The sequence below is a fragment of the Pseudonocardia kujensis genome, assembly GCF_021283305.1.
Lineage (GTDB): Bacteria > Actinomycetota > Actinomycetes > Mycobacteriales > Pseudonocardiaceae > Pseudonocardia > Pseudonocardia kujensis.
The window spans coordinates 1-56,568 of record NZ_JAJSOK010000022.1; the positions used below are offsets into that span (position 1 = coordinate 1).

The window sequence follows — 56,568 nt, forward strand, 5'->3', positions numbered from 1 at the left end:
GAACACCACCACCCCAACCCGCCTCGCCATCACACACGCCCGACCCCGAAGGCATAAACGGCGTTTACAGCCACCACCACGAGCAGCACCGCCACCCTCGCAACGTCCTATTTCAGCGGACTCCTAGTCGGGGACCAGGACCGCTCGGCCGGTCAGCCTGCCGCCGCGCACCTCGTCGAAGGCCCGGTCGGCGTCGGCGAGCGGGAACACGGTGGTGTGCGGGGCGAGGCCCCCCTGGCGCGCCAGGTCCACCACAGCCGCGAGCTCGGCCCGCGAGCCCCAGAACGGCAACTGCAGGCGGAACCCCGTGCGCAGCACCCCGGGCTTGGCGACCCGCAGCACTCCCCCGCCGCTCCCGACGAGGACGAGCACCCCCGCCGTCCGCAGCAGCGCCGCGGCCAGGTCGATGCTCGTCTGCGCGCCCGCGAAGTCGAGGACGACGTCGGCGCCCCGCCCGGCCACCGTGCCCACCGCGGCGGCGGCCTCGTCCGGCGCCACCGCGACATCCGCGCCACAGTCCCGCGCCAGCTGCCGGGCCGCCTCCCGGGTGTCGACCGCGACGACCCGGGCCGGACACAGCGCGTGCAGCAGCCCGATGGCGAGGTGCCCCAGCCCGCCGACCCCGATCACGACGGCGACCGAACCCGGATCCGCCAGCTCCGCAGCGCAGCCCCCGATCGCGTGGAACGACGTGAGCCCGGCGTCGGTGAAGGTCGCCGCCGCCACCGGATCGAGATCGTCGGCGGGCACCAGCCGCTCCTGGGGGACGACGACGGCGTCGGCCATGCCGCCGTCGACCCCGAGGCCGACGCCGGCGACGGACAGCCAATCCCGCTCGTCGCAGTAGTTCGTCCGCCCCTGGACGCAGCGGTCGCAGCGTCCGCAGCCGAGCGGGGCGTGCACGAGGACCTGGGAGCCGATCTCGAGCCCCTCCACCCCGGCGCCCAGCGCCGCCACCCGCCCGCAGATCTCGTGCCCGAGCGTCATCGGCAGCGGCCAGCCCGCGCCGACGCCGTGGTCGAGCACGTTCAGGTCCGAGTGGCATATCCCGGCCGCCAGGACGTCGAGCCGCACCTCGCCGGGCCCCGGCTCCGGGTCGGGCGCCGACACCAGAGCGGCCCGGCCGGACCCGATCATCCTGTACGCGCGCACCCGTGCCTCCCGTCGTCGACACCGGACACTATATAACCGAGATGAGTTCAGTTAGGTTTCGCAGATCCCCGTCCGACTCGCCGAGGAGCCCACGATGTCGTTCGTCCTCGTCCACGGCGCCGGCTGCGGCGCATCCTGCTGGGACGAGCTCGTCCCGCTGCTGGAGCACGACACCCTCGCGGTCGACCTTCCCGGGCGCGGATCGCGCGCCGGCGCCGACCTCACCAGGGTCACGTTGCAGGACTGCGCCGACGCCGTGGTCGCCGACGTCGAGTCCCGCGACCTGACCGACGTCGTGCTGGTCGGCCACTCGTTCGCCGGGGTGACCGTGCCGCGCGTCATGGCCGCGCTCGGCGGGCGGATCCGCCGCGTCGTCCTGCTCTCCGCGGTCGTCCCGCCCGACGGCACCCGGGTGCTGGACCAGATCGACCCGGGCGTCCGCGGACTCGTGGAGCAGTCGCTCGTCGGCGGGATCTACCACCAGGAAAGGGCCGCCGCACACACCATGCTGTGCAACGACATGGACGAGGCCACCGCCACCGCTGCCCTCGACCGCCTCGTCGACGACTCCGCCGCCCTACTGTCCGAGCCCGTCGACCTGGCCGGGTACGCGAGCCCCGTCCCCCGCACCTACATCCGGCTGACCGCCGACCAGTGCTACACCCCGGACCTGCAGGAACGCTCGGTCGCCCTGACCTCCGCCGACGTCGAGTGGCTGCGCGCGGGCCATCTCGCGATGATCAGCGCCCCGACCGAACTCGCCACGCTGGTCAACCGCCTGCACGGATAGCCCGCGCAGCCCGATGCGCCGTTCATGTCGAGTCAGAATCGCTCCGCCGCGGACGTCGACGAGGTGGTGTCCGGGCTGCGGTCGGCCACCGACCATGTCAGCGCCGACGCCGTCGCAGCCCGTTGCTCCTGACATCCAGCCGGCACGGCCCGGCCGTCGGCCGGTCACCGTTCTGGTCATGCGCACAGACCGGTCCGGGTTCTCGGCCAGATACACCGCGAGCTTGCGCACGCTCCAGTGTGTGAACGGTCGCCCGAGCGTGCCCGGGCGAGTCTTGGCCGTCGCGACGATGAACGCGATGTCCTCATCGCTGATCAAGCTGGACGACCTCCCCCCGCTGAGGGTCCAGCGCGGCCAACCCCCGCTCATTGAACGCGTGAATCACGTCCCGCACGGTGTCCTCGTCCGCGGCGACAAGCCGGGCGATCGTGGGAACCGGGTTCAGGATGTCCACGGAGAGCTCGAGCGTCTCGAGCGGTCCGACGTCGAGGAGGTCCACCTGCCAGGCCCGGCTGCCGATCGCCGTCGCGACCTCCTCGGCACGGTTCATCCCGGCTACGTCCGCACCCCGCTGGTCGAGGGGCAGACCGCCGACCAGGCCGCCGTCCACGAGATCTCTCGTGCCGTTGTGGAGCCCGCCCTCGGCAGCGACCACCTTGGACACGCCTTCCAGCGCGTGCTTCGCGGTCACGTCGCCGGGAGGAGCTCGCCGTCAGCAGCGACACCTGGCCAGGGATCCACCGTGCCCGGGTCCGCTGCTGGTCCTGGGGCAGGTCACGTCGAGGCCCCGGTCGGTCGTGCCGGCGGCGGGTTGCGGAAGACCGCGGAGGCGGTGAGCACGGTCTCGCCCGCGCTGTGCAGCCGTGCGGTCACGAAGGTCACCGTGCGCGTGGACCGGTCGACCGTTGCCTCGCCGAACAACAGCTCGCCGCCCTTGGCGGCCGCCATCATCGACGCCGACAGCTGGAGCGTGACGGGATGGCGGTCGGCGTCCACCCCCAGGTACGACTCGACCGTCGCCCCGAGGGTGATGTCGAGGACGGTGAGCAGGAACCCGCCGTGGGCGGTCCCGTTCGGATTCAGGTGGTGCGGTTCGAGGAGCACGCAGACGTCCGTGCGGTCCGCCCGGCGGCGCCAGGTCAGTCCGCCGACGTGGCCGAGGAAGGTACCCTCCTGGCCGAGCGGGACGAATCCCTCCGGGATCACGGTCACGAGTCCTCCACCAGGACGATCCAGGTCGCGACGAGCGCGGGCCGACCCCCGCGCCGTCGTTCCAGCGTGCAGCCGAGGTCGAGCCTCGCGGTCCCGCCCGGACCGGGGCCCAGGGCGTCGAGCGTCAGCCGCAGGCGCAGCTCGTCGCCCGGGAAGACCGGCGCGGTGAACCGCAGCCGTTCCATGCCGTAGTTCGTCCACCGCCGTGCGGCGCGCACCGTGTAGCACTGGTTGCCGAGCTCGGTCACCAGGGCCAGGGCGAGGAACCCGTGGACCAGGACCCCGGGCAGCCCGGCCTCGGAGCGGGCCCGATCGGGGTCGGTGTGGACCCAGTGCCGATCGCGGCTCAGCTCGGCGAAGGCGAGGACGTCCGCCTCCTCCAGCGCGATCCAGCCGCTGGTCCCGAGCTCGGCGCCCACGTACGGAGCCAGGTCCGCGGCCCGGTCCACGACCAGCCCGGTGGCAGGTTCGGCGATCTTCACAGCGCGGCCCCCTGCCGCTCGTAGAGCTCCTCGACCAGCGCGGCGCGCCGCCGGAGCACCGCGTGGCGCACGAGGGCACCCTTGGCGCCGAGCTCATCGGGTTCGGGATCGAGCAGGGCACCGTCGAGCAGCCTGGTGCTCGGACGGGCCTGGTCGCGGTTGTGGTCGTCGATCAGCACGCGGAGGTCCTCCTCCTGGAACGGTTCGGGACTGCGGGTGTCCGGCCACGCGAGCACGCAGAGTGCGGGGCGATCGGCGCCGATCACGACGAGGTCCCGCAGCCGGCCGCCGCTGCGGGACAGCAGCGCTGCGCGGATCCCGGCGCAGTCGACCCAGGTGCCGTTGGCCAGCTTGAAGTCCTCGGCGATCCGGCCGGCGAACCGCAGCCCGCGGGACGGGTCGGCGGGGTCGACCAGCTCACCGGCGTCGCCGGACCGGTACCACCCGTCGGGGGTGAACGCGGCCCGGGTCTGCTCGGGCAGGTTCCAGTAGCCCGCGGCGACGCAGGGGCCACGCACGAGCAGCTCCTGCTTGCCGCCCGCCGGACGCAACGCGATCTCGACCCCCGGCAGCGGGGTGCCGATGCAGTCCGGGTCGACGCCGTGGCTGTGCACCATCGTCGCGCCGGGTCCGACCTCGGTCGATCCCCATCCGGTGACGATCGGGACGGCGGTCCCGCGCACGCTCGCCGACAGCTCGGTCAGCCTGCGGAACACGGTGGGGTGCATGGCCGCACCCGCGCTGAACAGCACGTCGAGCCGCCCGAAGAACGCGGCGCGCAGGTCGGGATCGGATTCCAGCGCCGGGAGGAGCGCGGCGAACCCCGCGGGCACGGCCCCGTGGAAGGTCGGGCGGAACCGCCGGAGGTTCGTCAGCGTCGTCCCGAGTCGCTCTGGTCGGCCCGCCGCCTCGTCGACGTGCAGCGTGCCGCCGAGCGCGAGGACGAGGTGGACGTTGGCGTTGCCGCCGAACGCGTGGTTCCAGGGCAGCCAGTCGACGAGAACCGGCGGGTGATCGCGGAGGAACGGCCACACGTCGATGGTCATCCGGACGTTGGTCGTCATCATCGTCTGGGTGTAGGCGACCGGCTTGGGCCTGCCGGTGGAGCCGGAGGTCAGCAGGATCTTCGACGGCGCCGCGGGATCGAGATCCTCGGGGCGCGGCGGGGTGTCCCCGGTGAGCGCGGCGAGCCCGCCCGTGCCGACGAGAACCTGCGGAGTCCCGGTCGAGGCGGCGGCCACCACGGCCTTCTGCGCCGCGGTGTCGACCCAGACCATCGCGGGGTCGAGGACCGAGAGCAGGCCCGAGAGCTTGTCGTGCTCGGCGGCCGGGCCCGCGTACTGCGGCGCGACCGGCACGGCCACTCCCCCGGCCAGCATCGTGGCGAGCGTCGCCGTGAGGTGCTCGACGGAGTTGGCGCCCAGCACCAGCACCCGCTCACCGGCCCGCAGCCCGCGCGCACGGAGGCCCGCGGCGACCGCTCCCGCGGCGACGCGACCCCGTTCCGCGCCGCGGCCGAGCGCCTCGGCATCCCGCTGACCGTGCTCGAGCTCGACGAGCCCGTCGTCACCGAGGAGCCGCTCGGCCTGGTCCTCGTCCGCCCCGACCTCTTCGTCGGGTGGAGCGGCGACGTCGCCCCCGGAGATGTCGACCGGCTGTTCCGCACCCTGGTCGGCGCCGAGAGCCGTCGCCCGCTCTCCAGCGCCGCGTCCTGATCCCGACACCACCACGGCTTCAGCGAGGAATGCCATGACGGACCATCTGACCACTCTGTACAGCGGCTTCGCCGCGCGCCTCGCCCGGACGCCGGACATGGGCGTGGACGCGATGCGGGACCTCTTCGAGGGTTGGCACCGGGGGACGACGGAGCCCGCCGGGGTGCAGTACGCCGAGGCGGAGGGTGCGCCGGTCCCCGCCACCTGGTGCCGCGCGGTCGGCGGTTCCGGTCAGCTCGGCGGCTCCGGGCGGGTCGTCGTCCACGCGCACGGCGGCGGCTTCGTCGTCGGCTCCCGGCACAGCCATCGCAAGCTCGCCGGGCACCTCGCGGCACGGGCCGGCGCCTCGGCGCTGGTCGTGGACTACCGCCGGGCTCCCGAGCACCCGTTCCCCGCGGCGCTCGACGACCTCGTGTCCACGGTGGGCTGGCTGGTCGACGCAGGCCACCGGCCCGCCGGCATCGTCCTGTCCGGCGATTCCGCGGGCGGCAACCTGGCGCTGAGCGCTGCACTCCGGCTGGCCGAGCGTGGAACGCCACCCGCCGGGGTCGTCGCCCTCTCCCCGTGGTTCGACCTGGCGAACACCGGGGAGTCGCTGGCCGAGAACGCCGACCTCGACGCCATGGTCGACCGGCCCACCCTGCAGCTGATGGCGCAGCTGTACCTGGCGGGCGAGTCGCCGGAGGCGGCGTCGGTGAACCCGCTGCACGCGGACCTCGCTCCCCTGCCGCCCCTGTACCTGGCCGCGAGCAGGCACGAGACCCTGCGGGACGACACGACGCGCCTCGCCGAGCGCGCCCGCGCAGCCGGGGTTGCCGTGACGGTGGAGCTCGAGGACGGGCAGCAGCACGTCTACCAGATGGGCGCCGGACGGCTCGCTGTCGCCGACGAGTCGCTGACCCGGATCGGCCGGTGGATCTCGGCTCTGCCCCGTGTCGCGGAACCCGCCGCACGACCGACGGCCGCGGGAGCTGTCCGATGAGGTTCGGGGTCGTCCTCGCTCCCCGGATCGACGACTGGGAGGTCTTCCGGTACGCGGAAGAGCTGGGCTCCGACTCGGCGTGGGCCTGCGACTCCCAGATGTTGTGGTCCGACTGCTACGCGACGCTCGCCCTCGCCGCGGCCCACACCGAACGCATCGCTCGCGGCCCGGGTGTCGCCGCGGCCGGCACCCGGCTCGCACCCGTCACGGCCCACTCCATCGCGTCGGTGGCGAAGCTGGCGCCGGGCCGGACCTTCCTCGGCATCGGCACGGGCCACACGTCGATGCGGGTCATGGGCCGCAAACCCATGCCCGTCGGTGAGTTCAGGACCTACGTCCGCGCGGTTCGCGGCCTGCTGGCGGGCGAGGAGGTGGACCTCGGCGGGGGCACGCACACCCGCTTCCTCAACCGCGACCACGGGTTCGTCGACCTCGACCACCCCATCCCGGTCGTCGTGGGCGCCAACGGCCCGCGCGCGCTGCGCCTCGCGGGCGCGGAGGGCGACGGTGTAGTCACGATCGCCGTGACCCGCCCGGACGAGGTCAAGGGCGTCACGGAGCTGGTGGCCGACGGCGCCGCTCGGTCGGGCCGCGCCCTTCCCCCGGGCTTCACGACGACGTCGATGACGAACGTCGTCGTGCTGGCACAGGGCGAGTCGGCGACCTCGCCACGCGTGCTCGCAATGACCGACTCCTGGGTGGGCGCCGCGATCCACTTCGCCTACGAGATGTGGTCGACCCGGGAGGACGAGGACGCCGTCCCCCCGCCCTTCCGACCCTTCTGGGAGCAGTACTGCACGCACGTCGCCGCGATGGCGACCCCCGCCGACCGCCGCTACCTCGAACTGCACGACGGCCACGCCACCTGGCTGTCCGCCGCCGAACGCAGGTTCCTGACCGAAGACGCCGTCCGCGCGGTCACGATCGTGGGCACCGTCGACGAGGTCGTGGAACAGATCCGGCAGGCCGAACGGGCCGGCGTGACCGAGCTGGCGCTGCAGAGCCCGCTGGCCACCGCCCGAGACGTGATGCGGGAGTTCGCCGAACGGGTCCGGCCAGCGCTCTGAGCGCCATTCGGGGAGCACCGAGGTCGGGCGACCGGGCACCGTGTCGGTCACCGTTCATCCCGGATCATCGCGTCGTTGACGACAACTCGTACGACGTCACCCACTTCCGCCCGAGGTCAGTCGGCGGAGGCCGGGGTACGTGTCGAGGCACGGGCATCGGTCAGGATTCGAGAAGCGTCGACCGCCGGGCCCTTCCTAGCATCGCCGACATGGGAATCATCGACTCCGTCACCGTCGAGGCCACCGACACCGCGGCCGCCGAGATGTTCTACGCCACCGCCTTCGACGTGGTGAGCAGCAGGGTTCGGGTGCGTGCGGCGCAGGAGCCGTCGACCGGGTTCCGCGGATTCACCCTCTCCCTGATCGTGTCCCAGCCGGCCGATGCCGACAGCCTCGTCGACGCCGCCCGCCAGGCCGGCGCGACGGTGGTCAAGCCGGCCACGAGGTCCCTGTGGGGATACGGAGGAGCCATCCAGGCCCCCGACGGCACCGTCTGGACGATCGCGTCGTCCAAGAAGAAGAACGTCGGCCCGGCAGCCCGAGCGGTCGACGCGATCGTGCTCCAGCTGGGTGTCACCGACGTCTCCGCGACCAGGCAGTTCTACGTCGACCACGGGCTGACCGTGACCAGGAGCTACGGGAGCCGGTACGTCGAGCTCGACACCGGTCCCGTCACGTTGGCGCTCAACAAGCGCGGCGCGGTCGCCAAGAACGCCGGCATCTCCCCGGACGGCACAGGTTCACACCGGCTCTCGATCGGCAGCGACGCCGGCACCTTCACCGACCCGGACGGATTCGTCTGGGAGGCACCGACGGCCTGACCGCCACCTGCGGACTCCGTAGAGCCCACCGTCGACCCGCGCTGTGCGCACCGGTCACGAACGACGCGTCGTCGCCGACGAGGAAGGCGATGATCTCGCCGACGTCCGGCGGAGCCACCTAGCCATCGAGAGCGTCCCGCATCGGCCGCGTGCCCTCTCGGACACCGAACTTGGCACGCGCCACCGCCGTGACCGGCGTGAACAGGTTGACCAGGTTGCCGTCGGGATCGCGGAACAGCAGCGCGCGGTTGCCCCACGGCATCTCGGTGGGTGGGGTGACGACCTCGCTCAGCGTGCTGCGCAGCCGGGCGAAGTCGGCGTCCACGTCGTCGACGAGGAACTCGACGATCACCGTGCGGTTCGCGGCGGGCTCCGCGCTGCCCGCACCGAACAGCGCCACGGTCTGCTCGCCGCCGATGGCGAGCGTCCCACCCGCCGTCGGGATCTCGGCGAACACCTCGTTGCCCCACACCGCGGTCGCACCCGTCACCTGCTCGTAGAACGCGACGAGGCGCGGGACGTCGGCGGTGATGATCCGAACGGACACGAACTTCATGACTGACTCCTCCGTCGTCGATCGAGACCGAGACGACGCTAGGTCCGATACCGGGCGGATCCCGCCCGGTATGAGGCAGAATCTCGCACCATGGCCCGACCGACCGGCCGTGTGCTCGCCCTGCTGGAGATCCTCCAGGCCGGCGGCATCCGCACCGCCGCGGAGCTGGCGGGCACGCTCGGCGTGGACGAGCGCACCGTGCGCCGCGACATCGAACACCTCATGGAGCTCGACGTCCCGGTGCGCGCCCGACGTGGCCGTCACGGTGGATACCGCCTGGCCCGCGGCTATCGGATGCCCCCACTGATGCTCACCGACGAGGAGGCGGTTGCCCTGCTGGTCGGCGTCGCCGCCGCCGACCGCGCCGGGCTCGTCCCCGCCACGGCCGCCGCCGTCCGTACCGCCGCGGCGAAGGTCCGCCGGGTCCTCCCCCAGCGCCTCGGCACCCGACTCGACACGCTGGTCGACGGCGTCGACCTTCCCGTCGCCGCCTCCCAGGACGTGCCCGAGACCGCGACCCTGCTGCTGATGGCCCAGGCCGCGCGCGAGCGGCGGGCGGTCGCGGTGGACTACCGCTCCGCCGACGGCCGCAGGAGCGAGCGAACGCTGCACCCGTACGCGGTCGTCGCGCACGCCGGCCGCTGGTACGTCACCGGCGCCGACTCCGCCCGCGGGGAGGACCGGACGTTCCGCCTCGACCGGGTGGTCACCGCGGCGCTGCTCCCGCACACCTTCCGCGCACCCGACGAGCGGGACCCCCGCGACCGCCTGCTCGTCGCCTTGGCCACCGCACCGCGCCGGCACACCGTCACCGTCCTCGTCGACGCCGACCCGGAGCACCTGGCCCGCCGTGTCCCGGCGGGGCTCGCCACGATCGAACCGACGGAGGGCGGCGTCCGGCTTCGGCTGCAGGTCGAGGAGCTGGGCTGGGTGCCCTCGCTGCTGGCGTGGATCGACCGGCCCTTCGTCGTCGAGGAACCCGAGGCCCTCCGGGACCACGTTCGCGCCCTCGCCACACGGCTCGTCCACGCAGCCGACCGGGCGGGATGAGCGCGACGACCTCGTCGCCCCCGGCCGCGCGCTCCCGCAGCTCCCGGTCGGCAGCCCGAGGTCGTGTACGGAGCCTCTTCCCCGGACTCCGTCCGAACGAAGTCCGGACGCCGGGGCGCACAGCAGCTTCGCGTCAGGAGGCGCGGTCGGCCGCCGAGCACCGCCGGAGCGGTCGCCGCGGGCGGCTCCTGACAGGCGTGCCGCGCATCCCCGCCGGGGCCGCCGTCGCCAGCGCTCGGACGGGGTGTGGTCCGATCTTTCGAGGACACGCTCCTCGCTGGCAGGATTCCCGGTGATGGGCCCAGAGGGCATCTCGGCGACCGGGGGGACTCCGCTTCATGACCTACACCGTTGACTTCCACACCGTGTCGACCGTCGGCCTGGAGTCGTCGCCGGTCGCGGAGGCGCTCGCGGGCCTGCGGGCGAACGAGGCCCGCTACTTCAAGAACAAGTACGACCACGAGTTCACGGTGGAGCCCGCGGCCGACGCCGAGGAGACCGTCGAATGGGTGCACCGGATCCTGCAGGAGGAACGGGACATCGTCATCACGTCCCCGCCCCTCGAGGCGACCGCCTTCCAGGTCGACAACATCCGGATGGCCTACGTCTTCTACGAGAGCGGCCTGTCGGTCAACGTCATGTACGCCCTCGACGACACCGGCAAGCGGGCGGTCGGGTTCAAGCTGTCGGACGGGATGGAGGTCCCCGAGGAGCTCGCCACGCGCTTCAAGTTCGCGCGCCAGCGGTCGAAGCTGGCCGGGACCATCCGCGGTTCGTACTTCACCATCAAGAAGGAGTACTAGGAGACCAGCGCCGCGGTGCACCGGCCCGTGCAGCTCCGTCGGGCGAACCCGCCGCGTTCGGCGTATACCACCTGCCGTGGTGTGCACGGCGTTCGTTCTCGGAGGCGGCGGCGTGCTCGGTGCCGCGGAGGCCGGGATGGCCCGCGCGCTGCTGGAGGCCGGCGTCGTGCCGGACCTGGTCCACGGCACGTCGATCGGGGCGATCAACGGGGCCGCCATCGCCGCCGACCCGACACCGCAGGGTGCCCGCAACCTGATCCGCACCTGGGACGTGCTCGCGACCGACGGGGTGCTCGGCGGCTCGCTGCTGGGCAGGGTCGGACAGGTCGTGCGCAGCGGGACGTCGTTGCACGACAGCGAGGACCTGCGCCGCCTCCTGCGTGAGCATCTCCCGGTGGCGACGTTCGACGATCTCGTCGTCCCGTTCGAGTGCGTGGCGGCGAGCATCGAACGGGCCCGCGAGCACTGGTTCAGCGACGGCGACCTGATCGAAGCCGTCCTCGCCTCCTGCGCGCTGCCGGGCGTCTTCCCGCCCGTGCGCATCGGCGACGAGCACTTCATCGACGGGGGGCTCGTGAACAGCATCCCGCTCGCCCGCGCCGTGGCCGAGGGCGCGGACACGGTCTGGGTGCTGCACGTCGGACGCATCGAGGAGCAGCTGCGCGTTCCGCGTCGGCCGTGGGAGGTGGGTTTCGTGTCGTTCGAGATCGCCCGGCGGCACCGCTTCCACGCCGACCTCGCCCGCGTCCCCGACGGCGTCACGGTGCACGTCCTGCCGACCGGCCTCCCGGCCCGACCGGCCGCGACGTGGTCCAACCTGCGCTACCGCGACACGGGGCGGATCACCTCGGGCGCCGGCCGCGCCTACGACGCCACGCGCGCCTACCTGGCCGGGCTCCGATGAGGGTCGGCGCGGCCCTGCGCCGCACCGTGACCGTCCCGACGGTGACCCTGCTGGACCTGCTCGTCCTCGCCACCGCTCCGCTCACGCTCGCCGTCGCCGCACTGGTCTGCCTCCCGGCGAGGTCGAGCCTGCCGCTGCGCACCGTGGCACTGTTCGTCGCCTACGCGGCCATCGAGCTCTCGGTCCTGCCCCGGCTGGTCTCCGCCGAGGAGCAGAACTGGAACGTGCTGCTGCACGACGTGCTCGACCGCGGCTACCGCGCCCTGCGGACCGTCCTCGACGTCACCGTCGTCGAACAGGACGGCTCGGTCCCGCCGGCCGGTCTGCGTGGTGAGGGCGGCGTGATCGTCCTCGCCCGCCACTGCGGACCCGGGGACTCGCTGTTCATCGCGTGGCTCCTGGCCGTGCACCACCGGATGCGCCTGCGGGTCGTCCTCACCGCGCTGCTGCGGCTCGAACCGAGCGTCGATCTCGCCGGCGACCACCTGCCGCTGTGCTTCATCGGCCCCCGACGCGCGCGCTCCCGGGCGTGCGTCGAGGACGTCGCCGGGTCGATGACGGCCGGCGACGCGCTCCTGCTGTTCCCCGAGGGCCAGAACTTCAGCCGGGCCCGCCGGCTCCGCGCGCTCACCGCCCTGCGTGACTCGGGCGCGGCAAAACGGCTGAAGAACCTGCGCCGCAACACCTACACGCTGCCGCCCCGGCTCGGCGGGACGTTCGCCGCGCTCAGTGCCGCGCCCGGCGCCGACGTCGTCCTGCTCGCGCACTCCGGCTTCACCGACGACGGCCGCGACCGCCCCCTGTGGCGCCTCCCGACCCATCGCACGTTCCTGGTGCACACCGTCCGCGTGGCCGCCGCCGACATCCCGCGCCACGACCACGCCGCACTGTCCGCCTGGCTCGACGACGCCTGGACCGGGGTCGACGAGTGGATCGCGTCGACGGTCGCCGCCAATCGACGCCGTGCCGGGCCCGACACGACATCGGCGGCAGGGGTGAGGAGCACTCCCCTCGAGGATCGCCGGGCCGCACCCGTGTCCGCACAGCGAAGAGGCCGGTACCGGCACGGGTCGTCGGGTGGCTCGTCGGGTTCGACCGCTCGACCATATTGACCGAAAGTTCGGTAATCTTGGCTCATGGCGCGCCCACCCTCCATCGAGGACGACAAGCTGACCGACCTGATCGTGGCGGTCTTCCGCGAGCGGGGGTTCGTCGGGACGGCGATCGGCGACCTGTCGACGGCCTCCGGGCTCCGGCGGGCGAGCCTCTACCACCGCTTTCCCGCAGGGAAGGAACAGATGGCCGAGGTCGCGCTCGACACGGTCGGGAGGCGCTTCCGCCGGATCCTCGAGCCCATGCGGGAGGACGCCGACGTCGCCGCCGGGATCGCCGAGACCGCGCGGCGGCTCGGCGAGTTCTACGGAGCCGGCGCACTCTCCTGCGTCCTGGACACCATGACGCTGGCCGGGGCCCCCGCGGAGATCCGCGACCGCGCCCGGTCGCTCGCCACGGCATGGATCGACGCGATGACGGACGCCGCCCGCCGCGCCGGCCACCGGCCCGACGCCGCGCTGCGCGCGGCCAAGGACGCGTTCGTGCGGATCGAAGGGGCACTCGTCCTGGGCCGCGTGACGGGCGACACCGGCGCGTTCGCCGAGGCGGTCGCACTCCTGCCGACCCTGCTCATGCCGGAGGCGGCGGACGAGCGGTCCGGCGCGAGCCTCGGTGCCGAGCTTCACCCTTGAAAATTACCGATCATTCGGTAACTTTGGCGGCGACCCATGGGCGAAGGAGAACCCGATGAGCGAGAAGACCGTGGTGGAGCAGGTCGACCAGAACTCCGCGCCGGGGACCCCCGGCGTCGCGAGCCGCCGGGAGCCGGGACGGCCCGGCTACCGTGTCCTGGTCTTCTGACGTCATGGCCGACCTGAGCGACCGCCTCGCCTTCCACGACGGCGAGCTCCTCGCGCAGCGGGAGGCCGGGACCTCCGAGAGGGCCGAGCGGGTCCGGCCGATCATCGCGAGCACGATCCCCCGCGGGGCGTCGGAGTTCCTGCAGCGGCAACGCCTGCTGGTGCTGGGCGCCCGGGACCAGGACGGGCGGGTGTGGGCCACGAGCCTGAACGGCCCGGAGGGGTTCCTGTCCGCCGTCGACCCGTCCACGCTGCGGGTGACCGCGGACGTGCCCTCGACGGATCCCCTCGCCGACGTCCTGCGGGACGAGGTGGACGTCGGGACCCTGGTCATCGACCTCGTACTGCGCAAGCGGTTGCGGATCAACGGTCGCTGGCGGCGCGTGGACGGGGGCGCCGAGGTGGAGGTGCACCAGGCCTTCGGCAACTGCCCCAAGTACATCCAGGCCCGCGACCTGCGGGACGCACCGCCTCCGGACCGCCGACCCGTGGCGACGCGGGGTGCGGTGCTCGACCCCCGTCAGGTGGCCCTGGTGGCCGCCGCCGACACCTTCTTCGTCGCCACGGCCGCAGCCGGCGGTGTGGACGTCTCGCACCGCGGCGGCGACCCCGGCTTCGTCAGGGTCGTCTCGCCGACCGAGCTGACCTGGCCGGACTACGTCGGCAACGGGATGATGATGACGGCGGGGAACCTCCACGTGGACCCCGCGGCGGGCCTGCTCCTCCCGGACTGGCGGTCAGGGGCGACCCTCCAGCTGACCGGCACCGCCGAGGTGCGCCCGTCGTCGGGTGGTGGGGCCTCGCGCGCCACCACGGGACGGGAGACGGTCTTCCGGATCACCGAGGCGGTCTGGACCGAGAACGCCTTCCCCTCCGGCTGGTCGGGGCCCGCGTACTCCCGCTTCACCTGAGCGAGGCCGGCACGTCGTCCGGCGCGGTCGCCGCCGGGACTCCTGGGGTCCAGGACCTCCGGCGGCGGGCCGGCTCGTCTCGGGGGTACGACGGCGAGCGCTCAGCGCTCGGTGTGCCCCGCCTGCCCGTGCCGCACCTGGTGGCGGAGCTCGCGGAAGCGGTGGGTCTCGTAGCCGACGAGGCCGCAGAGGACGACGGCCAGGATCAGCAGCGCGACGACGGCCGGGACCATCGCGACCAGCGGCGTGATCGCGAGCAGCACGACGCCGACCACGATGCGCTCGACGTTCAGCGTGCCGATCATGAAGCGCTTGAACCAGACGTGCGCGAAGAGGTAGATCGCCGCGCCGCCGTAGAGCGCGGCGAGCGGGATGCCGTAGAGCGGGTCGGTGAGCGCGTGCCCCTCACCCCCGCCGATGTAGCTGAGCGCCTTCTTGAGCCCGAGCGACATCAGGATGATCCCGATGACCATCGGCAGGTGCAGGAAGGTGTAGCCGCCGCGGGCCAGCCTGATCTGCCGCTCGCCGGTCGCCTCGGCGAGGGCGTGCTCGGTGAGGATCGAGGTGACGTCGAAGTAGGCCCACCACATCGCGCCCGCGACCGCGAGTCCGAGCACGCTCCCGACGATGATCGGCCAGGAGATCGGCAACGCGGCCACGCCGATGCCGATCGACACGATCGACTCGCCGAGCGCCACGATGATGATCAACCCGTGCCGCTCGGCGAAGTGGCTCGCGGAGTTCAGCCGCCAGGAGGCGCCGGCCAGCGCGGTGCCGACGTAGTCGCCGAGCAGGGCGCCCGCCCAGAGCGCGGTCTGCACCCAGCCCTCGGCCTGCGACGCGAGGAGCAGCAGCACCGTGCCCAGCACCACGGAGGGGATCCACCGCACGACCTGGCCGCGCAGCTGGGGGTCGTCGCGGCTGCAGATCCAGAACATGCCGAGGTGCACGATCCGGACGAGGAAGTACGCGACCGCGAACACGACCGGCCCGGACAGCCCGCCGGGCAGGTCGTCGAACGCCTCGGGGATGGTGATCGAGGCGAGGAACACCCCGGCCATGGCGACGAGCATGCCGACCCTGATCAGGCCCTCGTCGGCCTTGGCGACGTTGCCGAGCCAGGAGTAGCCGACCCACGCCCACCACATGACGACGAGGATCAGCACGCCCCGGAGCACGACCTCGGCCGTCGGGTCCTCGGCCATCCAGTCGGTGGCGCGGGTGAGCGCGAACACGAACACGAGGTCGAAGAAGAGCTCGAGGGTGGTGACCGCCGCGCCCTCGCCGACCGTCTCCACCCTCGTCCGCCGCGGCGTGACCATGCGAGGCATCGTGCCAGGCGCGGCGAATGGCCGACAGGTCCGGAATGATCACTTGATCATCGAGAGGCTTTGCCGTCGAGCGGGTAGCGTGAGGACCATGAGCGCGACGACACCGGTCCGCGTGGTCGGCGGCGGGCCCGGCGAGATGCTCCTGGCCTACCTGCTGGCCCGGGCCGGGGTGCCGGTGACGCTGCTGGAGGCGCGCCGCGACTTCGACCGCCGGTTCCGAGGGGACTCGCTGCATCCCTGGACCCTCGAGCTGCTCGACGAGCTGGGGCTGGCCGACGAGCTGCTCCGGCTCCCGCACTTCCCCGCCCGGTACTTCCGCTTCCACACCCCCGCCGGCACGCTCACCCCGGCCGACTACGGCGCGCTCGACAGCCGCTTCCCGTATGTCGCGCTCATGCCGCAGGCCCGGTTCCTCGACTTCCTCGCGGCGAAGGCCGCCGCGCTGCCGGCGTTCGAGCTGCGCACCTCGGCGCGGGTCTCGGCGCTGGTCGAGGAGCACGGGGTGGTGACGGGCGTGCAGGTAGGCGGGGAGGAGCTCCCGGCGAGCCTGGTCGTCGGCGCCGACGGCCGCTTCTCCAAGGTGCGGGCCCTGGCCGGGTTGCCGGCGCGCTCGCTCGGCGCCCAGACGGACATCCTGTGGTTCACGCTGCCCCGCCGCTCGGACGACCCGCCCGAGGCCGACGTCGACCTCTACTTCGGCGCCGACCACTACGTCGGGCTGCTCGGCGGGCCGACGGACTGGCAGGTCGGCTGGTCGCTGCCCAAGGGCGGCTTCCCGGCCGCGCGGGAGGTCGGCGTCGAGCCCATCCGTGCGTTCCTGCGCACGCACGTGTCGTGGCTGGCCGACCGTGCCGACCTGCTCACCGACCTGCGGCAGACGACCCTGCTCTCGGTCGACATCGCCCGGGTGGAGCGCTGGTGGCGGCCGGGCCTGCTGCTGGTCGGCGACGCCGCGCACGTCATCTCCCCGGTCGGCGGCAACGGCATCCTCATGGCCCTGCAGGACGCCGTCGCCGCGGCGAACCGGCTGGTCCCGGCCCTGCGCGCGGGCGGTCTGCACGAGAGCGACCTGATCGCGGTGCAGGGCGATCGGGAGCCCGCGATCCGCACGGTGCAGGCCCAGCAGGTCCGCACCGAGCGGCGGGTGGTGCAGGCGCGCGAGCGGGACCGCGCGATCGCCCCGCCGGCCGCCCTCCGGTGGGTCTTCGGGCTGCCCGGTGTGCGCGCCCGGGCCGCGCGCGGCAACGCCTACGGGCCGAACCCGCCGAGGCTGGCCCCGGGCGTCGTCGGCGCGTGACCGCCATCGTGACGGGCGGCGGGCCCGGCGGGCGGCGGCTAGCGTGCCCGTCCGTGGGTGAGGCGAGCAGTGTCGCGACCGGGGCCGGGACCCTGGCCACCGTCGTCCGGTCCGGGGTGGTCGAGTCCGTGCACCTGGGGCACCTGGCGACGATCGGCGGCCCGCAGGTCGGCCGGCCCGGCGCCACCTTCTTCCCGCGCTCGGCGCTCAAGCCGGTGCAGGCGGCGGCGATGCTGCGCGCCGGTCTGGATCTCGACGGCGAGCTGCTCGCGCTGGCGGCCGCCAGTCACGCCGGCCTGCCGAGGCACCGGGAGGGCGCGGCCCGGATCCTCGCTGCGGCCGGGCTCGACACGGGCGCGCTGCGCAACACCCCGGACCTGCCGCTCGACCCCGACGCCGCCGCGGCCTGGCGCGCCGCCGGCTCGGTGCCGGAGCCGGTCGCCCAGAACTGCTCGGGCAAGCACGCGGCCATGCTCGCGACCTGCGTGGCCGCGGGCTGGGACACGGCCGGGTACCTCGACCCCGCGCACGCCTTGCAGCAGGCGATCCGCCGGCACGTCGAGGCGCTGACCGGCGACGAGGTGCGCCACGTGGCGGTCGACGGCTGCGGCGCACCGCTGTTCTCCTGCACCGTCGCGGGGCTGGCCCGGGCCTTCTCCGTGATCGCGACCGCCGACCCGGGAAGTCCCGAGGGCCGTGTCGCCGCGGCGGTCCGGGCGCACCCGGAGTGGCTCGGCGGGCCCGCCCGCCCGGTGACGCGCATCCTGCGGGCCGTGCCCGGGCTCGTCGCGAAGGACGGGGCGGAGGGCGTGTTCGCCGCCGCGCTACCCGACGGGCGCGCGCTGGCCCTCACCGTGCTCGACGGCGCCGCGCGGCCCGTACCGGCCGTGGTCGCGGCGACGCTGCGCGCCCTCGGGGTGCGGTCCCCGGAGCTCGACGCGACCGGGCACGTGCCGGTGCTGGGTCACGGGGCCGAGGTGGGCGCCGTGGAACCGGCGGTGCCAGGGGCGCCCGTCGGGTCGTCGCCCGCCGACACCGGCGCGGCCTGATCCGGCAGCTCGACCTCGTCGAGCATCCGGTGGGTGCGCCGCCGCACCACCAGCGCGACGGCGAGGCCCACGACGACCGCCACGCCGAGCCCCGCCCAGGAGAACCGGGACAGCCACTTCTCGGCCACGATCCCCAGGTAGTAGACCGCCGCGGTGGTCCCGCCGGCCCACGCGATCGCCCCGCCGACGTTCGCGACGAGGAAGCGCGGGTAGTGCATCCGCAGCGCCCCGGCGAGCGGGCCCGCGAAGATCCGCAACAGGGCCACGAACCGGCCGAAGAACACCGCCCACATCCCCCAGCGGCCGAAGAACCGCTCGGCGAGCGCCACGTGCCGCGGCCCGAAGTGCTTCGGGAAGCGCCGGCCGAGCCGGTCGAACAGCGGGAGACCGTAGCGGCGGCCGATCAGGTAGCCGATCGAGTCGCCGATCACGGCCCCGACGATCGCGGCGGCCCCCACGCCGACCGGGTCGACCGCCACCTCGTGGTGCGACGCCAGCAGCGCCGCGCTGACCAGGACGATCTCGCCGGGCAGGGGGATGCCGAGGCTCTCCACACCCACGACGAGCCCCACGATCAGGTACACCGCCAGCGGCGGGATCGCCAGCAGGATGTGGTCCACGGTCATGCCCTCCAGGGTGCCCGACGCCCGTGCGCGGCGGAGCGGGGCCACCCACCGGCCCGGTCCGGGTGCAGACCCCACCCGGCTGTCGCTTTCCTCCTGCTCCGTCGGGTTCGTCGCGCCTGGGCAGGGATGGGCGGCTAGGCCGTGTCTCTCGATCCGGTGCCCCCGGGCCCGGTGATCCACGTCGTTCCCGGCAAGGCAGCCGGGCCGCCCTCATACCGGGCGTATTCGCGTGGCCCGGCAACGCCGGCGGGGACGGCGTGGGCGCCGGGAGCGGTGGTGGCGGGTTGGGAGACACGGCCTAGGTTCGGCCCGTGCGCTCCCCCCTCTCCCTCCCCTCCGGACCGGCGCCGCGCTGCTGCTCGCGGGCGCGCTGGCCCTCGCCACGGCCTGTGCCGGGCCCGCCCCCGCACCCACGGCGGCCACCCCCTCGCGCACCCCGTCCGCCTCACCCCAGGGCGCACCGGCGGCCGGCGAGCCGCGGGTTCTGGCGTCGGGCCTCGAGGTGCCGTGGGGCATCGCCTTCCTCCCGGACGGTTCCGCGCTGGTCACCGAACGGATCCCGGCGACGATCTCCCGCGTCGCGCCGGACGGCACGGTGACCCGGTCGGGCACGGTCGAGGGCGTCACCCGACCGGCGAGGGCGGCCTCCTCGGGATCGCGCTCTCCCCCGACCACGCCACGGACCGCGGCGTCTACGTCATGGTCACGACCTCGGACGACAACCGCGTCGTCCGGCTCACGGCGAACCCGGACGGCACGATCGACGGGTCGCGACAGCAGGAGATCCTCACCGGGATCCCCAAGGGCGGCAACCACGACGGCGGCCGGATCGCGTTCGGCCCGGACGGTTTCCTGTACGTCGCGGCCGGCGAGGCCGGTCGCGGCGGGCCCGCCCAGGACCGGGACGACCTGGGCGGGAAGATCCTGCGGCTCACGAAGGACGGGCAGCCCGCGCCGGGCAACCCGTTCGGCACCGCGGTCTACAGCCTCGGCCACCGCAACCCGCAGGGTCTGGCCTGGGACCGGTCCGGCCGGCTGTACTCGGCGGAGTTCGGCCAGAGCACCTGGGACGAGATCAACCTGATCACCCCGGGTGCCAACTACGGCTGGCCGGAGGTCGAGGGCCGCGAGGGCCGCGAGGGGTTCGTCGACCCGCTGGCCCAGCAGGGCACCGACGACGCCTCGTGGAGCGGCCTGGCGTACGCCGACGGCGCGCTCTACGTCGGCGCGCTGGGCGGCGAGCGGCTGTTCCGCTACCCGGTGAACCCGGACGGGTCCCTGGGCGAGCCGCGGGTGCTGTTCCAGGGCACCTACGGCCGCCTCCGCACGGTCGCGCCGACCCCGGACGGGACGTCGCTGTGGTTCACCACCAGCAACCGGGACGGCCGCGGCGACCCCGGTCCCGACGACGACCGCATCCTCGTGCTTCCGCTGCCGTGATCCGGTAGACCGGAGGGCGTGCAGGCGAGCGAGCGGTCGGTTCAGGGGTCGGGCGGCCAGGCGCCGGAGGCGGTCACCGCCGCGGGGCGGGTCAGGGGCGTCGAGAAGGACGGGGTGGCCCGGTTCCTGGGCGTGCCTTACGCGGCACCGCCCGTCGGCCCGCTCCGGTTCGCCGCGCCCGCGCCGGCGCCCGCCTGGCAGGGTGTGCGGGACTGCACCGCTCCGGGTCCGAACGCCCCGCAGCCGCCCCGCGCCTTCGGTGCCCTGGACCTCTGCCCCGTCGTCGGGCAGGGCTGGCGGCCGGGCGACGACTACCTGACGGTCGATGTCTGGACGCCGGACCCCGGCGGCTCCGGGCTGCCCGTGATGGTGTTCGTGCACGGCGGCGCGTTCGTCGCCGGAGAGCCGGGCGCCCCGGTCTACGACGGGACCGCGCTCGCCCGCGCCGGCGTCGTGCTCGTGTCGGTGACGTACCGGCTGGGGATCGAGGGCTTCCTCCCGCTCGCCGGCGGCGCCACCAACATCGGGCTGCGCGACCAGCTCGCGGCCCTGGCCTGGGTGCAGGAGAACGCGGCCGCGTTCGGCGGCGATCCCGCGCAGGTCACGGTGTTCGGCGAGTCCGCGGGTGCGATGAGCGTCGGCAGCCTGCTCGGCTCGCCGCTCGCCTCCGGGCTGTTCCGCCGCGCGATCGTGCAGAGCGGCGGCGCGGAGATGGTGCACAGCGAGGGGCCGCTGCGCGGGTTCGCCGCGCGTGTGGCCGCCGAGCTGGGTGTGGAACCTTCCGCCGAGGCGTTCTGCGGGCGCTCCCTGGCCGACACCCTGGCCGCCCAGGAGCGGATGGCCGATCCGGTGAGGCGCGGGGACCTGCGGGAGCCCGACGGCGTCGACCCCGGCTTCGGGCTCGGCAGCTTCTGCCCGGTGGTGGGCGACGACGTCCTGCCGCGCTCCCCGCTCTCCGCCGTGGCCGAGGGCTCCGCCGCGGCCGTCGACGTGGTCACCGGGTTCAACGCCGAGGAGATGAACCTCTACCTGGTGCCGACGGGGGTGCTCGGCGCGCTGACGGACACCCGGGCCCTCGCCGGGCTCGGCGCGGTGCACCCGCGGGCCTCGGAGCTGCTGGCCGCCCGCACCGAGGCCACGCCGGGCGAGCGCTACGGCGCCGTGCTCACCGATCTCGTGTTCCGCGGCCCGGCGCTGCGCCTCGCCCTCGCGCACGCGGGGACCGGCACCGGCGCCACCCACGTCTACGAGTTCGGCTGGCGTTCCCCGGCCTTCGGCGGCGCGCTGGGCGCCTGCCACGCCCTGGAGCTGCCGTTCGTGTTCGGCACGCCGGAGCGCGCCGCCGGGCCCGACGCGCTGGTCGGCGAGGACCCGCCCCGCGCGCTGGCCGACGAGATGGTCGCGGCCTGGGCCGCCTTCGCCCGGACGGGCGACCCGGGCTGGCCGGCCTTCACCGCCGGGGGCCGGGCGCTGCGCCGCTTCGGCACCCCGTCGGTCGACACCGCCGCGGACCCGGTCACCGCCGCCTGACCCCGGCGCGGCTACCGTCGCCGCATGAGCGCCCGCGTCGGCAGGTACGTCCGCATGATCGCGACCCCCGGGGACGGGGCCGCGCTGGCCGAGGGGATGCTCCGGGTGGCCGAGGGCATGCGGTCGGCGCCGGGCTGCGAGCTGTACATCGTGAACCGCGCACCGGACGAGGAGGACGCCGTGTGGGTCACCGAGGTGTGGGCCGACGAGGCGGCGTCCGAGGCGGCGCTGGAGCGCGACCTCGGCGAGGCCGGGCTCGGCGCGGTGCTGCCGCTGCTCGCGGGCCCGCCCGAGTACATCGAGCTGACGCCGGTGGGCGGGCCCGGCCTGCGCTGAGTCCGGCCGACGCTCAGCCGACGGCCGCGTGCAGCACGGCGGGCAGCCGGTACAGGCGCGCCACCAGCAGCTGGGCCTCCTCGGCCGTCAACGGCAGACGCACCCCGAGGGCGCCGGTGTCGTCGTCGGCGAGGTCGGCGGTGAGGCCGCGGACCGGGTAGCCGCGGCCGCGGAGCAGGGTCACGACGCGCTGGACGCCGTCGAGGCCGCCGGTCACGGCGACGCGGACGGACACGGCGTCGTGCACCTCGGGCGCGACGGGCTGGGATGCGGGCCGGGACGCGGGCCGGGATGCGGGCAGCAGGGCGGCGGTCATCGGATCTCCTTCACGAGGTGGGGGGATCCGGGCCAGGTCCCGGGCGGGCGCACAGCAGCAGCGCGCCGGCGACCTGGCTCAGCCGGCGCGCCGGATAATGATCTCCCGCCGGGAGGTCAGCGCGTGGCGCACGCCACCATGCTAGCGGTCCCGCTCCTGTTCCGAGGCCCCCACCGCACCGGGGGCCTTCCGGCTGGCCCGCAGCGAGCCCGCGTGCGCCCGCTGACCGGGGTCGTTGCGTGTCTTGACCAGGCTCGCCACCGTGACGATCACCAGGATGCCGACGATCACGCCCAGGCTCAGCGTGGTGGGGATCTCCGGCACCGACGGGCTGATGTCGACGTGCAGCCAGTGCAGGATCAGCTTCACGCCGATGAACGCGAGGATGACCGACAGCCCGGTCGACAGGTACACCAGCCGGTCGAGCAGGCCCTTGACCAGGAAGAACAGCGCGCGCAGGCCCAGCAGCGCGAAGGCGTTGGCCGCGAAGACGATGTAGGCCTCACTGGTCACGCCGAACACGGCGGGGATGGAGTCGAGCGCGAACAGCAGGTCGATGCCGCCGATCGCGACCAACACGATGAACAGCGGGGTGACCAGGCGCCTGCCGTCGACCTTCGCGAACAACCGGCCGCCGTGGTACTCGTCGCTGACCGGGAAGAGCCGCCGCGCGCCCTTGACCACGGCGTTGTCCTCGACGTCCGGGTCCTCGTCGCGGTGTCGGAAGAGCTGGACCGCGGTGTAGAGCAGCAGCAGGCCGAACACCAGGAACATGAACGAGAACGCGTTGAGCAGCGTGGCACCGACGGCGATGAAGATGCCGCGCATGATCAGCGCGAGCACGATCCCGAAGGTCAGGACCTTGTGCTGATGTTCCTCGGGGACCGCGAACGTCGTCATGATGATCACGAAGACGAACAGGTTGTCGACCGAGAGGCTCTTCTCGACGATGTAGCCGCTGAAGTACTCGATGCCGAACTGGCTGCCGGCGTAGGCCCAGAAGATCACGCCGAACAGCACGGCCACCGCGATGTAGAACACCGACCAGAGCGCGGCCTCCCGGAAGCCCACCCGGTGGGGTCGCAGCGCCGCCACGACCAGGTCCACCGCGAGCAGCAGGAGGACCGCCCCGATCGTCACGGCCCACGCCAGCCCGCTGACCTCGAGCACCCGTCCTCCTGAAGTCGATGTCGCCGTTGCCGCCCCTCGGGAGCAGGCTACCGACGGCCGGGACAGTTCGCCCGAATCCGGGCGAAAGCGACAGACGTCACGGCGGAGTCAGCGGGTGCGTGCGACCCGGCAGGTCCCGGAGACGACGTCGGCACCCGGCGGCAGCGACCCGTGCTCCTGTGCCCAGCTGTTGTCACCGTCGTGCTGGTAGCTCTCCCGGAGCCACTGTCCCGCACCGGCGTCGGCCTCCACCACGAACAGGTCGCGGACCGACCCGATCGGGGAGTCGGAGGCGAGCACGAACGAGGCGGGCCCGGAGTCGGTCCGCACCGGCGCCTTCGCGGAGGACGGCAGCCCCTCGGTGAACAGCCGGAGCATCAGCCAGTACGTGTGGTCCGGGTCGGCGGGCCTGACGACCTCGAGGTCCACGCGGATCCGGCTCGGGATCCCCGGCTGCCCTTCGTCCGAGGCCACGGAGAGGAACCGGACGTCGCCGCCCGCCACACCGAGGTCGCAGTTCACACCGCTCGGACCGGCCGATTCGGTGGTCGCCGCGCCGGGCAGGGCGAGCGGCGAGACCGCCCCCGCCCGCGGCTCGGCGGATCCGCGGCCGAGGACGAGGCCGAAGGCCGTGCCCGCCGCGAAGAGCGCGAGCCCGGCGAGCGCGAGCGCCACGAACCGCGAGCGGCGCGGCAGGGGCCGGGCGCCGGTCGGGTCGCCGGGGTCCTGTGGCGCGGCAGGGACCCGTGCGGCGGGGGCCGGTGCGACGGGGGCCGGTGCGGCCACCGCAGGCTCGGCGGTCTCGGCGGTCTCGGCGGTCTCGGCGGTGTCGGCGGTGTCGGCGGTGTCGGCGGTGTCGGCGGTGTCGGCGGTGTCGGCCGCGACCTCCGTGCCCTCCGCGTCCCCCCGGCCCTCCCCGGCCGTCCACGCGTCCCGGGCTGCCGTCCAGTGCGCCTCGTAGGGGCCCGGGTCCTCACCGTGCACCACCAGGAAGGCCCGCACCGAGGGCCAGCGCGGCAGGGCGCTGCGGCCGTCGGCGGTGCGCCGCGGGCCGAGCATCCGGGAGCAGGTGGCCGACGAGACCGTGACCAGGTCGGGACGGTCGGCGCGGGTCCGCACGACGGCCTCCTCGACCTGCCGGAGCCGGTCGAAGGGCCCGTCGGTGTAGATCGTCCGCAGCGCCGTGACGACCTCGCGCACCGGCTCCGGCAGATCCTCCTGCAGGGGGTCCAGCCCCTTCTGCGGCATCGCCGCCCGCCTCCTCCGCCGCCGGTGTCCCGCCGACGACCTTGCTGATGTCCCGGCTGATGTCCCGCCGATCACCACCGATCAGGTCGCTGCAACGTTGCCGTTGGTTACACCCGGCCGACGCACGTCCACGGAACGCGCCCACGTCCCCGAGCATCGACCGATCGACGACACTGGGAACGGCGACCGAGCGGGAGGTGATCACGGGGTGGGCGGACCCGCAGGCCGCGCCGGGCGGCTGACCCTGCGCCTCGACGCCCCCGTCGGCACCGCCGTCCAGGTCGGCACGGTGGCCGTCCCACTGGGCGGGGGCGCGGGGGCCGGCCCCGTGGCGGACGCCCGGCCGGGCACGGTGCCCTGTGCCCTACCGCCCCGCCCGCACGGTTTCGTCGGGCGGCGCCGCGAGCTCGCGGAGATCGTCCGGGCCGTCCGCGGACCCGTCCGGACGGTCCTGCTGACCGGCCGCCCGGGCGCGGGGACCACGGCACTGGCCGTCGAGGCCGCGCACCGGCTCGCCCCGCTCTTCCCCGACGGCGTCCTCACCGAGGACCTGGGCGACCACCGGTCCGGGACGGAGGGCCCTGCGGCCGGCCTGCTCGCCGGGCTGGGCCTGCCCGTCCCCGCCCACGCCGCCGACGCCCGGGCCGAGCTGCGGGCCGCTCTCGCCGAACGGCGCGTCCTCCTCCTGCTCGACGACGTCGCCGACGCCGGCCTGGTCGCCGGGCTCCTGCCCGCCCGGACCGCCTCGTTCGCCCTGCTCACCTCGGCCTGCCCGGCCACGATGCCCGAGGGCACGGCAGTCCGCGTCGAGGTCGGCGATCTGAGCCCCGACGAGGCCCGCGCCCTCCTCGGCGGCCCCGGCCCGGGCGTCGACGAGCTCGCCGCGGTCTGCGACGGTCTGCCGCTCGCGCTGCGCATCGCCGCCGCCCGCCTCGCCGCCGACCCGGACCTGACGCCGGAGCGGCTCGCCGCCGCGCTGCTCGACCGGCACCGCACGCTCACCGGGCTCCGTATCGGGGACCGGACGCTGCGGGCGTCGTACGCCGCGGCCTACGCCCACCTCGGGCCGACCGAGCGTCGCGTGCTGCGCACGCTCGGGGCGCTGCCGCTCGCCGACATCACGCCCGCGACGGCGGCGGCGCTGGCGGGCGTGGACGCCGAGTACGTCGGTCCGGCGCTGGCCGTGCTCGCGGCGGCCCACCTCGTCGACCGGCGGCCGGGCACGCCACCGCGGTACGCGCTGCGCGACCCCGCCCGACGCTTCGCGGAGGAGGCCCTGCGCGACACGGGCGGGGAGCGGATGGCCACGGCGGGCCGGCAGCGGGTCGCCCGCACCTACCTCCGCGCGCTCGACCGTGCCCGGCCCACCCCGGGCCGGCCCGCGGACCACGGCTGGTTCGCGGCCGAGTGGGACAACCTGGTCGTCGTCGCCGAGGACCTCGAGCAGTCCGACCGGGCGGGGCTCGACCAGGTCGCCGACGTCCTCGCGGACCGGGACCTGCTACGGGCGCCCTGGGCGCCCTGGTACCGGATCCAGGCCGCGGCACTGCGGTGCGCGGTGGCCGAGGGACCGCCGGAGCGGCGGGCCGAGCTGCAGGTGCGGATCGCGGTCGCACAGCGCGACCGCGGCCGCCCCGACCTCGCCGTCGGCGCACTCGACGGGGCGGAGCAACGCTTCCTCGCCGCCGGCGACCCGGTCGGGGCGGCCGGGGCCGTGCTGGCGCGGGCCGAGGTGCACCGCGAGCTGGGTGAGCCGGGCCGCGCCGAACAGCTCTACCTGCGCGTGATCGCGCTGCTGCGCGCGCACCGCGGCGCGGAGGCGGTGGAGACCACGGCGTGGGCCCTGCACGGGCTCGGGGTGGTCGCGTGCTCACGCGGCCGCACGGACCGCGCCCTGCAGTGCGGGGCGGGGGCACTCGAACGGTTCCGGGTGCTGGACCACGGGCCGGGACAGGCCGCGGTGTGGCAGGGCCTCGGCGCCGCGCGCCGCGCCGCGGGCGACCTCACCGGGGCCGTCGAGGCGTACCGCCGCAGCTGCGCGCTGCTCGCGGACCTCGGCGGGCCGGAGCCGGCGGCCCCGCGACAGGGGCTGGCCGAGGCACTGGCCGCGGCCGGGCGGTCGGATGCGGGGCGGTCGGATGCGGGGCGGTCGGATGGGGCGGCGGGCGGGCCGGGGGCGGCGCTGCGGGCCGCGGTGGCCGCGAGCGACCGGACGGGCGGGGCGAGGGCACGCCGCCGGACGGCCGCCGTGGGTCACCAGGAGTCGAAAGGGAGCTCCGTCGGCAGCGCCGCGCCGTCGTGGCCGAGCAGCGCGAGCACGTCCTCGTCGACGGCGAAACCGGACGGGGCCGGTACCGGTCCCTCGTCGGGATCGGGTTCGGCGCTCACCGCGGCTCCTTCCCGTGGCCGGTCGTCGGACCTCGATGATCGCCGGGATCCGGCCCGGTGATGTCGCACCGGTGCCACCTGCCGGGCTCAGCCCGCGGGCTCGCCCAACCTGCGGCGCAGGCCCTCGGGATCGAGGACCCGCAGCTTCCGCGGCGACGACCGGTAGCCCGTGTCGACCAGCCCGGCCTCCTGCAGCCGGGCCAGCTCCAGCCCCACGATCCGCGACCGGGCGCCCACCAGGTCGGCGATGCGCGGGTGGACCAGCGGCACGTCGATCACCACCGCGCGGCCGGGGCCGGGGACGCCGAACTCGCGGGCGTGGTCGAGGAGCACCCGCCCGATCCGGACGCCGATGCGGCCCTGCGTGTACCGGACCCGGCGGTCGGTGACGGCGCGCATCTTGGCGACGACGGCGGCCGTCACGGCCCGCTGGGCCTCCGGGTCGGCGCCGAGGAACCGGTCGAGCGCCGGGCGGGGCAGCACCCGGCAGCGGGTGGGCACGGCGGCGCGCACCATGGCGGAGCGCGGCCTGCGGTCGACATAGCCGAACTCACCGAGCAGGGAGCCCGGCCCGCGGAAGGCGAGGAACACCTCGGCCCCGTCCGCGGCGGCGACGCTCACCGTGGCGAGCCCCTCCTCCAGCAGCAGCATCGACTCCGAGGGGGAGCCCTGGAAGAGGATCGTGCCGCCGGCGGCGAAGTCGACGGGGTGCCCGAGGGCGCGCAACGCGCCCCACAGCGCGGGATCGAGGGCAGGGTCGGGCCCGGCGCCGGCCCACGGGCCGTCCGTCCGCTCCTGGGTCGTCACCGACCGGTCCCCCCGGGTGCCGAGCGGACCGGGCGGCCCGCAGGCCGAACCTACCCGCAGGGCGCCCCCACCTCGTAGGCTCCCCGTCGGCGGCGGATCGTGGTACGGGGGGACGAGTGGTCGGACGCCGGGGGGACGCGGGCGACCGGTTGTGCGTCGCGGTCGACCTGGAGGGCTACGGCAGGCGCTCGGACGCGGGCCAGGAACGGGCCCAGGAGGCCCTCGCCGGGGTGCTCGACCGGGCGTGGCGGGCGGCGCGGACGGACGCCCTGCGCCAGGCCAACGGCGACGGCGAGGTGGCCCTGCTCGGGCCGGCGGCGGAGCCCACGGCCGTGGTGGCGATGCTGGTGGCGCTGCGCGCCGGGCTGGAGGCGCTCAACCGCTCCAGCCCGCGCGACCGGCTCCGGCTGCGCGCGGCCGCCCACCGCGGACCGGGCCGCCCGGCGCGCAACGGCTTCGCCGGCAGCGGCGTGGTGCGCACCTGCCGCTTCCTCGGGTCCCGCGCGCTGCGGGCCGACCTGGCCCGCCGGCCCGGCGCCGACCTCGCGGTCGCGCTGTCCGATCCGCTCTTCGCCGAGCTGCGCGGCGTGCTGCGGGTGCGGGACTTCCGGCGCGTGCTCGTCCTCGAGCCGGCCAAGGTCTTCTCCGGCCACGCCTGGCTGCACACCGGCGGCCCGCTGCCGGCGCTGCCCGGCGCGGCCGGGTCCGCCGACGCCCCGGCCGACCTCGCGGCCGACGAGCCCGGGCCCGACACCCCCGGCATGCGGATCGAGATCGCCGACGGCGGCCAGGCCGGGACGGTCGTCCAGGCGCGGGAGCTGCACGGGGGCCTCACGATCGGACCGCCGGACCGCCGGGGCGGCGTGTGAGGGACCCGGAGCTGGACCTGCGGGTGGCCGCGCCCGTCGGGACCGTCGTGCAGGTGGGTCGGGTCCTCCTCGAGCCGGCCGCCGCGCCCCCGGTCGACGGGGTCGCCCTCACGGGACTCGTCGGTCGGGAGGGCGAGCTGGGCGCCGTGCTGCGGGCGCTCGCCGCAGGTGCGCCGGGGGTCGTGCTGACCGGCGGGCCCGGCGTCGGGACGACCGCGGTGGCCCTCGCCGCGGCCGCCCGCCTGTCCGGGCGGTACCCGGGTGGGGTCCGCTTCGTGCCGCTGACCGGTCCCGATCCGGGCCCGGCGCTGCGCGAGCTGCTGCGTGACCTCGGCGTGCGCGCCGGCGAGATCCCGCCCGCGACACCGCACCGGACCGTCCTGCTGCGCGCCGTCCTCGCCGCCGCGCCCACCCTGCTCGTGCTCGACGACGCCCGCTCGGCCGCCCAGGTCCGCGCGCTGCTCCCCGGCGGGGGTTCGGCCGTACTGGTGACCTCGGCCGGGCCGCTCGACGAGCTGCACCTGGACGGTCTGGCCCCGGTCGTGGTGCCGGGCCTGCCGCCCGCCGCGGCCGCCGCGCTGCTGCCGGGCGCGGACCACGACGTGCCCGCCCGCCCCCCGGCACCGGGTCGTCCGGGGCACGCGGCCGCGCTGCTCGAGACCTGTCACGGGTCGCCGCTCGCGGTGCGCCTGCTCGCGGGCGCCTGTCCGACGCCGGCCGCCGCGGTGCGCGCGCTGACCGGCTCGGCCCCGCCGCGCGACGCCGCGGCGGCCGCCCGTGCCGCGGCCCGGATCGCGCTGGCCGCCCTGCCCGCCGCCGAGCGCGAGGTGCTGGAGGCGGTCCGCGCCACCGGACTGCCGCTGGTCGATCCGGCCCGGTGCGCCGCGGTGCTCCCGGACGGGCTCGCCGGTGGCGCCCCGGTCGACCCGCTGCTGCGCGCCCTGCTCCGGCGCGGTCTGCTCAGCCCACGCCCGGGGCCCGGCACCGGGCCGTGGTGCGCCCTGCCCAGGGCCGTCGCCGAGGTGCTGCCGGCGGATCCGGCGTGGGCCGCCCTCCCGGCCTCACGACCGGCGGCGCTCGATCCCCCGACACCGGCCGACCACCCGGGTGTGGCACCGGACGACCGTCCCGGGCCGCCCGCGTACCCGCCGCATGCCGTTCCGGCCGCCGACTCCGCCACGCTCCTCCAGCGGCTGGTCCACCACGCCGCGGCGCACGCCGATCCCGTCGTGGGGGCCGACGCCCTGGTCCACCTCGCCGCCGCCCGCACCCGCCGGGGCGACGACACGGCCGCGCTGGCCGCCGCCACCGCCGGCCTCGATCTCGCCGACCGCGCGGGCGACCCGGTGCTCCTCGGCCGCGCCGCCCACCGACTCGCCGCCGCGCTCGCCGGGGCCGCGGAACCCGCACCGACCGCACCGACCGCGGCACCCCCACCCCCCGCACCTCCGGCGACCCCCACGACGCCGACCGGACCGGCGACAGCGACGCCGACGGGACCGCAGGTCGCGCCGGCACCGGCCGTCCCTCCCCCTCCGGTCACGCCGGCGGCGCCGGCCGTCGGAGCCGCCTACCCCGCCGGCCTCCGGGACGCCCGCGCGGCCTTCGACCTGGCCGTCGACCTGCTCGCCGGCCGCGACGACGCGGCCCACGCCCACGCCCTCCTCGACCGCGCGCACCTCGCCCGCCGGCGCGACCGTCCCGCGGAGGCGCTGGCCGACCTGCACGCCGCGCTCGCGCTGTTCCGCACGCTCGGTCGGCCCGCCGACGTCGCCGCGGCGTGGCAGGAGGTCGCGGCCGTCGAGCGGGCGGCCGGCCACCCCTGCCGGGCCGTCGCCGCCCACCGGTCCGCCCTCGCCGCCCTGGCGGAGGCCGGCGACCCCGCCGCGACCGGGTGGTCACGGCTCGCCGCAGGCCTGGTCCAGGTCGGCGAGGCCCCGGGGTGCCCTGATCTCGTCGCCGCCCGCCTCGCCGACTCCCCCGCCGCCCGGTCCGTCCGGGAGCTGCGCGAGCTGGACCCCGCCGCCCCGGACTGGGCGCTCGTCGCTGCGCTGACCGGGGGATTCTCCGGCGGCCAGTGATCCGCAGCACAGCGGACCCGTCCCGGTCAAGGTGTCCCCGGAACGAACCCGCGCGCCGACTGCGTCGCCGTGGACGTCGCAACTGTGCCAAACGATCGGTTGACTGGGTCCCACGTCACCAACCGTCTGCAGAGTCGCAGCCTGGAGGTAGCACGCGTGACCAACGACAGAGCCGTCGACGCCGTCATCGTCGGGGCCGGGTTCTCCGGCCTCTACCAGCTCCACCGCTTCCGCGGGCTGGGCCTGTCCACCCGGGTGTTCGAGGCCGCCTCCGGCGTCGGCGGCACCTGGTGGTGGAACCGGTACCCCGGCGCCCGGTGCGACGTCGAGAGCCTCGCCTACTCCTACTCCTTCTCCCCCGAGCTGGAGCAGGAGTGGACCTGGAGCGAGAAGTACGCCACCCAACCCGAGATCCTGACCTACGCCCAGCACGTCGCCGAGCGCTTCGACCTCGTCCGCGACATCACGTTCGACACCCGCGTCGAGAGCGCGGTCTACGACGCCGAGCGCGCCCGCTGGACGATCACCACCGACACCGGCGAGGTCGTCGACTGCCGCTGGTTCGTGATGGCCACCGGCTGCCTCTCGGTGTCGAAGGCACCCGAGATCCCCGGCGCCGAGCGCTTCCAGGGCCCGACCTACCACACCGGACACTGGCCGCACGAGGGCGTCGACTTCACCGGCAAGCGGATCGCGGTGATCGGCACCGGGTCGTCGGGCATCCAGTCGATCCCGATCATGGCCGGCCAGGCGGCGGACACCGTCGTCTTCCAGCGGACGCCCAACTTCTCGATGCCCGCGGGCAACCGGCCCCTCACCGAGGAGGAGGTCGCCGCCCGCAAGGCGACGTACCGGGAGTACCGCAAGGAGCAGCAGCTCTCCGCGTTCGGCGTCCCGGTCCCGCTGCCCACGCAGTCCGCGCTCGAGGTCGACGAGGCAGAGCGCACCGCCACCTACGAGTCGGCCTGGGAGCAGGGCAACCTCGTCGCCGTGCTCACCTCGTACACCGACACCCTGGTGGACAAGGACGCCAACGAGACGGCCGCCGAGTTCGTCCGGTCCAAGATCCGCGAGACCGTGCACGACCCGGAGCTGGCCGAGCTGCTGTCCCCGCGGAGCTTCCCGTACGGCACCAAGCGGCCGTGTCTGGACAGCGGCTACTACGAGACCTTCAACAAGGACAACGTCCACCTCGTCGACATCCGCAAGACCCCGCTGGTGGAGATCACCGAGAAGGGCGTGCGGACGTCGGAGCAGGAGTACGAGGTCGACGCGATCGTCTTCGCCACCGGCTTCGACGCGATGACCGGCGCCATCACCCGGGTCGACATCCGCGGGAAGAACGGGGTGTCGCTCCGGGAGAAGTGGGGCGAGGGCCCGCGTTCGTACCTGGGGCTGTCGGTCGCCGGCTTCCCCAACATGTTCACGATCACCGGCCCGTCGAGCCCGTCGGTGCTGTCGAACATGATGGTCTCGATCGAGCAGCACGTGGACTGGGTCACCGACTGCGTGCAGTGGATGCGCGACAACGGCGTGGCGGAGCTCGACGCGACCCCCGAGGCCGAGGACGAGTGGGTGCGCCACGTCGAGGAGGTCGGCGACACGACCCTCTACCCGACCGCGGACTCCTGGTACATGGGCTCCAACGTGCCCGGCAAGCCGCGGGTCTTCATGGCCTACATCGGCGGAGTCGGTGTGTACCGCGAGAAGTGCGACGACGTCGCCGCCAAGGGCTACGAGGGCTACACCAAGTCACCCGAGGTCGAGGTGGCCCGCTCCGCGTAGACCCGCGGGCCGGCACTCCTGAACCACCGGACCGCACATCCCGGGAGCTCCCGGGATGTGCGGTCCGGTGTACGGAGACCGCCGACTCGCGGGAAGGGAACTGTCAGACGCTCAGACCCGCGTCGGCGCCGGCGTTGACCGCGCGGACGAAGTCGGCCGGGGAGTCGGCGTCGCCCAGCACCCGCACCTCGATCCCCTCGCCGAGCTCCAGCCCGGCGGTGACGTCGGAACCGGTCGGGCGCCAGCCGATCGCCAGGGCGACGAGGTCGGCGTCGAGCGCGTGCGCGGTGCCGTCGGTCTCCTGCCAGTGCACGACCCCGGGCTCGATCCCGACGACGGTGGCCCGGGTCAGCACCTCCACGCCGGCCTTCTTCAGCTGCCGCACCAGCTGCCGCCGCGTGATCGCCTCGATCCCGCGGCCGATGCTGCCGCGCATCTCGACGATCGTGACCTCGGCACCCCGCGCCCGCACGAGCTCCGCGGTCTCGCAGCCGGTGGCGCTGCCGCCGACCACGACCAGTCGCGTCCCGGCCCCGACCTCGATCTCCCCGCGCAGCAGCCGCTGGGCGTCGTGCACCGTGGGTCCGTCGATGCCGGGGATCGGCGGGACCAGCGGGTCGGCGCCCGTCGCGACGACGACGACGTCCGGCCGCTCGGCCGCGACCGTCCCGGCCGACACCGGCGCGGACGTGTGGATCTCCACCCCGAGCACGGCGAGCCGCCGCGCCTGGTGCTCGCGGAACCGCAGCACCTCGCGCTTGCTCGGCGCGAGGCCCGCGACCTCCAGCTTCCCGCCGAGCTCGGCGTCGCGCTCCCAGAGCGAGACCTCGTGCCCGCGCAGCCGGGCGAGCCGCGCGGCCTCCAGCCCGGCCGGTCCGGACCCGACGACCATCACCCGCCGCGGCCGCGCCGCGGGCTCGACCTCCCAGGTCAGCTCGCGGCCGACCTCGGGGTTGACCGAGCAGCGCGCCCGCTCGCCGCGCCCGACCAGGTCGACGCAGGCATTGCACGCGATGCAGGGGCGCAGCTCGTCCCGCCGACCTTCGCGGACGAGCAGCGGCCAGTCCGGCTCGGCGATCAGCCCGCGGCCGAGCAGCACGAGGTCGGCCTCGCCGCGTTCGACGACGCTCTCGGCCAGCTCGGGGTCGTCGAGCCGCCCGACGGCCATCACCGGCAGCGAGACGGCCTGCTTGACGGCCCGGACGAGCGGGCGCATGTGCCCGCGTGGCACCGACATCGGGGCGAGCGTCTCCTGCAGCGTCAGCCAGGTTCCCGACGACACGGAGATCGACGCGACCCCCGCCGCCTCCAGCATCCGCGCGACGGCCACCGCCGACTCCGGGTCGAACCCGCCGGGCTCGGCGTCGGTCCCATTGAGCCGCCACACGAGCGGCAGGTCGCAGGCCGCGACGATCGCCCGCGCGACCTCCACCGAGAACCGCGCCCGGTTCTCCAGGGAGCCGCCGTAGGCGTCCGTGCGGTGGTTGTGCTGCGGGGACAGGAAGTTCGACGGCAGGTACCCGTGCGCGCCGTGCACCTCCAGATAGTCGTAGCCGGCCTCCTGGGCGTAGCGGGCCGCCCGGGCGTAGTCGGCGACGATCCGCTCGATCTCGGGCACCGTCAGCGCGTGCGGGACCGGCGAGGCCGAGTTCAGCGGCACCGGCGACGGCGCCACCGACGGTCCGTCGACGACCTGCCGGCCGGGGTGCATGAGCTGCACGCCGACCGTGACGTCGTACGGCCGGAGCGCCTCGACGACCCGGCGCAGCCCCGGCAGGTACTCCGGTCCGCTGATCCGCGGCTCCGGCCCGACGGTGTCCGACGAGACGAGGCAGCCCTCCACCGTGATCGCGCCGACCCCTCCTTCGGCGCGGCGGCGGTAGTAGGCCACGGTGTCGTCGGTGATGAACCCGCCGTTGTCCAGGCACGTGCCCATCGGGGCCATGACCAGGCGGTTCTTCAGCGTGAGCGGACCCAGCCGAACCGGCGTGAACAGCACGCTCACGAGAGGATCCTGAGCGCCCGCACCGGGCAGGCGTCGACGCCCAGCTTCGCCGCGTCCTCCTCGCCCTCGGGCACCTCACGGTCCGGCCCGACGGCGGAGTACCCGTCGTCGTCGAGCGGGAAGAGGTCCATGTCGACGATCGAGCACTGGCCGTGCGCCTCGCAGACCTCCGGGTCGACGCTGATCCTCATCGGTCGGTCCTCACGTGTGGGTCACCACCAGCTTCTCCATGGAGCGGGAGGCCAGCACGTCCTTCCACGCCGGCTCTTCGGCGAGCGCCAGCCCCGGCAGCCGCTCGACGATGCGCGCCACCGCGATCCGGGTCTCCATCCGGGCCAGCTGGGCGCCGATGCAGGCGTGGATGCCCTTGCCGAAGGCGACGTGCGGGTTCGGGCTCCGGCCGAGGTCGAGCGTGTCCGGGCCGGCGAACTTCTCCGGGTCCCGGTTGGCGGAGGCGAGCACGAGGTGCACCCGCTCCCCCGGCCGGATCGTCCTCCCGCGGACCTCGGTCTCGGCGACCACCCACCGGTTGAGCACCTTGATCGGGCCGTCGAAGCGCAGCAGCTCCTCGACGGCCGGGCCGATCAGGGCCGGGTCGCGGCGCAGGCGGTCGAGCTGGTCGGGGTGCCGCAGCAGGGCCAGGACCGCGTTCGCGATCGAGTTCGTGGTGGTCTCGTGGCCGGCGAAGAGCAGCAGCGCGCACATGCCGACGAGCTCGTCGTCGGTCAGCCGGTCGTCGCCTTCTTCGGCCATGAGGGCGGACAGCATGTCCTCGCCCGGCTCCGTGCGCCGCTTCTCGATCAGCGTGTGGAAGTAGGACTCCATCTCCCGCAACCCACGCAACGCCCGCTCGTGCCGGTCCGCTCGCGCGGCGCCGCCGGTGCCGAAGGCGACCAGGGCGAGCTCGTCCGACCACTCGCGGAACCGGTCCCGGTCCTCGGGCGGCGCGCCGAGCATCGTCGCGATCACCGTGGCGGGCAGCGGGTAGGCGACCTCGGAGATCAGGTCCTGCGGGCCGGAGCCGCGCACGAACGCGTCGAGGTGCGCGTCGACGATCCCGGTGATCATCGCGTCCATCGCCGCGATCCGCTGGCCCTTGAACGCGCCGGCCGCGAGCTTGCGCAGCCGGGTGTGCACGGGCGGGTCGTTGACGACCATCCAGCCCGTCATCAGGCCGAGGACGCCGGTGGCGGCGGACTCCGCCCCGGCCTGCCGCTTGCGCTCCAGCACCGGGCGGACCCGGTCGTTGGAGAAGGCCTTGTTCTGGAAAGCGGCCGAGACGTCGTCGTAGCGCGTGATCAGCCAGGCCCGGTGCGCCTTGCTCCAGTGCACCGGGTCGCTCTCGCGCAGCGCCCGGAAGACCGCGAACGGATCGGCGCTGGCCGCCGGGGTGGTGAGGTCGACGGAGTCGGTGCGGGGCACGGTCACGACGCACTCCCCACGGTCGGCCGGGACAAGCTGCGCGCGAGCCCCAGACGGTCCCGCACGATCCGGCCGCCGGTCACCCGGCCGTCTGCCACGGTGACCAGCCCGACGAGGTGCAGGGTGCCGGGCGCGCCGGTCAGCGCGGCGTCGTCGATCCCGGCGTCGGGGCCGAGCCCGCCCCCGTACGTGCCGGTGCGGGTGACCCGGAAGGCGACGTGCGGGCCTGCGGAGAACAGGTCGTCGACCTGCGACGACGCGTCGTCGAGCAGGATTTCCGGCGCCCCGTCGTCGAGGATCGCGGGCCCCGCGCCCGCACCGGACGAGATCCACGCCCGGACCACCGCCTCGGCCTCCCGGTCCGGGGCGAGCGCCACCGTGTCCCACGGCGCCAGCGCCGGCGGCTCGACGGCCGCGGGCACCCCCGAGGCGAGCTGCCGCCGCCGGGCCAGGTAGTCCTGCTCCACGAAGTTCTCGACGAGCTTGCGGCCGTTCCACCGGTACAGCCCCAGCCCGGTCCACGCCGCGCCGCGCCCGTCGTGCCTGACCGAGCGGCCGTGCTCGGAGAACCGCATGGCCAGCCGGTCGCCGTTGGTCACGATCTCGTGCACGGTCAGGCACAGGCCCGGGAACTGCGCGAACTGCTTCTGCGACGCCGGGATGTACAGCTCGTCGCGGCCCGCCACCTCGTGCGGGCCCATCCGCAGCGTGTAGCCCGGCTCCATGATCTCGGGGCAGACCGAGACGTCGTGCCGGTTGGTGTAGTCGTTGACGTAGCGCCGCATGAGCGCGACGAAAGGCTCCATTACCGCCCCTCGAACTTCGGCGCCCGCTTCCCGACGAACGCCGCGATCCCCTCGGCGGCGTCGGCGGTGGCGTGCAGGGTGGTCAGCGCAGCCGTGGAGTGGTCGAACTCCCCGCGGTCCACACCCCGGTTGACCAGGTTCTTCCCGGTGGCCAGCGCGAGCGGGGCCATCCCCGCGACCCGCGCCGCGATCTCCCGCGCGGTGTCCATCAGCGCGCCCGCCGGCACCACCTTCTGCGCCAGCCCGATCCGCAGCGCGGTCTCGGCGTCGACCCGCTCCCCGGAGAACATCATCAGCTTCGTCCAGTGCCGGCCGATCACCGACGGCGCCCGCAGCACCCCGAACCCGGGTACCAGCCCGACCGCGCTCTCCGGCATCCCGAACGTCGCGTTCTCCGCGGCCACCACGACGTCGCAGGCCAGGGCCAGCTCGCAGCCCCCGCCCATCGCGAAGCCGTTCACCGCGGCGAGCACCGGCAGCGGGGTCTCCTCGACCGCGGCGAAGGTGCGCATGCAGTCCTGCTGGAACGCCCGCTTGGCCGCGACGTCGGTCAGCTCGGCGAAGCTCGCGATGTCCCCGCCGGCGGAGAACGCCTTCTCCCCCGCCCCGGTGATGATCACCGCGCGGGTACGGCCGTCGGTCTCCAGCGTGGCCAGCGCCTCGCGCATCTCCGCCCAGAAGGTGCGGCCCATGGCGTTCAGCTTCGCCGGGTCGTCGATCGTCAGCACGGCGATGGCCACGCGGCCGTCCCCGACCTCCTCGACCTCCACCCGGACGTTGCGGGTGGTGGCCCCGTTCCTGCTGGTCAAAGCCGCCCTCCGAGCGCGATGTCGATGCTCGCCGCGACGACCTCCCGGGTCCGGCCCGGTTCGACGACGTCGTCGAGCGAGAGGTGCGCGGCGGCCTCCCAGGGCTCCGCCTCGCTGATCCATTCCGCCGTGAGCTCCGCGACCAGCGCCGCGTGCGCCTCCGGGCCCTGCTCGGCGAGCACCTTCTCCAGCCGCCGGCGGTGGATGGTGCGGATCCCGGTCTCCGGCGCCATGAACCCGAGCTCGGCACTCGGCCAGGCGTAGAGGAAGTCCGGCCTGGTCGGGCGCCCGCCCATCGCGAAGTGCCCGCCGCCGTAGGCCTTGCGCAGCACCACGCCGACCTTCGGGACCGTGGCCTCGGCGATCGCCGAGACCAGCGCCTCGTAGCCGTGCAGGATCCCGCCCCGCTCGGCCTGGGTGCCGATCATCAGCCCCGGCACGTCGTGCAGGAACACCAGCGGCAGCCCGAAGGTGTCGCACAGCTGCACGAACACCTTCTCCTTCTCCAGCGCCGCCGGGTCCAGCGCGCCCGCCCGCACGATCGGCTGGTTGCCGACCAGCCCCACCGGGCGGCCCTCGATCCGGGCCAGCGCGCACAGCAGGCTCGAGCCCCAGCCGTCCGCCCAGGGCAGGATGCTGGCCTCGTCGGCCAGGCAGGCGAAGACGTCGCGCATGTCGTAGCCCGACCGCGCCCCCAGCGGGACGATGCTCTCCAGCTCCTTCGGGTCCCGCCCCGGTGGCAGCGGCGGCGCGAGCGGCGGGCGCTGCGTGGAGTTCTGCGGCAGGTAGGACAGGAAGGCGGCGACGGCGTCCATCGCGTCGGCCTCGGTGTCGACGACCAGGTGGGCGTTGCCCGCCTCGGTCGCCGCCGCCGGGCCGCCCAGCTCGGAGTCGGTCACCTTCTCGCCGATCGCGGGCTCCACGACCGACGGCCCGGACAGCGCGATCGAGCCGCTGCGCACCATCACCACGTAGTGGGCCGTGGAGGCGTGCAGGGCGGAGTCGCCGTAGCTCGGACCCAGCACCGCCGCCGCGCGCGGCACCACCGGCCGACCCGGCGGCGGCTTGAGGAACGTGGTGAAGTCCAGGGGCAGGCCGGAGAACCGCCAGCCCGAGACGTCCGGCATCCGGCCGCCGTCGGCGTCGCAGAGCAGGACCAGGGGGAAGCCGTGCCGCTGCGCGTGCTCGATCAGCCGGCCCTGCTTGCGCATGCTGATCGGGGCCGTGGTGCCCGCGACCACGCTGGAGTCGATGCCGATGACGCCGATGCGCCGCCCGTCGAGCAGGCCGAACCCGGTCACGACGGCGTCGCCCGGGATGGGCTTCTCGCGCCGCAGCTCGGGCAGCGCCAGCGCGCCGATCTCGAACCAGGTGTCCGGGTCGACGAGCATGTCGATCCGCTCGCGCACCGGCAGCCGGCCGGACTCGCGGTGTCGCCGCAGGCCCTCGGGGCCGCCGCTGGCGTGGGCGGCCTCCTGCTTCTCGCGCAGGAGCGCGATCCTGTCCGCCATGGTGTGCGCACCGCCGTCTCCGTGGGGAGCGCTGGGGGCGCTGGGGGCGCTGGGGGCGCTGGGGGCGCTGGGAGCGCTGGGAGCGCTGGGAGCACTGCCGGGGGCGCCTGCTGGCGCCGTGGGGCTGTCCGTTGCCGTCACGGGACCTCCGCTCGTACCGGTGTCCGTCGGGTCTCGCCGACGGACGCTAGACTACCAGACGGCCGATTGGTAGACAGACCCCGTCGACCCCCCGAGTAGAGCGGAGCGGCTCGTGTCGATCCAGACCGTCCTGGTGGCGAACCGTGGCGAGATCGCCGTGCGGATCATCCGGTCGTGCCGGGAGCTCGGCCTGCGGGCCGTGGCCGTGTACTCCGACGCCGACGCCGACGCGCTGCACGTCCGGCTGGCCGACGAGGCGCACCGGATCGGGCCGGCCCCGGCGCGGGCGTCGTACCTGGACGTCGACGCGATCCTGGGCGCCGCCAAGGCCTCCGGCGCCGACGCCGTGCACCCCGGCTACGGGCTGCTCAGTGAGGACGCCGGGTTCGCCGAGGCCGTCACGGGCGCCGGACTGACGTTCGTGGGACCGCCGGCCGAGGTCATCGCCCGGATGGGCGACAAGGTCGCGGCGCGTGCCCTGGCCGACGAGTGCGGGGTGCCGGTGCCGCCGGGGACCGGGGACCTCACGCCGGCCGAGGCCTCGTCGGCCGCGGCACGGCTGGGGTTCCCGCTCGTCGTCAAGGCGTCGTTCGGGGGCGGTGGGCGCGGGATGCGGGTGGTGCACTCGGCGGGCGAGCTGGCCGACGCCATGGCCGCCGCCGGGCGTGAGGCGGGCGCGGCGTTCGGGCGGTCCGAGGTGCATCTCGAGCGGTACCTGGAACGCCCGCGGCACGTCGAGGTGCAGGTGGTCGGCGACGCGCAGGGCACCGTCGTGCACCTGTTCGACCGGGACTGCTCGGTGCAGCGGCGGCACCAGAAGCTGATCGAGGAGGCGCCGGCGTTCGGGCTGTCGGACGTGCTGCGCGCACGACTGCTCGACGCCGCCGTGACCCTCGCGAGGAAGGTGGGCTACGTCGGGGCGGGGACCGTCGAGTTCCTCGTGCTGCCGGGCACAGCGCAGACCGAGGGGGAGTTCTTCTTCCTCGAGATGAACACCCGGCTGCAGGTCGAGCACGGGGTGACCGAGCTGGTCACCGGGCTGGACGTCGTCGCCACGCAGCTGCGGGTGGCCGACGGCGTGCCGCTGCCCTTCACCCAGGACGACGTCCGGATCTCCGGCCATGCGATCCAGGCCCGCATCGCCGCCGAGGACCCGTGGGCGGACTTCCGGCCCGCGCCCGGCGCGATCACCGAGCTCGCGCTCCCGCTGGGACCGGGGGTGCGCAACGACTTCGGCGTGGAGCCGGGCGGTGGCCCGGGGAGCCGGGTCGCGCCGGAGTACGACTCGATGTTCGGCAAGGTGCTCGCGCACGGCGCCGACCGCGACGCCGCCCGGCGCCGGCTGATCGCCGCGCTCGGCGAGCTGCGGGTCGAGGGCGTGCCAACGACCGCACCCTACCTGCGCGAGGTGCTGGCCTCGGAGTCCTTCGCCGCCGGCGCCCACGACACCGGCTCGGTGCAGCGGGAGTGGGCGCCGGACCCGGCCGGGCGAGCGGCAGCCGCCGGCGGCTCCGCGGCCGGCGGGGTGGCCCCGGGCGCGGTCGCAGGCGGCACGGTCGGGTCCGGCACGGTCGGGTCCGGCACGGTCGGGTCCGGGGCCGGCGCGGTCGTCCCCACCCGCCGGGTCCGCATCGCGACGGACCGCGGCCCGGTGGAGGTGGCGGTGTACGGCCGCGCCGTCCGGCCCGGCGCCGCGGCCACGGCGTCGTCCCGCCCGCCCCGCCGGTCGGCCGGTACCGCGGCAGGAGGGACCGCCGCCGCCGGCACCGTCCCCGTCGCACCGATGGACGCGACCGTCGTCGAGGTCCGGGTGCGGCCCGGCCAGGAACTGGCGCCGGGCGACGTCGTCGCGGTGCTCGAGGCCATGAAGATGGAGATGGAGATCCGCACGGAGGTCGGCGGCACCGTCGGCCAGGTCCTCGCCGGCGCCGGCAGCCCCGTCACCGCCGGCTCCCCCTTGGTCACTCTGGCCTGAGCGGCACGCACGGGCTGCAGCCGCACGCTCCGAGATCCAGCCTCCGGCACGGGGAACACTCGGAATCCGAAGGTCCCGCCGCCCGGAGATGGATCTTGGACCGCTCAGGGGAACGGGCTCCGGTCCGGCCCACCCCCGTCGACCTCGATGCGCTGGCCGGTGAGGTACTCCCCGTCCTGCGACGCCAGGAACGCGACGACGCCGGCGACGTCGGCCGGGCGGGCGACGCGGCCGAAGGGGTAGGCGGCGTCGAGGTCGGCGATGCTCCCGCCCGCGGTCGCGGCGACCAACCGCTCCCCCATGTCCGTGGCGACGAGCCCGGGCGCGACGACGTTGACCCGGATCCCGTGCGCGCGCTCCTCGCGGGCCAGGGTGAACGCGGCCGCCTCCATCGCCGCCTTGGCCAGCGAGTACGCCGCACCCCCTTTGGGCAGCTCCCCGGTGGTGGTGCTCGAGACGACCACGACGTCCGCCCGGCCCGCGGCCCGCATCCCGGGCAGCAGCGCGCGCACGAGGTCGAGCGGGCCGAGCAGGTGCACGTCGAGCAGCCGCTGGTACTCGGACCGCTCCGTGTCGGCGATCGCGGTGCCGCGCGAGGCCGGCCCCGCGTTGCTCACCATCAGGTCCACCGGACCGAGGTCCGCGGTGACCGCCTCGAGCATCTCCTGCACCGCCGCCGGGTCGCTCACGGACGCCGGGTACGCCACCGCCCGGCCGCCGTCGGCGGTGACCTCCTCCACCACCTCCTGGGCGGCGTCGGCGTCCCGCCGGTAGTTCACGGCGACGGCGGCACCCTCGGGGCGAGCCGCAGCGCGACCCCGCGCCCGACTCCGCGGGACCCGCCCGTCACCAGGGCGGTACGGCCGCTCAGCGGACCGGGCATCGTGATCCTCCTGAGGGTCAGCGGGAGGCGCGGTCCTGCAACGCCTCCTCGGTGGCGATCCCCCGGATCGCCATCTCGGCCATCTCGGCCCCGATCTGCTCCGGGGTGAAGGTGCCGCCGGGACGGAACCAGCGGTACACCCAGTTCGTCGAGCCCAGGATCGACAGGGCCGCGAGCCGCGGGTCGAGGTCGGCCCGCACCAGCCCGCCGGCCTGCCCCTGCTCGACGAGGTCGCGGAACACGCCCTGGTAGGCGTGCTCGGACCCGAGGATCTCCTTGCGGCGCTCGGCCGGGAGCGCCGACAGCTCGTGCAGGAAGACCGCGGTGGGCACGAGGTTGCGGCAGGTGTGCTCCACGTGCCCGCGGATCACGCTCTCCAGCCGGTCCAGCGGCCCGCCGGGCACCTCCGACCGGGATCGCACGACGGCCAGGCCCTCCTTGTGCACGGCGCTGATCACGTCGAAGAGCAGGTCCTCCTTGGACTGGATGTAGTAGTACAGGCTGCCCTTGAGCATCCCGAGCCGGTCGGCGATGTCCTGCAGGGACGCGCCGTCGTAGCCCTTCTCGTAGAACACCTGGGTGGCGACCTCGATGAGCTCGGCCCAGCGCTCCTCGCGGGGTTTACGCTCTCCCCCGGAACGCCGCGCACTCCGCCCGGCCGGCTGCCGCATCCCCGCTCCCCTCGACGCGCTCGAATCGGAGGAGCCTACCAAACGGTCGACAGTCACAGGCGGGTCGCCGCGTCCAGCCGGACCACCTCGCCGTTGAGCAGCTCGTTCTCCATGAACGCGGCGACCAGGTGCGCGAAGTCGGCGGGCCGGCCGAGCCGCCTGGGGAACACGTGCAGGTCCATCAGGGCGGCGCGGCGCTTCTCGTCCGTGCCGGCCGGACATGGCCGCCACGGCGTGCCGCAGCACGTCGAAGGTGCCGACGAGGTTGACCTCCAGGGTGCGCCGGAAGACGTCGAGCGGGTGCAGGTCGCCCTTGCGCGACAGCACCCGGGCGGCCGGGCTGATGCCCGCGGCGTTGACGCAGACGTCGACCCGCCCGAACCGGTCCGCGACGGCCGCGACCGCCTTCTCGACCTGCCCCACGTCGCTCACGTCCGCCGGCACGAAGAAGGCCGCGTCGCCCAGCTCGGCCGCGAACGACTCCCCGTCCGACGACGGCAGGTCCAGGATCCCGACCTTCCCGCCGCGCTCGACCAGCATCCGGGCCGTACCGGCGCCGAGCCCGGAGGCCCCGCCGGTGACCAGCCCGACCGCGTCCGTGATCCGCACCGCGCCTCCTACCTGACGTTCGCGCCGGCGTCGACGGGCAGCGTGACGCCGGTGATGTACCGGGCCTCGTCGCTGCCCAGGAAGAGCACGGCGTTGCTGATGTCGATCGGCTCCACCCAGGGGACCTCCAGCGCGTTGAGCGACAGGAAGCCGGGCAGCGCCTTCTCCTGGCTGGGCGCCGGGTCGTCCGGCGCGAAGAGCTTCCAGGTGCCGGGGTTCTGGATCATGTCGGTGTCGACGTTGGTCGGGTGGATCGTGTTGACCCGGATGCGGTGCGGCGCCAGCTCGTTGGCCAGCGTGCGCATCAGCCCGACGATCCCGTGCTTGGTCGAGACGTAGTGCCCGACGTTCTGGATCCCCTTCAGCCCGCCGATGGAACTGGTGAACATCAGCGACCCGCCGCCGCGCTCGATCAGGTGCGGCACGGCCGCGCGGGCGGTGTTCCAGACGCCGGTGAGGTTGACGTCGAGCATCTCCTGCCACATCTCGTCGGTGATCTCGAACGCGGCGCCGAAGCTGGCGATCCCCGCGTTCGCCACCGCGACGTCGAGCCCGCCGAGCTCGGTGACGCCCTCGTTGACCGCGGCGGTGAGCGCGGCCCGGTCGCGGACGTCGGCGACCCGCGCCACGATCCGCCGGTCGAGCTTCTCCACCTCGGCGACCGTCTCGTCGAGGTCGGCGCGGGTGGCCGGCGGGTACTTGTCCACGGTGGCCAGCGGCCCGCAGAGGTCGACGGCGATGATGTCGGCCCCTTCCTGCGCCAGCCGGACCGCGTGGCTGCGGCCCTGCCCGCGCGCGGCGCCGGTGATCAGTGCGACCTTGCCCTCGACCCGTCCCGCCATGGCACGCCTCCTCGCGTCGTCGCCCGGCTATTGTCTACCAAACGACTGTCAGATGGGGAAGCTCAGTAGCGCATGGTCCCGGCGAAGGCCTCGAGCCGCCGGCCCAGCACCGCCTCGGCGGTGGTGATGCCGGAGCGCGCGGCCTTGTCGATGCCGATCCCGCGGGCGCGGGTGGTGTCCCCGGTGAGCCAGAGCCCCTCGACGCCGCGGACCTCGGCGTCCGGCCGCACCGGCCCGACCAGCCCCGGCTTGGTGATCACCCCGTAGCTCGTGACGACGTGCGGTTTCGTCCACAGTGCCCCGCGCGCGGCCGGCATCATCTCCTCGATGTCCTCCCACAGCTCGGCGAACTTCCGGTCGAGCCAGGCCCGGTCGCCGTAGTGCTCCGTGGCGTCGAACGAGGCGCCGACGCAGGTCAGGTACTCGCCGTCGGGCGAGACGCCGGGGTCGTAGCCGGTGAAGTTGAGCGTGAAGCCGGGCAGCCCGCACCGCGGCGTCGACAGGAAGGACGCCATCTCCCGCTCGCTCATCGCGATCACCGGCTCCCTCGCGGCGATCCAGTAGCCGATCCAGCAGGCGCGGTTGCGGTTCGCGGCCAGCATCCCGATCCGGGACCGGAGCTCCCAGGGCAGCGCGCCGTCGTCGAACAGCCGCAGCAGGTCCCACACCGGCGCGGACACCACGACCTGCGGCGCGGGGATCTCCTCGCCGTCGCGCAGGGTCACGCCCTGCACGGCCCCGTCCCGGACGTCGACCCGCCGCACCGGCGCCGACAGCCGGATCTCCCCACCCTTCGCCTCGAACGCGGCGACCATGGCGTGCCACAGCGCGTCCCACCCGCCCATCGGCCAGAACGAGTAGCCCGCCATCCGTTGCGTCGTGTAGTGCAGCTTGCGGGTGTAGAGGTTCTCCGAGGCCGAGTGCTCCCACGGCCGCAGCGTGATCTGCTCGAGGACCGAGATGGCCTCCCACACCGTGTAGACACCCTCGTCCGCGGTGTACTGCGCCATCCACTCCCGCAGCGACGCGTGGTTCCAGGTCTCCAGCTCGTCGTACGAGACGTCGTTCAGGGCCTGGATGCAGCGCTTGAGCCCCTGCTTCGCCACGCCGGAGTACTGCTCCTGGATCGGCGCCCAGCCCTTGCCGTTGGTCCAGAACGGCATCGCGTCGCTGCGCTCGGAGTGCACCAGGTCGAGCCCCATCACCGAGCAGACCCGGGTCAGCGAGTCGCCGGGGTCCTCGACGAGATGGCTGCCGAGGCCCAGCTGGTGCCCCTTGTACCGGTACTCCCGCGCCCGCCCGCCCAGGTACGCGTGCTTCTCCAGCAGCAGCACCCGCTTGCCCTGCTCCGCCAGCAGCGCGGCGGTGACCAGGCCGGACGTGCCCGCCCCGACCACGACGACGTCGTACGACACGGGCGCCTCCCAGCGTCTACCGTTCGTTTGGTAGTGACGCTAGCGGCGCGATCCGCACCCGGCAACCGGCTCGCGGGTCGTCCGCGCGGGACCGAGCCCTCCGCCGTTCACCCGCGGCGGATGACGACCGGACCGGAGGGCCGGATCACCCTGCAGTCCGGGGACGGACCCGAGGAGGACCGACGTGGCAGGAGACCTCACCGCCGGCGAGCCGCGCGCACCCCGGCGGACCCGATGGGTCGTGGTGGTGCGGCTGGCCGCGGTGCTGCTGTTCCTGCTCGGGTGTTGGAACGTGTGGGACGGGATCAGCGCGCTCGCCCGCGGCGGGTTCGTGGCCGCCGACGCCGAACAGGTCCTGTTGCTGGAGGTCACCAAGTGGGGCTGGGTGCTGCTGGCCCTCGGGGTGGTGGAGCTGGCGGCCGCGCCGGCCCTGCTCCGCGGAGCCGGCTGGGCACGGGTGGTGGCGGTCCTCGTGGCGGGCTTCAACGGGATCGTCCAGCTGGCCTTCCTCGTCGCCTACCCGGTGGGGGCGGTCCTGATCCTGGTCCTGTCCGCCCTGGTCGTGTGGGCGGTCGTGCGGCACGGCCAGGAAGTGGGTCGCTGAGCGCAGCGGTCCGGCGGGCACACGGGCGGCGCTCCGGGGAGCGCCGCCCGTGACCGCCGCTAGGCGTGCGGGATCTTGAACGGCGCCAGCGCTCCCGCATCGACGACGTGGGTCGTGCCCGTGACGTACCGTGCCTCCTCCGAGGCCAGGTAGAGCACGGCGTTGCTGATGTCGACCGGGTCCACCCACGGGATCGGGATGGCGTTGAGCGCGGTGAAGCCGGCCTCCGCGTCGGCCCGGGTCGCGCCGCGCTGCCCCCCGAGGAAGAGCGAGTACATCGACTCGTTGTTGACCATGTCGGTGTCGACGGTCGTCGGGTGCACGGAGTTGCACCGGATCCGGTGGGGCGCCAGCTCCACGGCGAGCGTGCGCATCAGGCCCGTCACGCCGTGCTTCGCCGCCGTGTAGTGCGCGAGGTTGCCGAACGCGATGAGCCCGGCGATCGAGCTGGTCAGGATGATGGAGCCGCCGGTCCCCTGCTCCAGCATCGCCGGGATCGCCGCCTTGGTCGTCTTCCACACGCCGGTCAGGTTGATGTCGAGCATCTCCTGCCAGGAGTCCTCGGTGATCTCCCACGCCGGGGCGAAGGACCCGATGCCGGCGTTGGCGACCACCACGTCGAGGTGCCCGAACTCCGCGATCCCGTCCGCGACCGTGGCCTCCAGCGCCCGCAGGTCGCGGACGTCCGCGACCCGGCTCAGCACCCGCCGGTCCAGGTCCTCGACCTGCTTGACCGTCTCGGCCAGGTCGGCCTCGGTCGCCCCGTCGTACGGCGCCGACGCCACGTCGGCGCAGAGGTCCACGGCGATGATGTCCGCGCCCTCCTGCGCGAGCCGCAGCGCGTGGCTGCGTCCCTGCCCGCGCGCCGCCCCGGTGACCAGCGCGACCTTGCCCTCGACCCGTCCCGCCATGGGGAACCTCCCGCGTCCTGTGCGGGCCCCGTTGCCCGCGCTCCCACTCTCCGGACGCGGCGAGGGCGGGTCAACGGCGCGGGACGATCACCTTGGCGACGTCGACGAGGGACCCGTCGAGCAGCACCTCAGCCGGCCGCCGGTTCGGCCGCGATCGGCGCGTCCGACCGCGTGTCGTCCGGGTGCCGCCCGAGCGCCAGCACCAGCAGCATCGCGACCAGCGCGAACGCGGCGAAGAACCAGAAGTTCCACTGGAACGCGACGCCCGCCCCGATCAGCAGCCCGACCGCGTACGGGCCGAGGATCCCGCCGAGCCGCCCGACGCCCATCGCGAACCCGAGCCCGGTCGCCCGGATCCGGGTCGGGTACGAGGCGGCGACGAACCCGTTCACCAGGATCTGCGAGCCCATCGCGCCGAAGCCGAGGAACGCGACGAGCACGTACAGCACGGCCTGCGGCAGCAGGAAGGACAGCAACACCAGACACACCGTGCCGACGCCGAGCGCGAGGGGGATGACCCGCTTCGAGCCGACCCGGTCGGCGACCGTGGCGATCACGAGCGTGCCGATGACGTTGCCGAGGTTCAGCACCAGCAGGAACGCGATCGCCGAGCCCAGCGGGTAGCCGGCCTGCCGCATGATCTGCGGCAGCCAGGTGCCGACGCCGTAGCTCAGCAGCAGCCCGCAGAAGCTGATCAGCGCGAACAGGAGCGTCCAGCGGCGGTAGCGGCCGAAGATCTCCGCGGTCCGCACCTTCGGCGCCGGCCCCGCGGGCGCCGGCTCGAGCGCGATCCCGTGCCGCGCGGCGAGGGCGGCCGCCTCCGCGTCCCGCCCGCGGGCCCGCAGCCACGCCGGCGACTCCGGCAGCCACTTGAGCGCGATCGGGAAGAGGAGCAGCCACGGCGCCGCGCCCACGGCGAACATCACCCGGAACCCGCCGACCGGCAGCAGCGCGATGGCCAGAGCCGCGCAGATCACCCCGCCCGACGAGTATCCGGCGTGGACCACGGAGTTGTAGAGCTGCCGGCGGTCCCGCGGCGCGTACTCCACGGCCAGCGCGATCGCCGAGGGCAGCACGCCGCCGAGCCCGACGCCGGCCACGAACCGCAGCAGCCCGAAGACCTCCGGGTTCGGCGCGGCCGCGCACAGCCCGGTGGCCACGCTGAACCAGGTGATCGCGATCAGCACCAGGCGCCGCCGGCCGAGCCGGTCGGTCAGCCAGCCGGACGACAGCGCGCCGACCGCCATGCCGACCAGGGCGAGGCTGCCGATCAGGCCCGCCTCCGCGGCCGTCAGCCCCCACGGCGTGTACTGCAGCAGCGAGGGGACGACGGTCCCGTAGACGACCAGGTCGTACCCGTCGAGGATGACGACCGCGAAACAGATCGCGACGACGGCGGCGCCGGGCGCGCGCATCAGATGCCGAAGCCCTTGTCGAAGGAGCGCACCGGCGAGTCGGCGGCGAGGGTCATGCGACTGTCCTTCCACTGTGGAGTGTCGGAGCGAGCGGCGCCCTCGCTCACCGGCGGTGAGCGGGAGCGCCGTTCGCCTGGGCGAGGGTCAGGGGACGGTGACGGTGGCGCCCTGGGCCTGCAGGAACACGAGCGGGTCGACGATCTCGGCGAAGGCCGCGAGCCTGCCGTCCCGCACCGTGACGGTGCTGATGGAGGAGTTCCGATACGGCTCGCCGGTGGCGAGCTCGTTCACGATCTCGATGCAGCGCTCGACGACCTCGGCACCCGCAGCGGTGCTCATGCGTCGAACCCCTCCATCTGCGGTGTCGTGAGCGGCGAGATCGCCCGGCCCGAGATCTTCCACGTGTCGCCGACCCGCCGGTACTCGTCCCGGTTCAACGCGATCGCCTTGATCGAGGCCCCGGACTTCGTCTTCCCCTCGGAGAACACGTAGTTGGTGCCGTGGGCGGTGTCCGGGCCGTCGAACTCCACGATGTGGTTGGTCATGATGTGGAACTGCTCGGCCATGGCCTCGGCGTCGGCCTCGAAGAAGCCGTGGATCTCGTCGCGGCCCTCGAACCTCTTGAGGCCCACCGCCGTGGCGTCCCAGTACGCGTCGTCGGTGTAGGCGGAGAGCGCCTCGTCCGGGTCGAACAGGTCCAACCCGCGGGCGTACAGGAGCGTGGCGTCGATGATCTGCCGAACGTCGTCTGCGCGTCCCATGCCTCAGTCCTCGTACATGATCACGCCGCGGAGGTTCATGCCCTTCTGCATGTCCGCGAACGCCTGGTTGATGTCCTCGAGCGCGTAGGTCCGGGTGATCAGCTCGTCGAGCTTCAGCTCACCGGTCCGGTACAGGTCCGCGAGCAGCGGGATGTCGTTGCGGGACTGGGTGGTCCCGTACAGCGAGCCCTGCAGCCGCTTGCCGGACATGGCGAAGGTGAACAGGTCGAACTCGACGTCGCGCTGCAGGATCGGCGCGGCCGAGGTGAGCACGATGACGCCGCCGCGGCGGGTCATCTCCTGCGCCGGGTTGAGCAGGTTCCCGTAGGCGATGCCCACCGTGATGATCACGCGGTCGGCGCCCTGCCCGTTGGTCAACTGCCCGACGAGCTTCGCCGCCTCCTCGTAGTTCGACACCGCGTGCGTGGCGCCGAACTCCTGGGCCTGCTCCTGCTTGAAGGGCACCGGGTCGACGGCGATGATGTTCTTGGCGCCCATGTGCCGCGCACCCTGCACCGCGTTGATCCCGACGCCCCCGATCCCCACGATCACGACCGTGTCGCCGAGCTGCATGTCCGCGGCGTAGACCGACGAGCCCCACCCCGTGGGCACGCCGCAGCCGATCAGCGCGGCCTTGTCCAGCGGGATGTCCTCGTCGATCTTGACGACGGCGTCGACCGGCGCGCAGACGTAGGGCGCGAACGTGCCCAGGAAGGACATGCAGCCGACGCCGGCCTCCCTGCCGTCCTTGCCGCGCGCGTGCACGCGGTGCGTGCCGTCGGGTGCGTAGCCGGCGAGCACACCGGCGCCCAGCTCGCACATGTTCGAGCGGCCGGAGACACACATCCTGCACTTGCCGCAGGAGGGCAGGAAGGAGAGGACGACGTGGTCGCCGACCTCCAGGTCGTGCACCTCCGGACCGACCTCGGTGACCACGCCGGCGCCCTCGTGGCCGCCGAGCACGGGCGCCCAGGGCAGCGGGATCACGCCGTCGTCGAGGTGGTTGTCGGAGTGGCAGATGCCGGACGCGGCCAGCTTCACCATCACCTCGCGGCGCTTCGGGGGATCGATCTCGATCTCCTCGACGCTCCATCCGGAGTTGGTGCCGGGCTCCCAGAGCAGGGCTCCCTTGGTCTTCATGAATGCTCCCCTTCGAGCAGGCACGGGCAGGAAGGCACGGACAGGAAGGCACGGGCGGGAAACGGGGGCGGTCGGTGGTCAGACGGACCGGTCGCGGTCCGCCCAGTAGGGGGCGCGGAGGTCGCGCTTGAGGATCTTCCCGGTGGGGGCCTTGGGCAGGGCGTCGACGAACTCGACGGACCGGGGCTTCTGGTAGGAGGCCAGGTGCTGCCGCGCGGTCTCGATGATCTCCGCCTCGGTCGCCGTGGTCTCGGGCTTGAGCACGACGAAGGCCTTGACGGTCTCGCCCCACTCGTCGTCGGGCACGCCGATCACGGCGCACTCGAGCACCGACGGGTGCTGGTTGACGGCCTCCTCGACCTGGATCGAGTAGATGTTCTCGCCGCCGGAGATGATCATGTCCTTGGCGCGGTCGACGATGAAGACGTACGAGTCGGCGTCCCAGGTGGCGACGTCGCCGGTCCACATCCAGCCGTCCCGCAGCGTGGCCGCGGTGAGGTCCGGCCGGTTCAGGTAGCCGAGCATGTTCGCCTCGGACCGCACCACGATCTGTCCGGCGGTCCGCCCGTCCTTCGGGACCTCGTTGCCGTCGGGATCGACCACGCGGACCGTGGTCACGAACCCCTCGCGCCCGCAGGACATGAGGCGTTCGGGATGGATGCCGCGCACCGCGTCGAGGTGGTCCTCCTGGGAGAGGAAGCACATCGTGGTGCCCTCGGTCTGCCCGTAGCCCTGGACCAGGGTGCACGGGAAGTTGTCCAGGGCCGCCTTGACCACGGACGACGGCATGGGCCCGCCGCCGTACTGGATGTTCCGGAGCGAGGAGATGTCGTAGGAGGAGAAACCGGGCACGGCCATCATCCAGTTGAGCATCGTGGTGATGCCCAGGAAGGCCGAGACCTTCTCCTCCTGGATGAGCTCCAGGGCGGTGCGGGCCTCGAAGTTCATCAGCACGAGCGGGCAGCCGTGCCGGTGGTAGTTCATCGAGAGCACGACCGGGATGTGGTACATCTGCCCGGTCAGCATGTAGACGTCCGTGGCGACGATCCGCTCGGCCACCGTCTGGTTGAGCATCCCGAACGACGTGCTGGTGTGGCTGTGCAGCGCGCCCTTCGACTCCCCGGTGGTGCCGCCGGTGTAGAGGATGAAGAAGGGATCGGCGTCGCCGGTCGAGGCGGCGCGCTCCGGCTCCGCCGTGCTGCTGCGGGCCAGCAGGTCCTCGTAGCTGCCGTCGCCGCCGCGGCCGTACTGCAGCCAGTGCGGCACGTCGACCGCCGCCTGCAGCTGCTTGGCGGTGTCGAGCCACTCGTCCGAGGCGACGAGCGCCTTGGGCCCCGCGTCGGTGACGATCTTCGTGAGCTCGGGGACGCCGAGCCGCCAGTTCAGCGGCTGCGCGACCAGTCCGGCGCGGCCGGCCGCGTAGTACAGCTCCTGGTACTCGATCGAGTTCTTGGCCAGGATCGCGACCCGGTCGCCCTTGGCGAGCCCGAGCCCCCCGTCGCCCGTACCGGCGAGCCCGTTGGCCAGCCGCCGGACCCGCTCGTCGAGCGTGCGCCAGTCCGTCCGACGCCCGTTCGGGGCGTCGACGATCGCGTCCCGGGTGGGGGTGAGCGCCGCCCACTTCTCCGGGATCCGTCCGACGTTGACCATCAGTAGGGCAGGTCGAGGTAGATGTGCCGGGAGGTGATCAGCCAGGCGTCGCCCTGCTTGACCAGCTCGTCGCGGTACCAGCCGCTGGAGAGCACGCGGATCGCGCCGTCCTCGATCGACAGCAGCGTGAGGTTCGACGTCGTCGACGCGCTGTCGGCCGTCTCCTTGACGACCACCAGGTTCGAGATGTTGTGCCGGCGCTGGTCGGTCTGCCCCGCGAGCGAGTCGGCGTGCAGCTTCCGGATGGCCTCGCGGCCGTCGAACGGGCCGATCGTCTCGCCGTCGCGGCCGATCTGCATGGTCATGGTCGCGGTCTCGGCGAACTGCGCCGCGATGAGGTCGACGTCGTTCTCGTCGTAGCCCCAGGCCGCGCGGCCCAGGGTGTTCTCGATCTCCGCACGAGCGGTCATGGGGGCCTCCGGCAACGCTGGTCGTCATCGTCTAACGGCCGTTTGGTAGCGGTGAGGCTAGCACTCGTCCCGAGTGGCCCACAACACTCCCGGCCGCCGACGGGGAACGGGCGCGCGGACGCGCTCAGCGCACCCAGTCGTAGCTGCGGGCCACCGCGCGGGCCCAGTTCTCGCGCTCGCGCTCGCGGACCGCGGCGTCCATCTCCGGCTCCCACCTCGCGGCCCGGTGCCAGTTGCCCCGCAGCACCTCCAGGCCGGGCCAGTGCCCCACCGCGAGCCCCGCGGCGTAGGCCGCCCCGAGGGAGACCGCCTCGGACCCGAGCGGCCGCTCCACCGGAACGTCGAGCACGTCCGCGACGTACTGCATGAGCAGGTGGTCGGCGGTCATACCGCCGTCGGCCTTGAGCCGGGTGACCGGGATGCCGGACTCGGCGTTCATGGCGTCGACGACCTCGCGGGTCTGCCACGCGGTCGCCTCCAGCACCGCCCTGGCCAGGTGCCCGCGGGTGATGTAGCTCGTGAGGCCGACGATGACGCCGCGCGCGTTGGCCTGCCAGTGCGGCGCGTAGAGGCCGGAGAAGGCGGGCACGACGTAGCAGCCGCCGTTGTCCGGCACCGTCATCGCGAGGGTCTCGATCTGCGCGGCCGTGCCGATCATGCCGAGCGAGTCCCGGAACCACTGCACCAGCGAGCCCGTGACCGCGATCGAGCCCTCCAGCGCGTAGACCGGCCGCTCCCCGACGAGGTAGCCGACCGTCGGGATCAGCCCCTGCGCGGAGCCGCCGATCCGGGCGCCGGTGTTCTTGAGCAGGAAGGCGCCGGTGCCATAGGTGCACTTGACCTCGCCGGGGGCGAAGCAGGTCTGCCCGACGAGCGCGGCCTGTTGGTCGCCCAGCGCCCCGGCCACCGGCACCCCGGGCAGCACCTCCGCGCACACGCCGTAGACCTCGGCGTTCGACCGGATCTCCGGCAGCATCCGCTCGGGGACGCGCAGCGCCTCGAGGAGCTTCGGCGACCATTCGAGGGTGCGCAGGTCCATGAGCATGGTCCGGCTGGCGTTGGTCACGTCCGTGACGTGCACGCCGCGGCCCGGGCCGCCGGTGAGTCGCCAGATCAGCCAGCTCTCCATGGTCCCGAACAGGACGTCGCCCGCCTCGGCGCCCGCGCGGGCGCCCGGCACGTGGTCGAGCAACCAGCGCAGCCGCGGGCCGGCGAAGTAGGTCGCGGGACCGAAGCCGCTGGTCGACGCGTAGAGCGGGCCGAGGCCCTCCTCCACCAGGCGCGCGACGATCGGCCCGGTGCGGGTGTCCTGCCAGGTGATCGCGCGGGCCAGCGGGGCACCGGTGTGCCGGTTCCAGATCACCGTGGTCTCGCGCTGGTTGGCGATCCCCAGCGCCACGATGTTCTCCGGCTCCAACCCGGCCCGGCGCAGCGCCTCCGGGACCACCCGCGCGACGTTGCGCCAGATCTCCTCGGCGTCGTGCTCCACCCGCCCGGGCTCGGGATAGTGCTGGCGGTGCTCGCGCTGGGCCACGGCGAGCATCCGGCCCGAGCGGGAGAACAGCAGGCATCGCGTCGAGGTCGTGCCCTGGTCGATGGCCGCGACCACCCGCTCGCGCGACGCCGAGGTCCGTGGCTCGCTCACCGGGGCGTCACCAGCAGTGCGGAGATCTCCCGGCCCGCGTGCAGCAGCTGCTCGGCGAGGTGCCGGCGCGGCTCCCCGCCCCCACCGAACAGCTCCTCGACGGGTGCGGCGATGCCGAGGGCGGCCACCGTGAGCCCGCCGCCCGAGCGCAGCGGCACCGCGGCCCCGCCGACACCCGTCTCGAACTCGCCGACGTCCGTCGCCATGCCGCGGGCGCGGGCCGCCGCGAGATGGGCCTCCAGCATCGCGACGGTGCTCGCCGTGCGGCCGGTGTAGCGGCGCAGCTCCAGATCCCGCGCCGGGGGCGTGGCCACCGGCGCGAAGGCCAGCAGGCACTTCCCCCACGCCGTCGCGTGCAACGGCTGCTCGGTGTTGGTGCGCAGGGACTGCGGCGAGCCGTCCGGCCGGAAGACGTGGTGCACCAGGCTCGCCATCGTGCCGACCGGCGCCGCGAGGTAGACCGCGCATCCTGTCCCTCCGGCCAGGGCGTCCGCCCAGTTCATCGCCCGCGCCCGCAGGTCGTGGCGGTCCCAGCCGCCACCGAGCCGGCGCAGCCCGCTCCCCGGCCGGTAGAGCGCGGTGGTCCGGTCCTGGTCGACGAGGCCCTCGTCGCGCAGGGTCCGGACGAGCCCGTGCACGGTGGGACGGGGCAGGTCCAGCGCGGCGGCGAGCTCGGCGAGGGCGAGCGGACGGCCCGCGCCGCCCAGCAGCCGCAGGATGGCGGCCGCGCGCTCGACGGACTGGATCGCTCCCGGCACGAGTGGGAGCCTACGGGTGGTGTGACCCGGTCGACAGGATCAGTTCGACATTGTCGAACGTCGACCGTTGTCGCACTCCGCGCGCGTTCCTAGCGTCTGTCCCGTTCGGCCCCCGTCCGGCGCGTCGCCCGGACGGGGGCCGTCACGACCGGAAGGAGAGTTCGATGCGGAACTCCTACTTCGGCGCGCTGAGCGCCGAGTTCGCCGGAACCATGATCCTGATCTTGTTCGGCAACGGCGTCGTGGCGCAGGTCGTCACGGCGCCGAAGGACAGCCCCCTGGGCAACCACGACTCGATCACCTGGGCCTGGGGCATCGGCGTCACGCTCGGCGTGTACGTCGCGGCCAGGCTGTCCGGCGCCCACCTCAATCCCGCGGTCACCGTCGCGCTGGCCTCCTACCAGGGTTTCCCCTGGAAGCGGGTCCTGCCGTACATCGTCGCCCAGACGCTCGGCGCCTTCGTGGCGGCGCTGATCGTCCGCGTCGTGTACGCGGACCTGATCAACCGGGCCGACCCCAACCACACGTCGGCCACCCAGATCATCTTCGCGACGTTGCCGGGCAACGGCGGCGGCGGGGTCTCGATCCCCACCGCCTTCCTCGACCAGGTCGTCGGCACCGCGATCCTGGTGTTCGTGATCTTCGCCCTGGTCAACGCCCTGAACAACCCGCCGCTGGCGAACCTGGGACCCGTGGTCATCGGTCTGCTCGTCGTGGCGATCGGTATGGCGTTCGGCGCCAACGCGGGCTACGCCATCAACCCGGCCCGTGACTTCGGGCCGCGCCTCGCGTCGTACATCACGGGGTACTCGACGGCCTGGGTCGCTCCGGACGGCACACCGTACTGGTGGTTGCCGATCGTCGCGCCGATCGTCGGCGGCCTCGTCGGCGGCGCCTTCTTCAAGATCCTCGTCGGCCGCTACCTGCTCCCGGACGACTCCGAGGAGCAGCCGGTCGGGCGCGAGGCCGTCGTCGAGCACGGAGGTGAGAACTGATGCCGGAGTACGTCGGCGCCGTCGACCAGGGGACGACGAGCACGAGGTTCATGATCTTCGACCACAGCGGCAACGAGGTGGGCCGCCACCAGCTCGAGCACGAGCAGATCCTGCCCGAGGCGGGCTGGGTCGAGCACAACCCCGTGGAGATCTGGGAGCGCACCTCCTCGGTCATCCAGACCGGCCTGAACAGGACCGGGCTGTCCGCCAAGGACCTCGCGGCGCTCGGGATCACCAACCAGCGCGAGACGACCGTCGTGTGGGACAAGAACACCGGCCGACCGCTCTACAACGCGATCGTCTGGCAGGACACCCGCACCGACCGGATCGCTTCCAAGCTGGAGCGCGACGGGCACGGCGACACCATCCGCCGCAAGGCGGGCCTGCCTCCGGCCACGTACTTCTCCGGCGGCAAGATCCAGTGGATCCTGGAGAACGTCGACGGGGCCCGCGAGGCGGCCGAGCGCGGCGACGCGATCTTCGGCAACACCGACAGCTGGCTGGTCTGGAACCTCACCGGCGGGCCCAACGGCGGCGTGCACGTCACGGACGTCACCAA

At 74.1% G+C, this 56,568-nt stretch carries 55 protein-coding genes (1 of these 55 only partly in view); 24 read left to right on the forward strand and 31 right to left on the reverse strand.

Features of this window, described 5'->3' with window-relative positions:
* Positions 1-123 precede the first annotated feature (123 nt).
* Complete coding sequence (locus tag LWC35_RS17090) at positions 124-1,152, reverse strand: alcohol dehydrogenase catalytic domain-containing protein (protein WP_232871137.1); 1,029 nt, start codon at positions 1,150-1,152, stop codon at positions 124-126.
* 94 nt (positions 1,153-1,246) lie between these two features.
* Between LWC35_RS17090 and LWC35_RS17095 the strand changes: the two genes are divergently transcribed.
* Positions 1,247-1,942 carry an alpha/beta fold hydrolase gene (locus tag LWC35_RS17095; RefSeq protein ID WP_232871138.1) on the forward strand — a complete coding sequence of 232 codons (696 nt, stop codon included), beginning with the start codon at positions 1,247-1,249 and terminating at the stop codon, positions 1,940-1,942.
* 304 nt (positions 1,943-2,246) lie between these two features.
* On the opposite strand, the gene LWC35_RS17100 is transcribed toward LWC35_RS17095, so the two are convergent.
* The 4 genes from LWC35_RS17100 to LWC35_RS17115 all read right to left on the reverse strand — a co-directional run bounded on the left by LWC35_RS17100 (position 2,247) and on the right by LWC35_RS17115 (position 5,069).
* A complete protein-coding gene (locus tag LWC35_RS17100) occupies positions 2,247-2,552 on the reverse strand; it encodes a helix-turn-helix domain-containing protein (protein ID WP_232871139.1) in 306 nt (101 codons plus the stop codon).
* Between the two features lie 164 nt (positions 2,553-2,716).
* Positions 2,717-3,154 carry a PaaI family thioesterase gene (locus tag LWC35_RS17105; RefSeq protein ID WP_232871140.1) on the reverse strand — a complete coding sequence of 146 codons (438 nt, stop codon included), beginning with the start codon at positions 3,152-3,154 and terminating at the stop codon, positions 2,717-2,719.
* Positions 3,151-3,636, reverse strand: coding sequence for a MaoC/PaaZ C-terminal domain-containing protein (locus tag LWC35_RS17110; RefSeq protein ID WP_232871141.1), 486 nt, complete (start codon positions 3,634-3,636; stop codon positions 3,151-3,153). Before LWC35_RS17110 ends, LWC35_RS17105 begins: the two co-directional genes overlap by 4 nt.
* Entirely contained in the window at positions 3,633-5,069 is a 1,437-nt protein-coding gene (locus tag LWC35_RS17115; RefSeq protein ID WP_232871142.1) for an AMP-binding protein, read from the reverse strand. Before LWC35_RS17115 ends, LWC35_RS17110 begins: the two co-directional genes overlap by 4 nt.
* Here LWC35_RS17115 and LWC35_RS17120 point away from each other — a divergent pair.
* From LWC35_RS17120 to LWC35_RS17135, 4 genes are all read left to right on the forward strand, one after another.
* Positions 5,037-5,351: a hypothetical protein gene (locus LWC35_RS17120; protein WP_232871143.1), complete on the forward strand. Its 315-nt coding sequence runs from the start codon at positions 5,037-5,039 to the stop codon at positions 5,349-5,351. The two genes, LWC35_RS17115 and LWC35_RS17120, sit on opposite strands and share 33 nt — an antisense overlap.
* Positions 5,352-5,385: 34 nt before the next feature.
* Positions 5,386-6,333: an alpha/beta hydrolase gene (locus tag LWC35_RS17125; protein WP_232871144.1), complete on the forward strand. Its 948-nt coding sequence runs from the start codon at positions 5,386-5,388 to the stop codon at positions 6,331-6,333.
* A complete protein-coding gene (locus LWC35_RS17130; RefSeq protein WP_232871145.1) occupies positions 6,330-7,400 on the forward strand; it encodes an LLM class flavin-dependent oxidoreductase in 1,071 nt (356 codons plus the stop codon). The genes LWC35_RS17125 and LWC35_RS17130 overlap by 4 nt, the downstream gene beginning before the upstream one ends.
* 209 nt (positions 7,401-7,609) lie before the next feature.
* Complete coding sequence (locus tag LWC35_RS17135) at positions 7,610-8,221, forward strand: VOC family protein (RefSeq protein WP_232871146.1); 612 nt, start codon at positions 7,610-7,612, stop codon at positions 8,219-8,221.
* Between the two features lie 118 nt (positions 8,222-8,339).
* Here the strand turns inward: LWC35_RS17135 and LWC35_RS17140 are convergent, their stop codons facing one another.
* Positions 8,340-8,777 (reverse strand): VOC family protein, encoded by a 438-nt coding sequence (locus LWC35_RS17140; RefSeq protein WP_232871147.1) that lies wholly within the window; start codon positions 8,775-8,777, stop codon positions 8,340-8,342.
* Between the two features lie 90 nt (positions 8,778-8,867).
* On the opposite strand from LWC35_RS17140, the gene LWC35_RS17145 reads away from it, so the two are divergent.
* From LWC35_RS17145 to LWC35_RS17170, 6 genes are all read left to right on the forward strand, one after another.
* A complete protein-coding gene (locus LWC35_RS17145; RefSeq protein ID WP_232871148.1) occupies positions 8,868-9,827 on the forward strand; it encodes a helix-turn-helix transcriptional regulator in 960 nt (319 codons plus the stop codon).
* 338 nt (positions 9,828-10,165) lie between these two features.
* Positions 10,166-10,630: a DUF8821 family protein gene (locus tag LWC35_RS17150; RefSeq protein ID WP_232871149.1), complete on the forward strand. Its 465-nt coding sequence runs from the start codon at positions 10,166-10,168 to the stop codon at positions 10,628-10,630.
* Between the two features lie 79 nt (positions 10,631-10,709).
* The gene (locus tag LWC35_RS17155) at positions 10,710-11,534 is read left to right on the forward strand and encodes a patatin-like phospholipase family protein (RefSeq protein WP_308194569.1); all 825 of its coding nucleotides are present in this window, start codon (positions 10,710-10,712) and stop codon (positions 11,532-11,534) included.
* On the forward strand, positions 11,531-12,646 hold the full coding sequence (locus LWC35_RS17160; RefSeq protein ID WP_232871151.1) for a 1-acyl-sn-glycerol-3-phosphate acyltransferase: 1,116 nt from the start codon (positions 11,531-11,533) through the stop codon (positions 12,644-12,646). The genes LWC35_RS17155 and LWC35_RS17160 overlap by 4 nt, the downstream gene beginning before the upstream one ends.
* 24 nt (positions 12,647-12,670) lie before the next feature.
* On the forward strand, positions 12,671-13,279 hold the full coding sequence (locus LWC35_RS17165; protein WP_232871152.1) for a TetR/AcrR family transcriptional regulator: 609 nt from the start codon (positions 12,671-12,673) through the stop codon (positions 13,277-13,279).
* Between the two features lie 173 nt (positions 13,280-13,452).
* On the forward strand, positions 13,453-14,358 hold the full coding sequence (locus LWC35_RS17170) for a pyridoxamine 5'-phosphate oxidase family protein (protein ID WP_232871153.1): 906 nt from the start codon (positions 13,453-13,455) through the stop codon (positions 14,356-14,358).
* A gap of 101 nt (positions 14,359-14,459) precedes the next feature.
* On the opposite strand, the gene LWC35_RS17175 is transcribed toward LWC35_RS17170, so the two are convergent.
* A complete protein-coding gene (locus tag LWC35_RS17175; RefSeq protein WP_232871154.1) occupies positions 14,460-15,680 on the reverse strand; it encodes a low temperature requirement protein A in 1,221 nt (406 codons plus the stop codon).
* Between the two features lie 97 nt (positions 15,681-15,777).
* On the opposite strand from LWC35_RS17175, the gene LWC35_RS17180 reads away from it, so the two are divergent.
* Together LWC35_RS17180 and LWC35_RS17185 are read left to right on the forward strand one after the other, a co-directional pair.
* The gene (locus LWC35_RS17180) at positions 15,778-16,986 is read left to right on the forward strand and encodes an FAD-dependent oxidoreductase (protein WP_232871155.1); all 1,209 of its coding nucleotides are present in this window, start codon (positions 15,778-15,780) and stop codon (positions 16,984-16,986) included.
* Positions 16,987-17,039: 53 nt separating this feature from the next.
* Positions 17,040-18,035 carry an asparaginase gene (locus LWC35_RS17185; RefSeq protein ID WP_232871156.1) on the forward strand — a complete coding sequence of 332 codons (996 nt, stop codon included), beginning with the start codon at positions 17,040-17,042 and terminating at the stop codon, positions 18,033-18,035.
* Here the strand turns inward: LWC35_RS17185 and LWC35_RS17190 are convergent.
* Entirely contained in the window at positions 17,951-18,661 is a 711-nt protein-coding gene (locus LWC35_RS17190; RefSeq protein ID WP_232871157.1) for a DedA family protein, read from the reverse strand. The genes LWC35_RS17185 and LWC35_RS17190 overlap by 85 nt on opposite strands.
* Before the next feature lie 507 nt (positions 18,662-19,168).
* Here LWC35_RS17190 and LWC35_RS17195 point away from each other — a divergent pair.
* The 3 genes from LWC35_RS17195 to LWC35_RS17205 are packed head-to-tail and all read left to right on the forward strand — an operon-like array spanning position 19,169 to position 21,967.
* Positions 19,169-20,101: a PQQ-dependent sugar dehydrogenase gene (locus tag LWC35_RS17195; protein ID WP_308194570.1), complete on the forward strand. Its 933-nt coding sequence runs from the start codon at positions 19,169-19,171 to the stop codon at positions 20,099-20,101.
* Between the two features lie 18 nt (positions 20,102-20,119).
* Positions 20,120-21,631, forward strand: a complete 1,512-nt coding sequence (locus tag LWC35_RS40320; RefSeq protein ID WP_232871158.1) for a carboxylesterase/lipase family protein — start codon at positions 20,120-20,122, stop codon at positions 21,629-21,631.
* A 24-nt stretch (positions 21,632-21,655) separates the two neighbouring features.
* A complete protein-coding gene (locus LWC35_RS17205) occupies positions 21,656-21,967 on the forward strand; it encodes a putative quinol monooxygenase (RefSeq protein ID WP_232871159.1) in 312 nt (103 codons plus the stop codon).
* 13 nt (positions 21,968-21,980) lie between these two features.
* Here the strand turns inward: LWC35_RS17205 and LWC35_RS17210 are convergent, their stop codons facing one another.
* The 3 genes from LWC35_RS17210 to LWC35_RS17220 all read right to left on the reverse strand — a co-directional run bounded on the left by LWC35_RS17210 (position 21,981) and on the right by LWC35_RS17220 (position 24,701).
* The gene (locus LWC35_RS17210) at positions 21,981-22,283 is read right to left on the reverse strand and encodes a hypothetical protein (protein ID WP_232871160.1); all 303 of its coding nucleotides are present in this window, start codon (positions 22,281-22,283) and stop codon (positions 21,981-21,983) included.
* Positions 22,284-22,424: 141 nt separating this feature from the next.
* The gene (locus LWC35_RS17215) at positions 22,425-23,453 is read right to left on the reverse strand and encodes a TerC family protein (RefSeq protein WP_232871161.1); all 1,029 of its coding nucleotides are present in this window, start codon (positions 23,451-23,453) and stop codon (positions 22,425-22,427) included.
* Positions 23,454-23,561: 108 nt separating this feature from the next.
* Positions 23,562-24,701 carry a hypothetical protein gene (locus LWC35_RS17220; RefSeq protein ID WP_232871162.1) on the reverse strand — a complete coding sequence of 380 codons (1,140 nt, stop codon included), beginning with the start codon at positions 24,699-24,701 and terminating at the stop codon, positions 23,562-23,564.
* A gap of 208 nt (positions 24,702-24,909) precedes the next feature.
* Here LWC35_RS17220 and LWC35_RS40325 point away from each other — a divergent pair, with 208 nt between their 5' ends.
* Positions 24,910-27,150, forward strand: coding sequence for a tetratricopeptide repeat protein (locus LWC35_RS40325; RefSeq protein ID WP_232871163.1), 2,241 nt, complete (start codon positions 24,910-24,912; stop codon positions 27,148-27,150).
* A gap of 26 nt (positions 27,151-27,176) precedes the next feature.
* On the opposite strand, the gene LWC35_RS17230 is transcribed toward LWC35_RS40325, so the two are convergent.
* A complete protein-coding gene (locus tag LWC35_RS17230; protein ID WP_232871164.1) occupies positions 27,177-27,896 on the reverse strand; it encodes a Crp/Fnr family transcriptional regulator in 720 nt (239 codons plus the stop codon).
* A 116-nt stretch (positions 27,897-28,012) separates the two neighbouring features.
* Between LWC35_RS17230 and LWC35_RS17235 the strand changes: the two genes are divergently transcribed.
* From LWC35_RS17235 to LWC35_RS17245, 3 genes are all read left to right on the forward strand, one after another.
* The gene (locus tag LWC35_RS17235; RefSeq protein ID WP_232871165.1) at positions 28,013-28,765 is read left to right on the forward strand and encodes a hypothetical protein; all 753 of its coding nucleotides are present in this window, start codon (positions 28,013-28,015) and stop codon (positions 28,763-28,765) included.
* Positions 28,762-30,846 carry a hypothetical protein gene (locus tag LWC35_RS17240; RefSeq protein WP_232871241.1) on the forward strand — a complete coding sequence of 695 codons (2,085 nt, stop codon included), beginning with the start codon at positions 28,762-28,764 and terminating at the stop codon, positions 30,844-30,846. The genes LWC35_RS17235 and LWC35_RS17240 overlap by 4 nt, the downstream gene beginning before the upstream one ends.
* 156 nt (positions 30,847-31,002) lie before the next feature.
* A complete protein-coding gene (locus LWC35_RS17245) occupies positions 31,003-32,631 on the forward strand; it encodes a flavin-containing monooxygenase (protein WP_232871166.1) in 1,629 nt (542 codons plus the stop codon).
* A gap of 103 nt (positions 32,632-32,734) precedes the next feature.
* Here the strand turns inward: LWC35_RS17245 and LWC35_RS17250 are convergent, their stop codons facing one another.
* The 6 genes from LWC35_RS17250 to LWC35_RS17275 are packed head-to-tail and all read right to left on the reverse strand — an operon-like array spanning position 32,735 to position 39,184.
* Positions 32,735-34,636, reverse strand: a complete 1,902-nt coding sequence (locus LWC35_RS17250; RefSeq protein WP_232871167.1) for an NAD(P)/FAD-dependent oxidoreductase — start codon at positions 34,634-34,636, stop codon at positions 32,735-32,737.
* The gene (locus LWC35_RS17255; protein WP_232871168.1) at positions 34,633-34,827 is read right to left on the reverse strand and encodes a ferredoxin; all 195 of its coding nucleotides are present in this window, start codon (positions 34,825-34,827) and stop codon (positions 34,633-34,635) included. The genes LWC35_RS17250 and LWC35_RS17255 overlap by 4 nt, the downstream gene beginning before the upstream one ends.
* A 10-nt stretch (positions 34,828-34,837) precedes the next feature.
* Positions 34,838-36,064 (reverse strand): cytochrome P450, encoded by a 1,227-nt coding sequence (locus LWC35_RS17260; RefSeq protein WP_232871169.1) that lies wholly within the window; start codon positions 36,062-36,064, stop codon positions 34,838-34,840.
* On the reverse strand, positions 36,061-36,864 hold the full coding sequence (locus tag LWC35_RS17265) for an ester cyclase (protein ID WP_232871170.1): 804 nt from the start codon (positions 36,862-36,864) through the stop codon (positions 36,061-36,063). Before LWC35_RS17265 ends, LWC35_RS17260 begins: the two co-directional genes overlap by 4 nt.
* Entirely contained in the window at positions 36,864-37,673 is an 810-nt protein-coding gene (locus LWC35_RS17270; protein ID WP_232871171.1) for an enoyl-CoA hydratase/isomerase family protein, read from the reverse strand. Before LWC35_RS17270 ends, LWC35_RS17265 begins: the two co-directional genes overlap by 1 nt.
* Complete coding sequence (locus LWC35_RS17275; RefSeq protein ID WP_232871172.1) at positions 37,670-39,184, reverse strand: acyl-CoA carboxylase subunit beta; 1,515 nt, start codon at positions 39,182-39,184, stop codon at positions 37,670-37,672. The genes LWC35_RS17270 and LWC35_RS17275 overlap by 4 nt, the downstream gene beginning before the upstream one ends.
* A 253-nt stretch (positions 39,185-39,437) precedes the next feature.
* Between LWC35_RS17275 and LWC35_RS17280 the strand changes: the two genes are divergently transcribed.
* Positions 39,438-41,300, forward strand: coding sequence for an acetyl/propionyl/methylcrotonyl-CoA carboxylase subunit alpha (locus LWC35_RS17280; RefSeq protein WP_232871173.1), 1,863 nt, complete (start codon positions 39,438-39,440; stop codon positions 41,298-41,300).
* 104 nt (positions 41,301-41,404) lie between these two features.
* On the opposite strand, the gene LWC35_RS17285 is transcribed toward LWC35_RS17280, so the two are convergent.
* The 4 genes from LWC35_RS17285 to LWC35_RS17300 form a co-directional block, all read right to left on the reverse strand.
* Positions 41,405-42,079: an SDR family NAD(P)-dependent oxidoreductase gene (locus LWC35_RS17285; protein WP_232871174.1), complete on the reverse strand. Its 675-nt coding sequence runs from the start codon at positions 42,077-42,079 to the stop codon at positions 41,405-41,407.
* A gap of 121 nt (positions 42,080-42,200) precedes the next feature.
* Entirely contained in the window at positions 42,201-43,463 is a 1,263-nt protein-coding gene (locus LWC35_RS17290) for an SDR family NAD(P)-dependent oxidoreductase (RefSeq protein WP_232871175.1), read from the reverse strand.
* A gap of 8 nt (positions 43,464-43,471) precedes the next feature.
* A complete protein-coding gene (locus LWC35_RS17295; RefSeq protein ID WP_232871176.1) occupies positions 43,472-44,305 on the reverse strand; it encodes a mycofactocin-coupled SDR family oxidoreductase in 834 nt (277 codons plus the stop codon).
* A 62-nt stretch (positions 44,306-44,367) separates the two neighbouring features.
* A complete protein-coding gene (locus tag LWC35_RS17300) occupies positions 44,368-45,720 on the reverse strand; it encodes a phytoene desaturase family protein (protein ID WP_232871177.1) in 1,353 nt (450 codons plus the stop codon).
* Between the two features lie 184 nt (positions 45,721-45,904).
* Between LWC35_RS17300 and LWC35_RS17305 the strand changes: the two genes are divergently transcribed.
* Positions 45,905-46,324, forward strand: a complete 420-nt coding sequence (locus LWC35_RS17305; RefSeq protein ID WP_232871178.1) for a DUF7144 family membrane protein — start codon at positions 45,905-45,907, stop codon at positions 46,322-46,324.
* Between the two features lie 59 nt (positions 46,325-46,383).
* Here the strand turns inward: LWC35_RS17305 and LWC35_RS17310 are convergent, their stop codons facing one another.
* The 9 genes from LWC35_RS17310 to LWC35_RS40330 all read right to left on the reverse strand — a co-directional run bounded on the left by LWC35_RS17310 (position 46,384) and on the right by LWC35_RS40330 (position 55,014).
* Positions 46,384-47,235 carry a mycofactocin-coupled SDR family oxidoreductase gene (locus tag LWC35_RS17310; RefSeq protein WP_232871179.1) on the reverse strand — a complete coding sequence of 284 codons (852 nt, stop codon included), beginning with the start codon at positions 47,233-47,235 and terminating at the stop codon, positions 46,384-46,386.
* Positions 47,236-47,363: 128 nt separating this feature from the next.
* Entirely contained in the window at positions 47,364-48,650 is a 1,287-nt protein-coding gene (locus tag LWC35_RS17315) for an MFS transporter (protein ID WP_232871180.1), read from the reverse strand.
* A 144-nt stretch (positions 48,651-48,794) separates the two neighbouring features.
* Positions 48,795-48,989 (reverse strand): nuclear transport factor 2-like protein, encoded by a 195-nt coding sequence (locus tag LWC35_RS17320; RefSeq protein WP_232871181.1) that lies wholly within the window; start codon positions 48,987-48,989, stop codon positions 48,795-48,797.
* Positions 48,986-49,411: a nuclear transport factor 2 family protein gene (locus tag LWC35_RS17325; protein WP_232871182.1), complete on the reverse strand. Its 426-nt coding sequence runs from the start codon at positions 49,409-49,411 to the stop codon at positions 48,986-48,988. Before LWC35_RS17325 ends, LWC35_RS17320 begins: the two co-directional genes overlap by 4 nt.
* A 3-nt stretch (positions 49,412-49,414) precedes the next feature.
* Positions 49,415-50,551, reverse strand: a complete 1,137-nt coding sequence (locus LWC35_RS17330) for an NDMA-dependent alcohol dehydrogenase (protein WP_232871183.1) — start codon at positions 50,549-50,551, stop codon at positions 49,415-49,417.
* Positions 50,552-50,629: 78 nt separating this feature from the next.
* Positions 50,630-52,201, reverse strand: coding sequence for an AMP-binding protein (locus LWC35_RS17335; RefSeq protein WP_232871184.1), 1,572 nt, complete (start codon positions 52,199-52,201; stop codon positions 50,630-50,632).
* Entirely contained in the window at positions 52,201-52,611 is a 411-nt protein-coding gene (locus LWC35_RS17340) for a nuclear transport factor 2 family protein (protein ID WP_232871185.1), read from the reverse strand. The genes LWC35_RS17335 and LWC35_RS17340 overlap by 1 nt, the downstream gene beginning before the upstream one ends.
* A gap of 124 nt (positions 52,612-52,735) precedes the next feature.
* Entirely contained in the window at positions 52,736-54,256 is a 1,521-nt protein-coding gene (glpK, locus tag LWC35_RS17345) for a glycerol kinase GlpK (RefSeq protein WP_232871186.1), read from the reverse strand.
* Positions 54,253-55,014, reverse strand: coding sequence for an IclR family transcriptional regulator (locus LWC35_RS40330; protein WP_232871187.1), 762 nt, complete (start codon positions 55,012-55,014; stop codon positions 54,253-54,255). The genes glpK (LWC35_RS17345) and LWC35_RS40330 overlap by 4 nt, the downstream gene beginning before the upstream one ends.
* Before the next feature lie 164 nt (positions 55,015-55,178).
* Here LWC35_RS40330 and LWC35_RS17355 point away from each other — a divergent pair, with 164 nt between their 5' ends.
* Positions 55,179-56,009 carry an MIP/aquaporin family protein gene (locus LWC35_RS17355; RefSeq protein ID WP_232871188.1) on the forward strand — a complete coding sequence of 277 codons (831 nt, stop codon included), beginning with the start codon at positions 55,179-55,181 and terminating at the stop codon, positions 56,007-56,009.
* Positions 56,009-56,568, forward strand: the beginning of a protein-coding gene (gene glpK / locus LWC35_RS17360; protein WP_232871189.1) for a glycerol kinase GlpK. It continues 958 nt past the right edge of the window; only the first 560 of its 1,518 coding nucleotides appear in the window; the start codon lies at positions 56,009-56,011; its stop codon lies off the right edge, out of view. The genes LWC35_RS17355 and glpK (LWC35_RS17360) overlap by 1 nt, the downstream gene beginning before the upstream one ends.

Bases quoted from the DNA above. Each gene is read 5' to 3' on its own strand.
- LWC35_RS17330 (WP_232871183.1), bottom strand. From the start codon at position 50,551: ATGAAGACCAAGGGAGCCCTGCTCTGGGAGCCCGGCACCAACTCCGGA.
- LWC35_RS17170 (WP_232871153.1), top strand. From the start codon at position 13,453: ATGGCCGACCTGAGCGACCGCCTCGCCTTCCACGACGGCGAGCTCCTC.
- LWC35_RS17165 (WP_232871152.1), top strand. From the start codon at position 12,671: ATGGCGCGCCCACCCTCCATCGAGGACGACAAGCTGACCGACCTGATC.
- LWC35_RS17320 (WP_232871181.1), bottom strand. From the start codon at position 48,989: ATGAGCACCGCTGCGGGTGCCGAGGTCGTCGAGCGCTGCATCGAGATC.
- LWC35_RS17315 (WP_232871180.1), bottom strand. From the start codon at position 48,650: ATGCGCGCGCCCGGCGCCGCCGTCGTCGCGATCTGTTTCGCGGTCGTC.
- LWC35_RS17275 (WP_232871172.1), bottom strand. From the start codon at position 39,184: ATGGCGGACAGGATCGCGCTCCTGCGCGAGAAGCAGGAGGCCGCCCAC.
- LWC35_RS17210 (WP_232871160.1), bottom strand. From the start codon at position 22,283: ATGACCGCCGCCCTGCTGCCCGCATCCCGGCCCGCGTCCCGGCCCGCA.
- LWC35_RS17160 (WP_232871151.1), top strand. From the start codon at position 11,531: ATGAGGGTCGGCGCGGCCCTGCGCCGCACCGTGACCGTCCCGACGGTG.
- LWC35_RS17140 (WP_232871147.1), bottom strand. From the start codon at position 8,777: ATGAAGTTCGTGTCCGTTCGGATCATCACCGCCGACGTCCCGCGCCTC.
- LWC35_RS17125 (WP_232871144.1), top strand. From the start codon at position 5,386: ATGACGGACCATCTGACCACTCTGTACAGCGGCTTCGCCGCGCGCCTC.
- LWC35_RS17220 (WP_232871162.1), bottom strand. From the start codon at position 24,701: ATGCCGCAGAAGGGGCTGGACCCCCTGCAGGAGGATCTGCCGGAGCCG.
- LWC35_RS17130 (WP_232871145.1), top strand. From the start codon at position 6,330: ATGAGGTTCGGGGTCGTCCTCGCTCCCCGGATCGACGACTGGGAGGTC.
- LWC35_RS17265 (WP_232871170.1), bottom strand. From the start codon at position 36,864: ATGGAGCCTTTCGTCGCGCTCATGCGGCGCTACGTCAACGACTACACC.
- LWC35_RS17325 (WP_232871182.1), bottom strand. From the start codon at position 49,411: ATGGGACGCGCAGACGACGTTCGGCAGATCATCGACGCCACGCTCCTG.
- LWC35_RS17310 (WP_232871179.1), bottom strand. From the start codon at position 47,235: ATGGCGGGACGGGTCGAGGGCAAGGTCGCGCTGGTCACCGGGGCGGCG.
- LWC35_RS17145 (WP_232871148.1), top strand. From the start codon at position 8,868: ATGGCCCGACCGACCGGCCGTGTGCTCGCCCTGCTGGAGATCCTCCAG.
- LWC35_RS17205 (WP_232871159.1), top strand. From the start codon at position 21,656: ATGAGCGCCCGCGTCGGCAGGTACGTCCGCATGATCGCGACCCCCGGG.
- LWC35_RS17335 (WP_232871184.1), bottom strand. From the start codon at position 52,201: ATGGTCAACGTCGGACGGATCCCGGAGAAGTGGGCGGCGCTCACCCCC.
- LWC35_RS17340 (WP_232871185.1), bottom strand. From the start codon at position 52,611: ATGACCGCTCGTGCGGAGATCGAGAACACCCTGGGCCGCGCGGCCTGG.
- LWC35_RS17095 (WP_232871138.1), top strand. From the start codon at position 1,247: ATGTCGTTCGTCCTCGTCCACGGCGCCGGCTGCGGCGCATCCTGCTGG.
- LWC35_RS17135 (WP_232871146.1), top strand. From the start codon at position 7,610: ATGGGAATCATCGACTCCGTCACCGTCGAGGCCACCGACACCGCGGCC.
- LWC35_RS17180 (WP_232871155.1), top strand. From the start codon at position 15,778: ATGAGCGCGACGACACCGGTCCGCGTGGTCGGCGGCGGGCCCGGCGAG.
- LWC35_RS17355 (WP_232871188.1), top strand. From the start codon at position 55,179: ATGCGGAACTCCTACTTCGGCGCGCTGAGCGCCGAGTTCGCCGGAACC.
- LWC35_RS17150 (WP_232871149.1), top strand. From the start codon at position 10,166: ATGACCTACACCGTTGACTTCCACACCGTGTCGACCGTCGGCCTGGAG.
- LWC35_RS17255 (WP_232871168.1), bottom strand. From the start codon at position 34,827: ATGAGGATCAGCGTCGACCCGGAGGTCTGCGAGGCGCACGGCCAGTGC.
- LWC35_RS17175 (WP_232871154.1), bottom strand. From the start codon at position 15,680: ATGGTCACGCCGCGGCGGACGAGGGTGGAGACGGTCGGCGAGGGCGCG.
- LWC35_RS17295 (WP_232871176.1), bottom strand. From the start codon at position 44,305: ATGGCGGGACGGGTCGAGGGCAAGGTCGCACTGATCACCGGCGCCGCG.
- LWC35_RS17190 (WP_232871157.1), bottom strand. From the start codon at position 18,661: ATGACCGTGGACCACATCCTGCTGGCGATCCCGCCGCTGGCGGTGTAC.